A 56,483-nucleotide genomic window follows, 5' to 3' on the forward strand; every position below is an offset into this window, starting at 1 on the left:
GTGCCGGTGCGCGAGGTGCGGCTGGCCGCCGGCGCCGGCTTCGTCGTCGCCATCTGCGGCGAGATCATGACCATGCCGGGCCTGCCCAAGGTGCCGTCCTCGGAGAAGATCTTCCTCAACGAACAGGGCCAGATCGAAGGCCTGTTCTGAGACGACGCTCAGAAAAAGGTCGGCCGCCGCGAGAAATCGCGGCGGCCATTTCCTTTTTGGCGGCTTGCCTCAGAAGATCGCGTCGACCGGCAGGCCGAGCGCCATCGCCCCGGCGTAATGGGCCTGCGGACCGGCCTGCAACGGATGGAAGCGCGCGCCCTGCATGTCGCGGAAGCGGCGCTCGAGCCCGCGGTCGCGGTAGAACGACGCCCCGCCGGCGAGTTCCATGGCGAGCTCCACCACTTCCAGGCCATGGCTTGCGACCAGCGAGCGGCCGACCATCACCTCGTTGACGCTTTCCGCCGAGGGCGCGTTGCGTTCGGCTTCCTCGATCATGGCGCGATGCGCCAATTGGGCGGCGCGCAAGGCCGTCTCCATCCGCCCGGCGAGGTTGAGCGCGGTCTCGCTTGCCGGCTTCTTGCGGGCGATCTCGACGGCGATGTCGCGGGCGCTTTCGGCAATCCCGAGATAGACCGAGTAGATCAGCGGGAAGGCAATGGTGGCGATGATCTGGAACACCGGATGCCAGTGGCCAGCAGCACGCGAGAAGGCGACGGACGCATCCGGGACGAACAGCTTGTCGATGACGACGTCGTTCGAACCGGTGCCGCGCATGCCCAATGTGCGCCAGTTGTCCATGACGGTGACTTCCGGCGCCCGCATCGGCACGCCGAAATGGATCACTTTTTCGGTGCCGTCGTCGGCGCAATGGATCGCGCCGGTCATCAGGATGTCGCCCGCGATCGCACCCGAGGTGAAGACCTTGCGCGCGGTGATGCGGTAGCCGCCCTCGACCTTCTCGGCCTTGCCGGAGCCGCCGATCCAGTCGGACCCGCCGCTGGAGAGGAGGATGATCTTCTCCGTGGCGACGCGCTTGAGCAGCGGCTCGACGGCGGCGACGTTCTGGTGGCGCCAGCGCCAGGCCGGGATCGCCACCTGGTGGGTATGCATGGCGAAGGCGAGCGCGGTCGAACCGCATGACTGCGCCATGATGCGCAGCATCTCGCAGAGCTCGGCGATACCGGCCCCGCCGCCGCCCAGCTCGAGCGGCACGCCAGCCTGGACGAGCCCGGCTTCCTTCAGAAGCACGTAGTTGTCGGCGACGAAGCGGTCGCCCTCGTCGAACTTGGAGGCACGTTCGGCAAGGACGGGAGCGAGGTCATGGGCCACGCCCACGACATCGGTCGGGATCTGCGTTACGGCACCTGTGCTTCCCGTCGTCATGTTTTCAAGACTTCTCATCAAGTCGTCTCCTGGTTGACCGGCAGGTCGGGGCGGAACATTGCGCCAACGACCGACCGGGTCCAGTTCAGGAACTGAATCGGCCAGCGCGCCACTCAGCCCTATGGGCTAGGTGCGGAATGCCGGCATTTGCGCTATAAGGTCCGATCCCCCGTGCGACTGGTGCGAGATGAGCGATCGCGGCGGATATGGCCAGTTCTGTCCGGTTTCGATGGCGTCGGAGGTCCTCTGCACGCGCTGGACGACCTTGGTCGTGCGCGAAATGCTGATGGGATCGAGCCGTTTCAACGATCTTCGCCGCGGCGTGCCCAGGATGTCGCCGGCACTCTTGTCCAAGCGGCTGAAGGAGCTCGAACGCGCCGGCGTGGTGCAGACCGAGCGCGGCGCCTCTGGCAGCGTCGAATACCACCTGACCGAGGCCGGCGAGGACCTGCGTCCGGTCATCCTCGGCCTCGGCGAATGGGGTCACCGCTGGGTGGAAAGCCAGCTAACTCTCAGGAATCTCGACCCTTCGCTCCTGATGTGGGACATGCGACGCAACCTCAACCCGGAGCCGTTGCCGCCGCAGCGCTGCACGATTCACTTTCTGTACCCCGAAGTGAGCAAGGCGCAGCAGAACTGGTGGCTGGTGGTCGACGAAGGCACGGTCGACCTCTGCAATTCCGACCCCGGCTTCGAGGTCGACCTGCAGGTCACCGGCTCCTTGCGCAGCATGACGGCGGTGTGGATGGGCCTCGCCCGGCTGAGCCAGGAGATCGATTCCGGCAGGCTGGAACTCGACGGCGACGACCGCATCGCCCGCGCCATGCAGGCCTGGCTCGGCCTGAGCAGCTTCGCGCCGGTGTCGCGCCGGGTGCCTTAGCTCGACGCTTCCCCTGCTTTTGCCCAGGCCTGGTACTCCTGCATCAGCGGCTCGAGTTCCTCCATCGCCGGGAACTCGTGAAAACTCCTGGCAGCACCCGTCTCGGCGAAGGACAGTTTGGTCTTCGTGAAGGTCTCCATGAACGGGCGGAACCAGGCGCTGTCCTCCAGCATGGTCGGCCGCACGTTGACGAACCAGTCGACGCCCTCGACGCGCGTGAACATCCACGTCTTGCAGTGTTCGCAGAACTGGTGGTGCAGCTCCTCGCCATGCACGCCGCCGACGACGGTCTCGCCCTTGGTGACGGCAAAACCGTCGGCCGGCACGATCGCCGTCAGCGAATAGGCCGAGGACGACATCTTCTGGCAGCCCGGGCAATGGCAGGCGGCGGTGGCGATGGGCGGCTTCGACACCTCGATCTCGACCCGGCCGCAGCGGCAGGAACCCTTGAGCGGCAGCGGAATGGACGGCATGACGGGCTCCCTGTCTGATACGCCGCGCATCATGCGATGCCGACTGTCCGAAGCCTAGGGCCACGATCGCCTTTTCGGTGCGGCGCGCCATCGCAGGCGGGGCGATCAACGACCGACCACTTCCTATTTGTGCTGGGCAATCACATCAAGGAGCGTCAGCGACTTCATACCCCCCCTCGGTCCCTCCCCACAAGGGGGAGGGAGGCGAGCTCGTCGCCGCTCTGGCGAAAACATCAAGGATTGGCGCAAGTCGGAGCTGGCGCGCCAGATTCCCCTCCCCCTTGTGGGGAGGGGTCAGGGGTGGGGGTGCCGTGCCGGCTGCCAATCCTCCCCTTTGGTCCAGTCGCGTCAGGCGACGATCAGTTCGCGTGCCTTGAGGATCTCGACGCAGGCGTTGGCGGCTTCCTTGCCCTTGACCTTGAAGTGGTCGAAGAAGAAGCGGTGGTGCTCGGCGCTGTCGTGGTAGTTGTGCGGCGTGAGCACGGCCGACAGCACCGGCACGCCGGTCTGAAGCTGCACGTTCATCATGCCGTCGAGCACGGCATGCGCCACGAAGTCGTGGCGGTAGATGCCGCCATTGACCACGAAGGCCACGCCGAGGATCGCCTGGTAGCGGCCGGTCTCGGCCAGCGTCTTGGCAAACAGCGGGATCTCGTAGGCGCCGGGCACGTCGTAGACGTCGACGGCGATGCGGCCGGCTGACAGCGTCTCGATCTCGGCACCGAAGGCCTTGACGCATTCGTCGACGATGTCGGCATGCCAACGGGCGCGGATCACGGCGACGCGGCGGGTATCGAAGTCTTTCGGGGATTGCTGATTCATGGGTCCATCCTTCCGTTTCGAACCAGAATCAGGACGCACGACACGGACTCCCGGCGGCACGCGCCACCGCTCGTCCTATCGTTCTCTTCCATCCGGACTATGACCGTCGGCTCCGGAATCGCACCGGATCTGCTGACCCTTCCGTTGCCGGAAGGCGCTCGCGGGCTTGGGCCGAGACCCTTACCGCCGGTGGGGACTTTCACCCCGCCCTGAGAACATTTTTGCCCGCTCGATATGCCGGGGCCGGGCGGGACTGTCAACGGCAGGAATAATAGTTTCAGCTATCTGGCTATCGGCCGGGCCGGATTGCCCACCACCGTCGCACCCGCCGGCACGTTCTTCGTCACCACCGAACCCGCCCCGACGATGGCGTCATCGCCGATCTCGATGCCGCCGAGGATGATCGAGCCGCCGCCGATCCAGACGTTGTCGCCGATCGTGACCGGGCGGCCGATCTCGAGGCCGGCGCGGCGCTGAACTGGGTCCTTGCTATGCTCGGGGCAATAGACATGGACGTTGGGCCCCAACATGGTGCCCTTGCCGATGCGCACCGGTGCCGTGTCGAGGATGGTGCAGCCGGCATTGAGGAACACGTTTTCGCCGAGATGGATGTTGAAACCGTAGGGGCAGTGGAACGGCGCCTCGACGCGGGCGCCCTCGCCCGCACTGCCGAGCAAGGCGCGCAGCGCCGGCGCGATGTCGCCGCGTGCCCGAGGCGGCAGCGCGTTGTGCTCGAACACGGCGTTGGCAGCGGCCAGGCGCAGCGCGTCGAGTTCGGGATCGAGGCAAGTGTACCACTCGCCGGCGGCCATCTTTTCACGTTCGCTCGCAGCCATGCGCGGCCCTTTCCGTCGTCGCCCAGCCAACCACGGAACGTGCCCTGCTGCAAAGGTCGAAGCCGCCCGCCTCTGGCGAAACCGTCTGGCTGTGCTAGCCTTTGGCGGAAGTGCACTTCCGGTCACGGCCACGGGGGACAACGGATGGCGACGTTCTACCTGCTCGCACTGCTCATCGGAATTGTTGCCGGCCTGAGGGCCATGGCCGCCCCGGCCGCCGTCGCCTGGGGCGCATGGCTCGGCTGGCTGCCGCTTGCCGGCACATGGGCGAGCTTCATGGGCCACTGGATAGCAGTTGCGATCTTCACCGTGCTTGCGCTGGTCGAGCTCGTCACCGACCAGCTGCCGTCGACCCCGAGCCGCAAGGTGCCGCAACAGTTCGGCGCCCGCATCCTGACCGGCGCGCTCTCGGGCGCCGTCATCGGCACGGTGGGCGGCGCGGCCGTCGGCGGGCTGGCAGCGGGTGTCATCGGCGCTATCCTCGGCACGCTCGGCGGCGCCGCCGCTCGAGCAAGCCTGGCGAAATCCTTCGGCAGGGACCTGCCGGCAGCGCTGATCGAGGATGGCGTGGCGATCCTCGGCGCGCTTCTGGTCGTGAGCCTTGTCGCATGAGCCCCGCGCAAAAGTTCGACGCCATCATCATCGGCTGCGGCCAGGCCGGGCCGCCGCTGGCCGGGCGGCTGACGGCGGCGGGCCAGACGGTGGCGCTGATCGAGCGCAAGCTGGTCGGCGGCACCTGCGTCAACACCGGCTGCAAGCCGACCAAGACCATGGTGGCGAGCGCCTATGCCGCCCACCTCGCCCGCACCGGCGCCGACTACGGCGTCTCGACCGGCACTGTCTCCGTCGACATGAAGGCCGTGAAGGCGCGCAAGGACAAGGTGACGGTCGATTCCCGCGCCAGCCTGGAGGACTGGATCGCCGGCATGAAGGGCTGCACGCTCTATCGCGGCCATGCCCGCTTCGAGGGGCCGCACGAGGTGCGGGTCGGCGACGAGTTGCTGCGTGGCGAGCGCATCTTCATCAATGTCGGCGGCCGCGCCAACATCCCCGACATGCCCGGGATCGACGATATCGCCTATCTGACCAACACTTCGATGATGGAGGTGGATTTCCTGCCCCGCCATCTCGTTGTGGTCGGCGGCAGCTATGTAGGGCTGGAGTTCGCCCAGATGTTCCGCCGCTTCGGCTCGCAAGTGACCGTCGTGGAAAAGGGCCCTCGGCTGATCTCGCGCGAAGACGAGGACGTGTCCGAGGCGGTGAAGGACATCCTCGAGCACGAAGGCATCGCACTCAGGCTCAATGCCGAGTGCATCAGCTTCGCGCCGCATCCGGACGGCGTGACCGTCGGCGTCGACTGCAGCTCGGGCGACCGCGCGGTGACCGGCAGCCACGTGCTGCTCGCCATCGGCCGCAAGCCCAACACCGACGATCTCGGCCTCGACGAAGCGGGCGTGGCAGTGGACAAGCGCGGCTACGTCGAGGTCGACGACCAGCTCAGGACCAACGTCCCGCACATCTGGGCGATGGGCGACTGCAACGGCAAGGGCGCCTTCACCCACACCTCCTACAACGACTTCGAGATCGTCGCCGCCAACCTGCTCGACGACGACCCGCGCAAGGTCAGCGACCGCATCGAGGCCTATGCGCTCTACATCGACCCGCCGCTCGGCCGCGCCGGCATGACCGAGACCGCCGCCCGCAAGAGCGGCCGCAAGGTCTTGGCCGGCGAGCGGCCGATGACGCGTGTCGGCCGCGCCGTCGAAAAGGGCGAGACGCAGGGCTTCATGAAGATCCTGGTCGATGCAGATACGAGGCAGATCCTCGGCGCCTCGGTGCTGGGCACCGGCGGCGACGAGGCGATCCATGCGGTGCTCGACCTGATGTATGCGAAAGCGCCGATCGAAACGCTGCAGCGGGCGATGCACATCCACCCGACTGTGTCGGAGCTGTTGCCGACGATCGCGCAGGAGCTGAAGCCGCTGAGCTGAGTGCCGCGCGGACGCAAGGGTCCGGCGCGGCACTTTTTGTCTATCGAAACCGCGGCTCAGCCTTCGATGGCTGCCCTCGCCCTTGCCTCCAGCCACTCGGCCATCTGGCGGTAGGGCACCGGGCCGTAGCTGATGCGGGCGACGCCGAGCTCGGCCAGCTTCGCCTTCGGTGGCACGTGGGCGAGCGCGATGATGTTGACCGGCAGCTCGACCTCGCGGCAGAGCCGGCCGATCAGCTTCTCATCGCCGAGACCGGGCGCGAAGAAGCCGTGCGCGCCGGCTTTTGCATAGGCCTCTGCTCGTTCGATCGCGGCATCGACCAGCGCGTCGCTGTGTTCGTCGGGCTTGGCCTTCAGGAAGATGTCGGTGCGGGCGTTGATGAAGGCGGGGATGCCGGATGCCCTGACGGCGTCGGCGGCCGCCGCGATGCGCTTCACCTGGACGGCGACGTCGTGCAGGCCGCTGCCGCCGACGATCTGGTCCTCGAAGTTGAAGCCGACCACGCCTTCCGTCAACGCCCGCGTCACCGTCGTGGCGACGACTTCGGGCTCCACGCCATAACCGCCTTCGAGGTCCATGGTGACGGGCAGGTCAACCGCGGCGACGATGCGGCGCATGTTGTAGAGCGCCAGGTCGAGGGGAATCTTCTCGCCGTCGGCAAAGCCGAAAGCGGCGGCCACCGGCCAGCTGCCCGTCGCAATCGCCTTGGCGCCGGCCTTGACGACGATTGCCGCACTGCCCGGATCCCAGATGTTGTAGAGAACCACCGGGTCGCCCTTCACGTGCAGGGCATGGAAGGCCTTGGCCTTGTCGATCTGGCTGGTCATGGAATTCGCCTCTTTGGGTGACTGAAGGCCGGAACCTATCAGCGTGAGGCGTCTTGGCCATAGCGCAGAATGCGGTAAGTGAGTTGCCAGAGACGGGGGTAATCACTGTTGCCTGGGTCGTGACCATCGCGGCAATTTCCAGGTCACGGCATGGATCCCCGGGTATCCATGCCGGGAGATAACAACAACTGTTACGGGTCGAGGGACCGCCCCTCCCCCGGTAACGCCACACGGCAAGCGTCAGTCCTCGTCGGGTTCGGCGGCGAGCAGCCTGTTCTCCAGCCGTTCGAGCAGGGCGACGGCCCTTTCCAGCTCGCCCTCGTCCTCGCCGGCCAGCAGATCGTTGCGCAGGCGCTCGAAGATCCGCTCGATCTCGACCACGCGGGCGCGGCCGGCATCGGTCAGCGACAGGATCTTGGCCCGCCGGTCGCCGGGATCCTCCATGCGCGTGATCAGGCCGCCTGCCACCAGAATATCCACGGTGCGCACCAGCGACGGCCCCTCGAGGCCGAGATGATCGGCGACCACGCCCTGGCGACGGTTGTCGCCGAGGCGCGAGAGGGTGACGAGCGGCATGGCGGTGGCATGCGACAGGCCGCAATCGTCGAGCGCACGGTCGGCCGCCCGCCGCCACAACCTGGCGACGGCGATGAGATGCTTGCCGAAACCGGCGCGCGTGGCGGCCCCATTGGACATCCAAAAAAGATAGCATATTATCTATTAGGATGCGATCAGATTCTTGCTCGGAGACGCCGTGGTGATGGCCGAGGAGACATGCCCGCACGTCCAGCAGGACGATCGCAGCCGGCGCCGCCCGCACGGGCCGCATCGAACCGATTGACAATTTCGCAGGTAATCAAAATGGCAGAACTTCAGAAAAGCGGGAGCGGCGGCTGGCTCCTGGTTCTATTCGGTCTGCTCATGGTCATCATCGGGGCACCGCTCGTCTATGGCGGCGTCCAGCTGATCGGCCTGGGCGGATCGTGGTATTACGCGCTCGCCGGCCTCGGCGTCATCGCCTCCGGCATCCTCTACGTCATGCGCCGCAAGGCGGGCCTCTGGCTCTACGGCTTCGTCTTCCTGGCGACCGTCGCCTGGGCGGTCTGGGAATCCGGCCTCGAATTCTGGCCGCTGATCCCGCGCCTCGTGGCACCTGCCGTCATCGCCATCCCGGCGCTGTTGCTCGCCCCCCTCATCCCCACCAGCACCGGCAAACGCGGGCCATTTGCACTCGCCGCCCTGCTGGTCGCGGCACTTGCCGCCACCGCCTTCTACGGTTTTGCCCCGCATGGCGTGACCCGCAACGCGCTGGCCTCGGCCGAGCCTGCGCCGACCGTTCCCCCGGCGGCGGCGAGCGCCACCGACTGGCGCCACTATGGCCGCACGCCGGCAGGCACGCGCTACGCGCCGATCGACCAGATCAACCGCGACAATGTCGACAAGCTCGAGGTCGCCTGGACGTTCCAGTACGGCGATACCCCGCAGGGCACGGCACAGGACCAGAACACGCCGCTCTTCGTCGGCGACACGCTCTACACCTGCTCGCCCAACAACATCGTGCACGCACTGAACCCGGATACGGGCGACGTGAAGTGGAAGTTCGACCCGAAGGCCAAGTCGCCGCTGTGGCAGCGCTGCCGCGGCGTGAGCTACTACGAACCGGGCCCGGCGGCGGCGCAGGCTGACACGCCTGCCCCCACCAATGCCAATGCCCCTGCCGATCCGCTGGCCCCCGCCAGCCCGATCGCGCCTGCCACGCAGGTCGCCCAGGCTGCCAACGCCTGCGCGGCGCGCATCGTCATGACCACCATCGACGCCCGCCTGATCGAGCTCGACGCCAAGACCGGCGAGCTGTGCCAGGATTTCGGCAATGGCGGCATCGTCGATCTCAAGTCCGGCATGGGCGAGATCAAGGACGGCTTCTACTTCCAGACTTCCGCCCCGACCGTCACCCGCGACCTGATCATGGTCGGCGGCTGGGTGTGGGACAATGTCGAGACCGGCGAGCCCTCGGGCGCCGTGCGCGCATTCTCGGCCCGCACCGGCGAGCTGGTCTGGGCCTGGGACCTCGGCAACCCCGCCATCACCAAGCTGCCGCCGGAAGGCGAGAGCTACACGCGCGGCACGCCCAACGTCTGGTCGACGCCGGCCTATGACGAAGCGCTCGGCCTCGTCTACCTGCCGACCGGCAACGCCACGCCCGACTTCTTCGGCGCGCATCGCTCGAAGGCCGCCGAGGACTACACCGCCTCGGTCGTCGCCCTCGACATCGCCACCGGCCGCGAGCGCTGGAAGTTCCAGACCGTGCACCACGACATCTGGGACTACGACGTTCCCGCCCAGCCCGCGCTCTACGACGTGCCGGACGGCAAGGGCGGCACCGTGCCGGCGCTGATCCAGATCACCAAGCGCGGGCAGATCTTCATGCTCGACCGCCGCGACGGCAAGCCGATCGCCGAGGTCGAGGAGCGCCCGGTGCCGCAGACCGGCGGCGTACCGGAGGACTTCCTGTCGCCGACGCAGCCCTATTCGGTCGGCATGCCGGCGATCGGCGCGGAGCCCTTCACCGAGGCCAGGATGTGGGGTGCGACGCCCTACGACCAGCTCTACTGCCGCATCGAGTTCAAGAAGATGCGTTACGAGGGCGAATTCACGCCTCCCGGCCTGACCCGCTCGATCATCTTCCCGGGCTACTATGGCGGCATGAACTGGGGCAGTGCGGCGATCGACGAGGCCCGTGGGCTTCTGATCGTCAACGACATCCGCATGCCGCAGTTCGCCCAGCTGATGCCGCGCGAGCAGACCGACAACTATGGCGGCTCGGCAGCGCATGACGGCCTGTCGCAGCAGAAGGGCACGCCCTATGGCGCGCTGAAGAACGGCTTCATGTCGCCGCTCGGCGTTCCCTGCCACCAGCCGCCCTACGGCACCTTCACCGGCATCGACCTGAAGACCCGCCAGATCGCCTGGCAGGTTCCGGCCGGCACGCTGGAGGACACCGGACCGCTCGGCATGAAGACGGGGCTGCAGATCCCGATCGGCATGCCGACGCTGGGCGGCCCGATCACCACCTCGGGCGGTCTCGTCTTCTACGCCGGCACGCAGGACTATTATCTGCGCGCCCTCGACGTGGAGACCGGCGAAGAGCTGTGGAAGGGCCGCATGCCCGTAGGCGCCCAGTCAACGCCGATGACCTTCGTGTCGCCGGAAAGCGGGGCCCAGTATGTGGTCATTTCCGCCGGCGGCGCGCGCCAGTCGCCCGACCGCGGCGACTACGTGGTTGCCTACAAGCTGCCCAAGCAGAACTGAGTTCTCAGTTCATCGCCTGGGCGGTGAGATCCGTATGAAAACGGATGACAAGCGCGCCGTCAACTTTTGTTGACGGCGCGACCATCGTCAACTAAGGTTGACACATGGATGACCTGCGTAAAATCACCATCCCGACCGATCCCGATGAGGCCCTGGCTGCTGTCGTCGCTTTGCGCCGATTGGCGGACAGGATCGAACGCGAAGCCGTGCGATCGGCCCTGCAGCAAGGTTGGTCGTGGTCGAGGATTGCCCAAGCCCTCGGAATCACCAAGCAGGCCGCCCACAAGCGACTTTCGGACGTGGCGGAGAGCGACAGCTCCACATAAGGGGAACGCGATGTTCAGCGGCATCAAATCAAAGCTCGACGACATGAGCATTATCAAGCGTCTCTGCGAGCGGGCGGAAGCCCATGCCTTGCACGATCAGCAGCGGGAGCCGGGGGCCGAACATTTTCTGTTGGCCGCCCTCGATCTTCCGGACGGCACGGCTCGTCTCGCCTTTAAGCGAGCAGGAGTGGAGCCAGACGCCCTGCAAGCCGCGATCGAACGGCAGTATGGCGATGCCCTTCGGTCGATCGGCCTGACAGCGGATGCGCCGCATGAAACGTCGATTTCGGCAAATCCCGGCGCATATCAAGCAGCACCCTCCGGCCAAGCAGTCATGCAGGAGCTGGCGGCAACCCGGAAAGACCATACCCCGTTGCTTGGCGCCCATGTCGTCGGCATCGTCGCGGGAATGTCGCAGGGTGTAGCGCCCCGCGCGCTCCGCGCCTTGGGCATAGATTCCGCCACACTGAAATCGGCTGCCGACGCGATAGTCGCAGCAATCGGCCCCGCCCGCTGATCTCCCGGCAGGGCTCTCCACCTCATGACTATTCGGAAGGGGCGCCTCGTGCGCCCCTTCTCATTTCTGGCCAGCGAAAGCCGCTCTGGTCCGCCGCGTCGGCAGTCGCCAGCCGAGGCGGACGCCGAGCGTGGCGACTGCGATCAGGACCATGCCCAGCCCCTGGGCGATGCCGATGGGATGATCGTAGACCGCCCAGTCGATGATGATGGCGACGACCGGGTAGACGAAGGTGAGTACTCCGATGACCGGCGTCGGCGGCGCTCGACCTCGACCTGCTCAGGACCTTCGTCGCCGTTGCGGACAGCGGCAGCTTTTCCAGTGCCGCCGCGCGGGTCGGGCGCAGCCAGTCGGCGGTGAGCATGCAGATGCAGCGGCTGGACCAGACCGTCGGCAAGAAGCTCCTGGTGCGCGGGCCGCGCGCGGTGACCACGAATCTGCGAGCAGTCGACCTCGCTGGTGAACACCTTCGCCGACGGGCGGCTCGACCTCGTCATCATTACCCGTGGATCGGAGCAGTCGATCGAGGTGCTGCAGCGCGAGCGACTGGTGTGGGTCGCCTCGCCCAACCATGTCGCCTGGGAGATCGATCCCCTGCCCGTCGCCCTGTTCGAGCCGGGCTCCGTAGCGCGACGCAGCGTGCTGCAGGTGCTGGGCGCCGCCGATCGGTCGTTCCGCAGCACCTATTCCAGCGCAAGCCTGCTCGGGCTGATCGCCGTCGTGCAAGCGGGCCTGGCGGTCGCCGGCCTCGCCCAGCGCAGCGTGCCGCCAAGCCTGCGCATCATCGGCGAGAACGAGGGCCTGCCGCCCCTGCCCGACATGGAGATCGGCATCCTGCGCAACCCGCAAGCGGGCAATTCGGCGGTCGAGCGGCTCTACGACTTCCTCCGCCGCGACCTGACGCAACAGTCCTGAACGACGGGGCTGCGCCGTCCGCGAATGGGTGCCATGCACTCCATGCATTGCTGCAATGCATCAAAATCGCTTGCGCGGCGGCCGACTTAAGGAAACTGTCGACCTAAATCGTTTCAATTCCCCCCGAGTCCATCCATGCCCTTGCCGATCCTCGCTCTGGCCGTTGCATCTTTTTGCATCGGTACCACCGAATTCGTGATCATGGGGCTGTTGCCCGAGGTCGCCGCCGACTTGGGCGTCTCGATCCCGGCGGCGGGGCTGCTGGTCACGGGCTATGCCCTCGGCGTGGTCATCGGAGCCCCGATCATCGCCATCGGCACGGCGAGACTGCCGCGCAAGCCGGTGCTGGTCGGGCTGGCCATGCTGTTCGTTCTCGGCAACCTGCTTTGCGCCATCGCCCCCACCTACTGGACGCTGATGGCGGCGCGCGTCGTCACCGCCCTCGGCCACGGCGCCTTCTTCGGCATCGGCTCGGTGGTGGCGGCAAGCCTGGTGCCGGCCAACAAGCGCGCCAGCGCCATCGCCCTGATGTTCGCCGGCCTGACGCTCGCCAACATCCTCGGCGTGCCCGGCGGCACCGCGCTCGGCGAAGCCTTCGGCTGGCGCATGACCTTCTACGCCGTCGTCGTCATCGGCCTGATCTCGGTCGCGGCCATCGCCTGGCTCGTGCCGGCGGGCGTCGCCCCTCCCGGCAAGGGTGGCGTCGCCGGCGAGGTCAAGGTGTTGGGCAAGCTGCAGGTGTGGCTCGCCATGATCATCTCCGCGCTCGCCTCGGGCAGCCTGTTTGCCGTCTTCACCTACATCAAGCCGATCCTGACCGGCGTCACCGGACTGTCGATCGAGTCCGTCACCTGGATCCTGCTCTTGTTCGGCGGCGGCATGACCATCGGCAACATCATCGGCGGCAAGCTGGCCGACTGGAGGCTGATGCCGACGGCCATCGGCGCGCTCGTGGTGATGGCCATGATCCACGTCGCCTTCGCCGGGCTCAGCCACTCGGTACCCGCGGCGATCCTGCTCGTCTTCATGTGGGGCGTCATCACCTTCGTCATCGTGCCGCCGATGCAGATGCGCGTCGTCGAGACAGCCTCGGAAGCGCCGAACCTCGCCGCCACGCTCAACCAGGGCGCCTTCAATGCCGGCAATGCCGCCGGCGCCTGGGCGGGAGGCGCTGCGATCTCGATGGGAGTGAGCTACGCCGACCTGCCCTTCGTCGGCGCGGCGATTGCGCTGACCGCCTTCGCCGTGGCCGTCATTTCCTTCGCGCTCGACCGGCGTGACGCAATTCAGCAGGCGGCATGACGCTTTAGCGATTGTCAGCAACCCGTCGTTGCTGTAGCCACGGCAGCGATGGTTCCTGCTGCCTGGTTCGGGCAGCGGATTAAATGGGAACACGGTGAGACGTCCCGGACGCGAAACCGTGGCTGCCCCCGCAACTGTGAGCGGATAGCAAGTCGGAAGAATGCCACTGGCCGCACGGCCGGGAAGGCTCCGAGGCGCCGAAACCCGCAAGCCAGGAGACCTGCCATCATCGGATGCGTTCAACCGGCCGGGGTGTGCCGCGGAGATGATGATGGTTGCGACTGCCTTTTTCGGATCGCCGATCGGATCGTTCTGCCGCCTCCGCCACGTCACGGAGACAGGGCATGCTCGATCACGTCCACGGCTCTAGTCGTCTCGTAGGCTCCACCCCGGCACTGCTCGAACTCGACGGCCTGTCATGGGGCCCGCGCGCGTCGAAGCCGATCCTCCAGCCAGTGACCGTGCGTGTGGAGCCGGCGGAGCTGCTGGCCATCGTCGGCCCCAACGGCGCCGGCAAGTCGAGCCTGCTGCGCTGCCTCTACCGCTACCACCGGCCGACCGGCGGCACGGTCAGGCTGGACGGAACCGACATCTGGCGGATGAAGCCGCGCGATTGCGCCCGCCGCATCGCCACAGTGCTGCAGGAGCCGGCCTCGGACTTCGGCCTGACGGTGGCCGAGATCGTCGAACTCGGGCTCATCCCGCACGCCACCCGCGTCGGAACCGCGGCCGACTACTATCTTGACGTCGAGGCCGCACTGTCGCTGCTCGGCCTCACCCGGCTCGCCGCGCGTGATTTCGGCTCGCTGTCGGGCGGCGAGAAACAACGCACCATGATCGCGCGAGCCGTGGTGCAGCGGCCCGACCTCTTGATCCTGGACGAGCCGACCAATCACCTCGACATCCGCCATCAGCTCGAAGTGCTCGAACTGCTTCGCAATCTCGGCTGCACCGTGGTGGTCTCGCTGCACGACCTGGCGCTCGCCTCGGCCTATGCGGACCGCGTGCTGGTCATGGACGGCGGCCGCGCGGTCGCCTGTGGCAGGCCGGCCGACATCCTCACACCCGAGCGCATCCGCGAGAACTTCGCCGTGGGCGCCACCCTCGACGATCACCCGGTCACCGGGCGCCCGCGCTTTTCCTTCCATCTCGAACGCTGAACCCGCCAAGCCGAGGAGCCTCCATGCGCCTGACGATTTTTGCCGCCGCAGTCCTTGCAAGCTGCACCACCGCCCTGGCGGACGACTTTCCGGTCACGGTCAGGAGCTGCAACCGCGACGTGACCTTCGCCGCTCCGCCGCAGCGGGCGGTGTCCAACGACATCAACCTGACCGAGATGATGCTGACCCTCGGCCTGGCCGACCGCATGGTCGGCTATTCCGGCATTTCCGGCTGGAACAAGATCGACGCGGCCATTCGCAAGGACATCGGCCAGTTGCCGGAACTCGCGCCGCAATATCCGAGTAAGGAGGTGCTGCTCGGCGCCGACGCCGATTTCTATTTCGCCGGCTGGAACTACGGCATGAGCGTCGGCGGCGCCGTCACGCCCGACACGCTCGCGCCCTTCGGCATCGCCGTCTACGAGCTGACGGAAAGCTGCATCCACGTCGTGAAGCGGGAAAAGTCGTCGATGGACGACATGTATGTCGACCTCCTCAACCTCGGCACGATCTTCGGGGTGCGCGACAAGGCGGAGGCCCTGGTCATGGGCTACAAGCGGGATCTCGCCGAATTCCAGTCCAGGCTGCCTCGGCTCGACAGGCCGGTGAAGGTGTTCCTCTACGATTCCGGCGAGCAGAAGCCGTTCACCGCAGGCCGCTACGCCATCCCGACCGCGATGATCGAGGCGGCCGGCGGCATCAACATCGCCGACGACGTCGAGGCCAACTGGGCCGAGATCGGCTGGGAACCGGTGATCGAGCGCAATCCCGACGTCATCGTCATCGTCAACTACGGCGAGGTGACGGCCGAGCAGAAGATCGCCTTCATGCGCTCCAACCCGGCCTTCAAGGACATTGCGGCGGTGAGGAACAACCGTTTCGTCGTGCTCGAATATGTCGAGGCTACACCCGGGCCGCGCAACATCGCGGCGATCAAGCGCCTGGCCGAAGCGTTCCGGGCTGACTGACCGTGTCGCACCGGAATTTCGTCAAGGGCCCACGCCATGCGCTGATCCACGCCATGCCGGCGCTGGTCGCGGCGCTCGCGGCACTGCTGGCCGTCACGATGCTCGTCGCGATCGGCGTGGGTTCGGTGGCGATCCCGCTCGACGCGGTCTGGGGGGTGATCGCCAACAAGCTCGTGCCGGGCAGCGTCGAGGTCTTCTGGTCGAGCGGCCGCGAGAACATCGTCTGGGACGTGCGCGCGCCGCGGGTCATCCTCGGGGCGACGGTCGGCGCCTCGCTCGCGGTCGTGGGCGCAGCACTGCAGTCGGTGACGCGCAATCCGCTCGCCGATCCGCATCTGCTCGGCGTCTCATCCGGTGCCGCGCTGGGGGCTATCCTCGCTTTGCTCCATGCCGGCATGGTGTTCGGCCCGATCACGGTGCCGCTGTTCGCCTTCGCCGGCGCGCTGGCGGCCACCGCCCTGGTGCTGATGGTCGCCAACCTGACGCGGGCGCACTCGGCCGGCCAACTCGTATTGGCCGGCGTCGCCGTCAGCTTCATCATAACGGCGGCCGGCAACCTGTTGATCTTCCTGGCCGATCCGCGGGCAGCGCCGGTCGTCATCTTCTGGATGCTCGGCGGCCTCGGCATGGCGCAATGGCAGCAGCTGGCCTACCCGCTGCTGGCGCTCGTCGCCGGCGGCGGCTACCTTCTGACCCAGGCCCGCAACCTCAACGCCATGACGCTCGGCGACGAGAGCGCCACCGCGCTGGGGCTGCCGGCGCGCCGGTTCCGCCTCGTCATCTTCGTGGTCTGTGCCATACTCACCGGCAGCGCCGTCGCCTATTCGGGCGTCATCGCCTTCGTCGGGCTGATGATCCCGCATGTCGTGCGGCTCGCGATCGGCGGCGATTACCGTCGCGTGCTGCCGCTGTCGGCTCTGGTGGGCGCCATCTTCCTCGTCACGGCCGACATGGCCGCCCGCACCGTGCTGCCGCCGCAGGACATGCCGCTCGGCATCCTCACGGGGCTGATCGGCGGCGTGGCGTTTGTCGCCCTGATGCGCCGCCGGGTCACAAACTGAGGGTCAGTTGGTAATGCAACGCAACACAGCGCAAATCCTGTTGCAGCCCATGTTTTTCGCCGCTATGGATTTCGCATGAACACGACCTCGAACCAGAACAATTGGTGGCGGGCCAGCTGACAGCGGCCTCTCGAAGCGCGTGTGCGTGAAAATTGTGGTGGCCGCAACGGAAGTTCCGGGCGGCCATTTGCTTTTTTCGAACCAGCTCCGGAACCTCCAGCGGCAAGAGATGGAGACGGGAATGACGGTGGAAATCCTAGAGAACGGCGCCGAGCGCTTTGTCACCGGAGGTGGCATCGCGATCACCCGCGAGCGCCACGAGACCGCCTATGCCGGGGCGATCGAGGCCTATATCGACGGGCTGAACAGCCGGCGCGGCGCGGTATTTTCCTCGAACTACGAATATCCCGGCCGCTATACCCGTTGGGACACCGCCATCATCGACCCGCCGCTGGTGATTTCCGCGCGCGGCCGTTCGATGAAGATCGAGGCGCTGAACGCGCGCGGCAAGGCGCTGCTGCCCGTCATCGGCAGGACGCTCGGCAACCTCGCCGAGGTGACGATCGGGGAGACGTCGGCCAGACTGATCGGGCTCGAAGTGGCAAAGCCCGGCCGCATCTTCACCGAGGAAGAGCGCTCGCGCGTGCCTTCGGTGTTCACCGTGCTGCGCGCCATCACCGCCCTGTTCAAGACCGATGCCGACAGCAATCTCGGCCTCTACGGCGCCTTCGGCTACGACCTCGCCTTCCAGTTCGACCCGGTCGAGCACAAGCTCGAGCGCAAGCAGAGCCAGCGCGACCTGGTGCTGTTCCTGCCCGACGAGGTGCTGGTGGTCGACCACTATTCGGCCAAGGCCTGGCACGACCGCTACGACTATGCCGGCGACGGCTTTTCGACCGAAGGCATCGCCCGCGACAGCGTCGCGGAGCCGTTCAAGGCCTCCGACCGCATCCCGCCGCGCGGCGACCACGAGCCCGGCGAATATGCCCAGCTGGTGCGCCGGGCGATGGACAGCTTCAAGCGCGGCGACCTGTTCGAGGTCGTGCCCGGCCAGATGTTCTACGAGCGCTGCGAGACCGCACCCTCGGAGATCTCGCGCCGGCTCAAGAACATCAACCCCTCGCCCTACTCCTTCTTCATCAATCTCGGCGAGGGCGAGTACCTGATCGGCGCGTCGCCCGAGATGTTCGTGCGCGTCAACGGCCGCCGCGTCGAGACCTGCCCGATCTCGGGCACCATCAAGCGCGGCGACGACGCGATCTCGGACTCCGAGCAAATCCTCAAGCTGCTGAACTCCAAGAAGGACGAGTCCGAGCTCACCATGTGCTCGGACGTCGACCGCAACGACAAGAGCCGCGTCTGCGAGCCGGGCTCTGTCCGCGTCATCGGCCGCCGCCAGATCGAGATGTATTCGCGCCTGATCCACACCGTCGACCACATCGAGGGCCGCCTGCGCGAAGGCATGGACGCCTTCGACGCATTCCTCAGCCACGCCTGGGCGGTGACGGTGACCGGCGCGCCCAAGCTCTGGGCCATGCGCTTCATCGAGAACAACGAGAAGAGCCCGCGCGCCTGGTATGGCGGGGCGATCGGCATGGTGCACTTCAACGGCGACCTCAACACGGGCCTGACCTTGCGCACCATCCGCATCAAGGACGGCATCGCCGAGGTGCGCGCGGGTGCCACCCTGCTCTACGATTCCGTCCCCGAGGAAGAAGAAGCCGAAACCGAACTGAAGGCCTCAGCCATGCTTTCCGCCATCCGCGACGCCAAGACCGGCAACTCCGCAGGCACCGAACGCACCACCGCGCGCGTCGGCGAAGGGGTGAAGATCCTGCTCGTCGACCACGAGGACTCCTTCGTCCATACGCTGGCCAACTATTTCCGCCAGACCGGCGCCGACGTGTCGACCGTGCGCTCGCCGGTGCCGGAAGAGATATTCGACCGCATCAAGCCCGATCTCGTGGTGCTCTCCCCCGGACCTGGCACGCCGAAGGATTTCGACACCGCGGCGACGATCAAGAAGGCCCGCGACCGCGACCTGCCGATCTTCGGCGTCTGCCTCGGCCTGCAGGCACTCGCCGAGGCCTATGGCGGCGAGCTGCGCCAGCTGGCGGTGCCGATGCACGGCAAGCCCTCGCGCATCCGCGTCGCGAAGCCCGGCATCATCTTCTCGGGCCTGCCCAAGGAGGTGACCGTCGGCCGCTACCACTCGATCTTCGCCGACCCGGTGCGGCTGCCCGCCGATTTCGTCGTCACGGCGGAGACCGAGGACGGCGTGATCATGGCGTTTGAGCACAGGAAAGAGCCGATCGCGGCGGTGCAATTCCATCCCGAATCGATCATGACGCTCGGCCACGACGCAGGCATGCGCATGATCGAGAACGTCGTCGCGCACATGCCGCGCAAGGCCAAGGACAAGGCCGCCTAGCCCGATCTGCCCTGTTCGCTCCGTGGCCGCGCGCCGCGGGGCGAACCCGTTACCAAGCGAGACCATGACCCAGACCGAAACGCAGAGATCTCCGGCCGGCGCCAGCCAGACGAGCTCCGCCAAGCAGCGGATCGCCAGGCTCGCCTTCTGGTCCATCATCATCGGCTCGGGGGTGATGGGGCTGAAATTCATCGCCTGGTGGCTGACCGGGTCGGTGGCGCTCTATTCGGACGCGCTCGAATCCATCGTCAACGTCGTCGCCGCGGTCGCCGCCTTCTGGGCGATCAAGGTCAGCCACAAGCCGGCCGACATGGATCACCAGCACGGCCACCACAAGGCCGAGTATTTCTCGGCCGTGCTCGAAGGCGTGCTGATCATGGTGGCCGCCTTCCTGATCCTGTTCGAGGTCTGGCGCAGCTGGGGCACGCCGATGAATGCCGAGCAGCCGTGGCTGGGGCTCGGCATCAACGGCTTCGCCGCCGTGCTCAATGCGATGTGGGCCGCGGCGCTGATCCGGGTCGGCCGCGCCGAGCGTTCGCCCGCCATGGTCGCCGACGGCCATCACATCATGACCGACGTGGTCACCTCGTTCGGCGTGCTCGTCGGCCTGGTCGCCGCGATCGCCACCGGCTGGCAGATCCTCGACCCGGTGCTTGCCGTGATCGTGGCGCTCAACATCCTGTGGCAAGGCTGGCACGTGGTCGGCTCGTCGGTCGACGGGCTGATGGACCGTGCCGTCGAGCTCGACGAGCACATGCGCATACGCGACATCATCTCGGCCAACTCCAAGGGTGCGCTCGAGGTGCACGACCTCAAGACCCGCATCGCCGGCCGCGCCACCTTCATCGAATTCCACCTGGTTGTGAACGCCGGCATGACGGTGGGCGACAGCCACGTGATCTGCGACCGCATCGAGGACGCACTGAAGGAAGTAATCCCCTCGGTCCGCGTCATCATCCACGTCGAGCCGGACGACGAGGCAAAGCTGCCCAAGGGCACGGTGGCGGTTCCCTTCGCCTGAACCGGGCTTTCCGCTCGACGGTTTTTGATCTTGAGGATGCGCATCGGCCCAAGCAACTGCCGAGCTCGAACCGATGCGCCCAGCCCCCCGGCTGGTTAATGGTCGCGACTCAGGGACAAGCCGCGCCGCGAGACCTTTGTCGCTTCCTGTTAGCTCCGCTGCCGGCCGTTCGTAAGCCGCGCCGTGCGGAAACCGGCGGAATTCTCCGGAAATCGGTTTTGTCGGGAACGCGCAGGCAACGATGCGTCCGGCTTGCCGAGGGGCTGGGCGGGCAGCATCGACACCAAGCCGGCTGCGGTTTCGGCGTGGCATCAGCCCGAAGGCAGCTGAGGACACGACCTCAACCGCCTGAATCGGATTGGCAGCGAAGGGCCTCAACCGCCTGTAGGACAAGGCAAATTGGACAACGGCTGCATAGCCCGGCCGCCCGACGTCGGCCACAGCCCCGTCGGGACGGCTTGAATCGGCATGGCAGCCGCTACGGCCAACCGCATGCAACGACTCGACAATTCGCGCCGATCACCCGTGGCAGCGGCCGGCTACCGCACTGCCTCGTCTTCCTGGGCACGAAGCACCCGGCCCGCGGCCGGGCGCTCGCGGACAAAGACATCAGTCCATGCTGATGTTGGCGCCCTTGACGACCGGCTCCCACTTGGCCAGCTCGGCCTTCACATGGGCACCGAGTTCCTCCGGCGTCGAGCCGACGATCCTGGCGCTGAAGCCGTTCATCTTTTCGATGACCGCCGGGTCCTTCATCGCCTTGTTGGCCGAGGCGTTGAGGCGATCGACGACCTCCTTCGGCGTGCCTGCCGGCGCAAACAGCGCGTTCCAGGTATAGGTCTCGTAGCCCGGCACGCCGGCCTCGGCGATGGTGGGCACGTCGGGGAACGACGGCGCGCGTTCGGCGGTCGTGACCCCCAGCGCCCGCAGCGTGCCCGACTTGATGTGCGGAGAGGACGACGGCAGATTGTCGAACATGATCGGCACCTGGTTGCCGACCACGTCGTTGAGCGCCGGTCCGGCCCCCTTGTAGGGAATGTGCTGGATGCTGACGCCGGCCATGGCCTTGAACAGCTCGCCCGACAGGTGCAGCGGCGTGCCGTTGCCCGACGAGGCATAGGAATACTTCTCCGGGTCGGCCTTGAGCAGCGCGATCAGCTCCTGGACGGTCTTGGCCGGCAGTTCCGGATTGACCACCAGCACGTTGGGCACCACGACCAGCAGCGAGACCGGGGTGAAGTCCTTCTCGGGGTCATATGGCTTGGTCTTGAGGATCAGCGGGTTCAGCGCGTGGGTGGCGACTGTACCCATGAGGATGGTGTAGCCGTCCGGCTCGGCGCGCGCCACGCGGTCGGCGCCGATATTGCCGCCGGCGCCGGCGACGTTCTCGACCACCACCTGCTGCCCGAGGTCGTCCGACATCTTCTGCGCGATGATGCGCGCCACGACGTCCGTCGACCCGCCGGCGGCGAAGGGAACGACGAGCGTGACCGGTCGGTCGGGAAACTGCTGGGCCGTTGCCGGCGCTCCGGCAGCGAAAAGCGAGGCAGCGGAAAGACCGAGGGCAAGCGCCATGCGGCGCGTGAGGTTCGAAGTCATCAGTGCGCATCTCCCATCTGTGCGGCGGCACCTCCTTGCCGGCGCTTGGACGAGGGAGCGTATGAATTTCGCATACGCTGTCAACTCGACGATGAACGGAGACCGAAACGGTCAGGGCGCCAACCTGCGGCCAGCTCGACTGCTGGCGGGTGCGATTTCCTGCCCTGTGCGACTGACATGCGTACCCGAAACCGTCTATGAGGGCCCCATGAAGCCTGAAACGCCCTTGCCCGCTCCGCTCGCCGCGCTCGTACCCTGGCAGCAATGGGCGCTTCTGCTCGGCTGTTCGGTGCTGCTTGCGGGCATGCTGGAACTGGTTCGCCTGCCGGCGGCGCTGCTGGTCGGCCCGATGCTGGTGGCGATCGCGCTCGGCAGCAACGGCGCCAGCATCCGGGTGCCGCGGCCGCTGTTCGTTTCGGCGCAGGCGCTGATCGGCTGCCTGGTCGCCAGTTCGATCTCGCCCGGCATCTTCGCGACCTTCCTGTCCGAATGGCCGCTGTTTCTGGGATCGGCCATCGCCACCATCGCGGCATCGAGTTTCCTCGGCTGGTTCATCTCGCGGCTCAAGGTGCTGCCCGGCACCACGGCGGTGTGGGGGTCGGCTCCGGGTGCCGCGACCGCCATGGTGCTGATGGCGGACGCCTTCGGCGCGGATTCGCGCCTCGTCGCCTTCATGCAGTATCTGCGCGTCATCATGGTCTCGGTCGCGGCCGCCCTCGTCGCGCGGCTCTGGGTCGACACGTCGGGCGTGGAGGCGGCGGCCGTCGAATGGTTCCCGGCGATCGAATGGCCCGCCTTCGGCGCCATGCTCGGCGTGGCGACCGTCGGCGGCACGCTGGGCTATCTGCTGCGCATCCCCTCGCCCTATTTCGTCGGTGCCGTGGTGCTGGGTGCCACCCTGCACCTAGGCTTCGGCGTGGCGCTGCAATTGCCGGAATGGCTGCTGGCGATCGGCTACGCGCTGATCGGCTGGACGATCGGACTGAACTTCACCCGGCCGATCCTGCGCCACGCGGCCCGCGCCCTGCCGCAGGTCATCGGTTCGATCGCGGCGCTGATGGCGTTCTGCGGACTGCTCGCCTGGGGCCTGCACAGGCTTCTCGGCGTCGACCCGCTGACCGCCTATCTGGCGACCAGCCCGGGCGGCATGGATTCGATCGCCATCATCGCGGCGGCGGCCGACAACGTCGACCTGTCCTTCGTGCTGACCCTGCAGATGCTGCGCTTCCTGATCGTGCTCCTGTTCGGACCTTCGCTGGCGCGGCTGGTCGCCCGCGCCATCAGGGAGTGACCGGCACGAAATGAGCGGCGCCGTCCGCCTCCCCTTGCGCGGAAAAAGCCGCTCCTGTAAGAGAGCGCCATGAATTCGCGCCAGGTTCACACCGTTTCCCGTCCGACCGCTTTCGCGGGCGAGACGCTGCGCGCCCTCTCTTCTGCTCTTCTTCTTCTCGGCCTTATCGGCGATCGCCGGGCTCGCTGAAGGAGCGCCCGGCGGTCGACAAGCCGCGCAGGCGCATGCTCCTTGCCATCCAAAGACCCTGAAGAACCAAGCATGAGCGCGCAGCCGGCGCCGGATCGGCCAGGGCGCGCGCAGGAGTGAAGAAGATGAACGTGAGAGAACCCATCGGCCGTACAAAGGGCATGCCGGACGCGGCCAGGAAATACGCGCCCTACCCGACCCTCAACCTCACCGACCGCACCTGGCCGTCGAAGCGCATCGAGAAGGCGCCGATCTGGTGCTCGGTCGACCTGCGCGACGGAAACCAGGCGCTCGTCGACCCCATGGGCCACGACCGCAAGGCGCGCATGTTCCAGCTGCTGCTCGACATGGGCTTCAAGGAGATCGAGATCGGCTTCCCGTCTGCCTCGCAGACCGACTTCGACTTCGCCCGCTGGACCATCGAGGAAGGCAACGTACCCGCCGACGTGTCGATGCAGGTCCTGGTGCAGTGCCGCCCCGAGCTGATCACCCGCACGTTTGAAGCGCTCAAGGGCGCCAACAAGCCGATCGTGCATTTCTACAACTCGACCAGCGAGCTGCAGCGCCGCGTCGTGTTCGAGAAGGACGTGCCCGGCATCAAGCGCATCGCCACCGACGCCGCCAAGATGATCGCCGACATGGCTGCCAAGGCCGGCGGCGGCTACCGCTTCCAGTATTCGCCCGAGAGCTTCACCGGCACCGAGCTCGAAGTTGCGCTCGACATCTGCAACGCCGTCACCGAGATCATGCAGCCGACGGCCGACAACAAGCTGATCGTCAACCTGCCCTCGACGGTCGAGATGTCGACGCCCAACATCTATGCCGACCGCATCGAATGGATGTGCCGCCAGCTCGATAACCGCGAGAACCTGTTGATCTCGCTGCATCCGCACAACGATCGCGGCACCGGCATCGCCGCCACCGAGCTCGGCCTGATGGCCGGCGCCGACCGCGTCGAAGGCACCTTGTTCGGCAATGGCGAGCGCACCGGCAATGTCGACGTCGTGACGCTGGCGCTCAACATGTACACGCAAGGGGTCGATCCCGAGCTCGACTGTACCGACATCAACCGGATGAAGGACGTCTACGAGTATTCGAACCAGCTGAAGATTCCCGAGCGCCACCCTTACGTCGGCGAACTGGTCTACACGGCTTTCTCCGGCTCGCACCAGGACGCCATCAACAAGGGCATGAAGGCGCTCAAGAAGGCCAACAAGGAGCTGTGGGAGGTTCCCTACCTGCCGATCGACCCGCAGGACGTCGGCCGCAGCTACGAGGCGATCATCCGCATCAACTCGCAGTCCGGCAAGGGCGGCATCGCCTATGTGCTCCAGGCCGACTACGGCCTCAACCTGCCGCGCAGCCTGCAGGTCGAGTTCAGCCAGGACATCCAGGCGATCACCGACACCGAGGGCAAGGAAGTTTCGCCCAGGCGCATCCACGAGCGCTTCCTCGAGGTCTATGTCGACCAGCCGGGCGCACGCCTGAAGTTCGTCGACCACCAGACCTTCCCAGATGCCGTGATGAAGGGCCGTCGCGTCGTCGAGGCGACCATCGTCGACGCCGGCAAGGAGGTGACGATCACCGGCACCGGCAACGGTCCGATCGACGGGTTCGTCGATGCGCTGTCCCGTCACCTCGGCATCGACCTGTCGGTGCTCGACTATTCCGAGCACTCGATCCAGCGCGGCTCCAACGCCGCCGCCATCTGCTACATGGAGGTGGAGTATCCGGGCGGACGCCTGTTCGGCGCCGGTATCAACACCAACATCGTGGCGGCCTCGCTCGAGGCGGTGGTTTCGGCCGCAAACCGGATTCTCGCCCGCCGATAGGGGCGAAAGGCTGTCGGCCGCGCATCACGGCGGCCGGTCGCCGGTGCGCCACAATTGGCCCGCCACGTTAAGGTTAACAGAAGATTGAATGCGTTTGCACGCGCCTCGCCCGTGGATAACGGGCGGGGCGCTCGTCCATCGTGGCGCGGCAAGCTTGTGTGAGCCGGCCAGCCGATTATGATCGTCCCGTTAGTGCCGGTTCGAAAAGGGTCACTCCTTGGTTGCCTCCACGCCTGCCGCCCCCGCAGTGCGCGAAGCGCTGGAGCGGCTTATTGCCAGTGAGACCTTCGCCAGGTCGGAGCGAGCACGCAAGCTGCTGCGCTACCTGATCGAGCGCGAACTCGCCGGCGAGGCCGAGAGGCTGAAGGGTTTTGCCATCGCCGTCGACGTGTTCGGCAAGGATGCCGAATTCGATTCGGCGACCGACGCGGTGGTGCGCGTGCAGGCCGGCCGGCTGCGCGAACTGCTTGCCCAATATTATGCAGTGGAGGGCGTGGGCGACCCGATACGGGTCGTCATTCCGCGCGGCAGCTACGTTCCGAGCTACGAGGCAATGCCGAACGGCCCGCATGAGGCGACCGCGCCGGAGCAGCCGCATGCAGCGCCGGCAGCAGCCGCCCGCCACGAGGCCGAGCAGCCCCAGCAGGCCGACCCGCCGCCGCTCGATTCAGTGCCCGGCGTGAAGCGGCAGCTTCAGTTCTTCTGGGCCGCCATGGCGCTGGTCATCGTCATGCTCGGCATCCTGGTGTTCCGCAATTTCGGCCCTGCCGGCGACACCACGACCGCCTCTGATTTCCGCGGCTCGACCAGCAGCATCACCGGCTCGGTCGACCAGTTGCCGGCCGTGCACATCCACCTGGCCACGGACCAGAGCGACATTTCGAGAGTGGCGACGGTGCTGCGATCGGCACTGTCGGGTTTCGACACCATCGACCTGATCGCGCGCGACCGTTCGGACACGGCGCGCCGCGAGGATGCCACGGATTTCGACTTCACGGTAAACCCCGGCCCCGATGCCGGAACCGTGCTGATCGAACTCCAGCACATGGCAACCGGCAGGATCCTGATGTCGCGCGTGCTGACCAGCCAGGACATCCAGGCGGACACGCTGGACGGCCGCATCGCCGAGATCGTGACCGCAACCGTCCCCGTCTCCGGCATGATCTACGGCTATATCGAGCAGAACGGCCTGCAGAAGGGCCTGATGACCTGCCTGCTGCTCAGCGACGACTATTACATGGAACAGAGCGCCGCCAGGCAGCGGGCCGCCTACCAGTGTCTGGAGGGCTTGGCCGCGCGAGGCGCCATGTCGCCCGTCGTCTATTCGGAAATGGCGTCGCTGCAGCTGGAAGCGGTGACTGACGGATATTCATATCCTGAGAACGCATCCGCCGACGGCGCGCTGGCGCTTGCCCACACGGCCGTCCAGATGGGGGCGACCAGCCCCTATGCGCACCGTTCGTTCGGCTATCTCCAGTCGCGGATCGGCGACCGCGCCGAGTCCATCCGCTGGATGCAAAAGGCCTACGAGCTCAACACCTACGACCTCACCATGGCCGCGGCCTACGGCTACGCCCTCATCCTGTCCGGCAGCTACAGCGACGGCGTGCCCATCATCAAGCGCGCCGTCGACAGCACGAGCGCGCATCCCGGCTGGTGGGACTACGGGCTGTTCCTTGGTGAATTCATGCTCGGCAACCGCTACGCCGCGGCGCGCGCGGCAAACTCGCTGGCCTCCGCGAAGCGATCGCACTACATGGCCGCGCGCCTGATCGCCGCGCAATTCGTCGGTGACGAGAAGCTGGCCTCGGAACTGGCCAAGGAACTCACGGCGGCCTACCCCGACTTCGCCGCCGATCCGGCCGCCTCCTTCGCCAAGCGCAAATATCCGCAGGAGTTGACGAGGTCGCTCACCAAGGCACTCCGCGCCGCAGGCCTCGGCCAGCAGAGCTGAAATATTCCACATAGTGAATTGAATCGCCCAGTCGTCGGCGCGCGGACGACTGGATGCATAGTTTACTTTTTTAGCTGTCGTTTCTACACTCTTTGCGGGCAGGGCTTTCGTTAAAGGGAAAATGAACCATTCCATTCATGCGGCCGTTCGGGGGATCGACACCAGGGTAGTGGTATTGCTTCACGGCTTCGGCGGTTGCAGCGACCTCTGGGACGACATTGCGGGGAGGCTGGAGGACTCGTTCACGACGATCGCCTACGATTTGCCGGGCCATGGCCGATCGATCGATTTTCCCAATGCCGGACCGGCGAAGCTGGCCGCGCAGGCGGTGCTGGCGGACCTTGCCGTGCGCGGCATAGACCGCGCTCACTTCGTCGGCCATTCGATGGGCGGCGCGGTGGCAACGCTCGCCGCCCTTCTGGAGCCCGACCGGGTGGCATCGCTGACCCTGCTGGCGCCCGGCGGATATGGCCCCGAGATCAACGCCCAGCTGCTCAGGCGCTACGCGACTGCTGTTTCCGCCGACGAGATCCGCACCTGCCTCGCCGATATGTCGAGCCCCGACAGCAAGGTCCCTGAGGCCGCGGTGCGCCATCTCGCCGACATGCGGCGGCGCTTCGGCCAGACCGAGAAGCTGGTGGCCCTTGCCGCAACGATGACGGCCAGCGGCCGCCAGGGCACGATACCGCGCGAGATGATGGCCACGCTCGCCATGCCCACGATCGTCGTGTGGGGCACGGACGATGCCGTGCTGCCCTACAGCCACACGGACAACCTGCCGGCGGGCTTCCTCGTCCACCATGTGCTCGAGGTCGGCCACATGCTGCCCGAAGAGACGCCGGACCTGGTCGCCGACATCATCCGCCGGATGACGCGGCGGCGCCAGCGGCCGCAGCCGGCCTGCGACGAGCGCGAGGCCTTCGGGCGATAGCTCCGCGCCGGCGGGGATACAATTCCGCCGCGATCGCACCTATGTTAAGGCCTGCCCATGGCCATTCTGGACGCCAACCGATGCAGGACGACAAAGCGACCGCGATGAAGCCGGCAGGCGTGCTGTCGGACGCCATTCGCGACGTCAAGAACGCCGCCGCCGACCGCAGCGACGTCGTCGTCGACCTGCGCGACGCCCACCGCATGCGGCTCGAACTGCTGGCCGCGGAACTCGAGCCGGTTTTCGCCGACGTTCCGGCCGCGATCGACTATTTCGACTTCACCATTTCGTCGGGCCTGCAGCCGCGCCTCTGGATCGACGCCGTCAGCCATGTCGCGCTCGGCCGCGACCGGCGGACCTATCGCTTTTTGCGCGATACCCGTACGGGCAGGATGGTGCTGGCGGAATCTACCGATCCGAAGCGTGTCGCCGAGCAGGTGACGCGCTACATCGCCGAACGCATCGTGGAACGGCAGCAGATGATGGAAGGCGGCACAGAATCCGCCTTGCCGGATTTCGCCCGCGTGCCGTCCGCCGAGGCGCATGCGCCGGTGCGCGTGCCCGAACGGCAGCTCTGGCCGAACCTTTTGTCCGGCTTCGGGCTGATCGTCGCAGGCGCGGTAGCGGGCATCGCCCTCATGGCGGCGCTCTACTGGCTGAGCCTGGCCGCCGGCGTCAGGTTCTGACCAGTGCGCCGACTGCAGGCGACAAGAGGTCGAGGCTGGAGATCTCCGACGGCGGCAGCGAAGGCCCGGTGAGGCCGCGCCGGGTGAGCCGCACCTGCCAGCCCCCCTCCTCCGCCGAGATGTCGATCAGGTTGAACTGCGCCGCCGGATTGTGGCCGCCGGGCGCCTGCCCCGCGGCGGCGACGCCGACCGCCGGAACCGGTCCGCTGCGCCCTTCGATCCAGTGCAGGGACGGAAGATGCGAGTGGCCGTGCAGAACCAGTTCGGCGCCATGCCTGCGGACGAGCTTCTGGAACTTGCCGATGCCGAACAGCCGCTTGTGCTGGCCAACGGCGCCGCGCACGGGCGGATGGTGGATCATCACCACGCGGAACAGGCCGCGCCTGCCCGTTACCTCGAGAATCCGCGCCAGCCGCTCGGCCTGGCCCTGGCGAAAGAAGCCGCTGGCCATGAAGGGCGCCGTCGCCCGCGCCGTCGACACGCCGATGAGCGCGACGTTGTCGCGCACCCTGAGATAGGGAAAGCTGGTGCGGCTTAGAGTGCCGTCGACGCCGTCGCCGCGCATCCACGGCGCCCAGGCGTGGCATGCCTTGTCGAAGGCGCCGGGCACATAGGCGTCGTGATTGCCCGGGACCACCGAGACGTCGCCAGGCGCGCCGAGCGTTTCGAGCCACAGCCGCGCCAGTTCGATCTCGCCGTCGAGCGCCAGGTTGACGAGGTCGCCGGTGACCGCGAGGTGGTCCGGCGCCTGCGCCTTCATGTCGGCGACGATCGCATCGACCACGCCGTCATGATGATGGCGGCGGCGGTTTCGCTGCCAGTTGACGTAGCCGACCATGCGCTTGGACGCGAGGTCGCGATAGGTTACATCCGGGAGCGGGCCAAGATGGACGTCGGAAACATGCGCAAGCCTGAACATCATTCCCTTTTAGGTTACGCGTTCGTGGCTTTCCACCCATGGCGTCGCGCCTGATGGGCACCGGCGTCACCAAGCCGCTCCCGTTGCGGCAAAGTCCCTGGTCGCGGCTGCGCGGGCGCCTGTTCCATGTCTATTTCCTGCTCAGGCGGCCGATGACGCTCGGCGTGCGCGGCCTCGTCCACGATGCCGCCACCAACTCCGTGTTCCTGATCCGCCACACCTACGTGCCCGGCTGGCAACTGCCCGGCGGCGGCGTCGAGGTCGGCGAGACCTTCGTCGAGTCGCTCGCGCGCGAACTGGAGGAGGAAGGCAACATCACGCTCGCCGGCCCGCCGGTGCTCAGGTCGATGCATCTCAACAAGCAGGCGACCAGGCGCGACCATGTCGCGCTCTACCTGATCGAGGCCTTCAGCCAGGACCGGCCGAAGCTGCCCGACCGCGAGATCGCCGAGGCAGGCTTCTTCCCGCTCGACGCGCTGCCCGAGGGCACGACGCCGGCGACGCGGCGCAGGTTGGCCGAAGTTTTCGACGGGGTTGAGGCGTCGCCGTATTGGTGAGCTAGGGGCGGCTCGAGTTGCGGTGCGTCCTTCGGGGTTGCACTGCTGACTTCAGGAAGAGGTCGACCCCCACTCCGGTTTGCTTCGCAAACCACCTCTCCCCCGTTCGACGGGGGAGAGGAAGCACGGTCGCGATGTTGGCGCCTTTCCTCTCCCCCGGGCAGGGGGAGAGGTGGCGCGCGTAGCGCGACGGAGTGGGGGTGCTTCATTGCCGAATTGAACCAGCGCGCCGTCCATACACTCGCACATCCGTCAAGTAGCTTGCGACAACGTCGGCGAGAGGTCCTCTAAGGGACACAGCCGGCGAAAGCAGCCTAAGCCGCTTTCAGCAACTTCCCGCGGTTGTGCGGGGCATCGAGGTCCAGTTCCGGCCCCACCGGCACGATGCCGGTCGGGTTGATGGTGGCGTGGCTGCCGTAGTAGTGCGCCTTGATGTGCAGCATGTCGACCGTCCCGGCCACGCCCGGTACCTGGTAGAGGTCGCGCAGGTAGTTCGACAGGTTCGGGTAGTCGGCGATGCGGCGCAGATTGCACTTGAAATGCCCGACATAGACCGGGTCGAAACGCACCAGCGTCGTGAACAGCCGCCAGTCGGCCTCGGTCAGCCGGTCGCCGACCAGGTAGCGCTGGCGCGACAGGCGATCTTCCAGCGTATCGAGGGCGGCGAACAGTTCGTCGAACGCCTCCTCGTAGGCGGCCTGGGTTGTGGCGAAGCCGGCCCGGTAGACCCCGTTGTTGATCGAGGGGTAGACGAGTTCGTTGGTCGCGTCGATCTCGCCGCGCAGGGCTTCCGGATAGAAGTCGAGCGATGCGTCGCCCCATTCGTCGAAGGCCGAGTTCAGCATGCGGATGATCTCGGAGGATTCGTTGGAGACGATCGTCTTCTCCTTCTTGTCCCACAGCACCGGAACGGTGACGCGGCCCGAATAGGTCGGATCGGCCATGGTGTAGATCTGGTGCAGGTAGTCGAGGCCGTAGAGCGTGTCGCCGGTTGCGCCGTCCTCGGCCAGGAAGGTCCAGCCGTTCTCGCCCATGTAGTGGTGCACGACCGAGACCGAGATGATGTCCTCGAGACCTTTGAGCGCGCGGAAGATCAGCGTGCGGTGCGCCCACGGACAGGCGAGCGACACATAGAGATGATAGCGCCCGGGCTCGGCCTTGAAGCCCCGGGTCCGGCCTGCGGCGGGCTTGCCGTCGACCGTGATCCAGTCTCGCCACTGCGCGTGCGAGCGCACGAATTTGCCGCCGGTCGACTTGGTGTCGTACCAGCGGTCCTGCCATTTGCCTTCGACCAGCAGTCCCATCGCAACATCCTTTCGTTTGCCACGATGTAGGGCGCTCGACGCGCCAACCGAAGGCCGACACGCTGAACGGATCGTCAACGCCGGGCGCACATCGGTCAAATGCACGATGGACGGACGCCGAAAATGATGCTAGCGGGCATGTCGATGTCACAGAGCATTGCAAAGATCCGGTTCGACCGACGACGAATGAGCGCACGCGCTTGAAGCGCTGATTTGCGACTGCTGCGGCATGCCCCGCGGCACCTCATCCCACGATACCGGACTGCAAAGAACATGACCCTCGCCGACGTCACCTATCTGCCGGAAGCGCCGGCGCACGACCTCGAAATCGATGAGATCAACGCCGAGGCATTCGGGCCGGGCCGCTTCGCGCGCGCGGCCTACAAGATCCGCGAGGGCGGGCCGCACGATCGTTCCCTGTCCTTCGTCGCCATGCATGGCGGCCAGGTGATCGCCTCGGTCAGGATGACGCCGATCGCCGCCGGCGCCGGCCGGGCGCAGATGCTGGGACCGCTCGCGGTTCGGCCCGACTTCAAGAACATGGGCATCGGTCGCAAACTGGTGGCCATGGCCCTTTCGGCGGCCACCCGGGCCGGCGAGCCGGCGGTCGTCCTCGTCGGCGACGAACCCTATTATGGCCCCCTCGGCTTCGCCCGCATTCCGCGCGGCCAGATCGAGATGCCGCGCCCGGTCGACCTCAACCGCCTGCTGGCCCACGAGATCGTGCCCGGTGCGGTGGCCGAATTGACCGGCGAGGTCTGCCACGCGGACCATGCCAAGACGCCGCAACGGACGGCCGAGCCGGCCTAGCCTCGACAAGGCTTGCCCGGACGGCCCATCTTCCTAATTCATCCATAGCAGGAGAGGACAGGCTGACATGAATCCAAACGGGCAGATCGCAGTGGTGACCGGCGCGGGCTCCGGCCTTGGCGAGGCAACCGCACGGGCACTTGCAGCCAGGGGCGCCAGGGTCGCGATCCTCGACCTCAGTCAGGAACGCGCCGAAAAGGTCGCAGCCGACATCGGCGGCATCGCCGTGCGCTGCGACGTCAGCAACGAGGAAAGTGCGGTCGCCGCCTTCGCCGAGGTCGCGGCCAGGCTCGGCACCGCGCGCATGCTGGTCAACTGCGCCGGCATCGCCGTCGGCGTGAAGACCGTCGGCAAGGACGGCCCGCATCCGCTCAGCGTGTTCCGGCAGGTGCTCGAGGTCAATCTGCTCGGCTCGTTCAACATGATCCGCCTGTTCGCCGACGCGGCCGCCAAGCTCGACCCGCTCGCGGGCGGAGAACGCGGCGTCATCGTCAACACCGCCTCCGTCGCCGCCTATGACGGCCAGATCGGCCAGGCCGCCTATTCCGCCTCCAAGGGCGGCGTCGTCGGCATGACGCTGCCGATCGCCCGCGACCTCGCCCGCTCCGGCATCCGCGTCTGCACCATTGCGCCCGGCATCTTCAAGACGCCGATGATGGCGGCCATGCCGCAGGAAGTGCAGGACTCGCTCGGCGCCGCCGTGCCCTTCCCGCCGCGCCTGGGCGAGCCGTCCGAATATGGCGCGCTGGCGCTGCACATCATCGAAAACCAGATGCTCAACGGCGAGACCATCCGCCTCGACGGCGCGATCCGCATGGCGCCCAAATAGCCGCCGACACAGCACGGAAGCCTAGTAGAATACAGCCCCGGTCGCGATGCGCCGGGGCTGTATTCATTTTACTAACAACAACCTCTTGCCATCGACAGACCTCGACTTTAAGTAGATTGACATAGTCATATTTGATCGGTGCAGTCGTGGAAGAACGCAAGAAGGATGTCATACGCGCGACGGATGCGGCGGCAGTCGGCCTGGCACGCACGTTGATGCGCACGGCACGCCATGGCGCGCTGGCCGTCACCGAGCCCGAAACCGGCTTTCCCCTTGCCAGCCGCGTAGGCACGGCAACCGACGTCGACGGCACGCCGCTGATACTGATTTCCGGCCTGTCCGCCCACACCCGCGCCATCGTGGCCGATCCGCGCTGCTCGCTGCTGGTCGGCGAGATCGGCAAGGGCGACCCGCTCGCCTATGCGCGCATCACGCTCTTCTGCCGCGCCGTCCGGCTCGAAAGGGGCACGCCCGAGCAGGCGCGCGCCGAGCGGCGCTACCTCAATCGCAATCCGAAGGCGAAGCTCTATGCCGGGCTTGGCGACTTCGCGATGTTCCGGCTCGAACTCGAGCGCGCCAATCTCAATGCAGGCTTCGGCAAGGCCTATCTGCTTGGCCGCGACGACCTTGTGCTGGGCCGCCCGGCCGTGGACGAGATCGCCGCTGCGGAGCAGTCCGCCCTCGATCACATGAACGCCGACCATCGCGACGCGATCGACGTCTACGCCGGCAGTTTCGGCAAGCTTGCCGGCAAGGGCTGGACGCTCACCGGCTTCGATCCGGAAGGCATGGACCTCGCCATGGGCGACGACACCGGGCGGGTGCTTTTCCCCCAGATGCTGGGCACCGCGGCCGATCTGCGCGGCGTCCTCGTCGCGATGGCAAAACAGGGACGCGCGGCAGTTGCGCAACAGGAACGGGCAAGCCACGGTATGGAATACCGTACAAAGTCTTGATCTTTTGGGAGAAAGCTGTTTTGTGCTGTGAACGCTTGATCGTTCGATGATTCCATTGTGCGTTCTGGCGTCACAATTCGGCGTTGTTGCCCCCATGACGCTGGAAAGCATTGCGGATACACGGGGAATCCATGAAACCCAAGAAACTGGCGGCCAATGCGGAAGCCGCGGCCTCTCTGCTGACGCTGATGGGCAATGAAAAGCGGTTGCTGATCATGAGCCACCTGCTCGACACGGAAATGTCGGTGGGCGCGATCGCGGAGAAGGTGTCCTTGAGCCAGTCGGCGCTGTCGCAGCATCTCGCGCGCTTGCGCAACGAAGACCTTGTCGAGACGCGCCGCGACCGGCAGATGATCTACTACACCTGCAAGTCCGAAGCCGTTCGCAAGCTTCTGGGCACGCTGGAAGGCATTTTCGAAGACGCCTGAAATCCATTTCAAGCGTTCCGGACTCCCATAGCGGCCTGCCCTCCGCTATGCACCGCTGATGAACATCATCCGCATCGACGACCCCGCCGACCCGCGCGTGGCAGCCTACTTCGACATACGCGAGCGTGACCTCGTCGGGCGCGAGGGGCGCTTCGTCGCCGAGGGCAAGGTCGTGCTCAACGTGCTGTTTGCCGCGCGCCGCTTCGAGGCCGAGTCCGTCCTGGTCCTGGAAAACCGTCTGGCGGGGATGGCCGAAACGCTGAGCCTGGCGCCGCCCGACCTGCCGGTCTACGTCGCCCCGGCGGCCGTCGTCGACGCGATCGCCGGTTTCCACATGCATCGCGGCATCCTGGCCATCGGCCGCAAGGGCAACCCGCCGGGCGCGGAAGCGCTGCTGGCGGGACTGCCGGAGCGCGCACTGGTGGTGGTTACGGTCGGCATTTCCAACCACGACAACATCGGCTCGATATTCCGCAATGCCGCGGCCCTCGGCGCCGACGCCGTGCTGCTCGATCGAACCTGCTGCGACCCGCTCTACCGCAAGGCGATCAGGGTGTCGGTGGGAGCCGCGCTCAAGGTGCCTTTTGCGACCGCCGGCGAAGCCCTCGAGATCGCCGATGCGCTCGACCGTCATGGCTTCGCGCAGCTGGCGCTGTCACCGGCAGGCAGCCAGGAGATCCGCGAATTGCCGCGGCCGCAGCGGCTGGCGCTCTATCTCGGAACCGAGGGCGAAGGGCTTCCCCCTGCCCTGCTGGCGCGATTGACGACGGCGCGGATCCGGATGGCAAAGGGCTTCGACAGCCTCAACGTGGCAGCGGCCTCGGCGATCGCGCTGCACCACTTCTCCGACGCAGGCGACTGAGGCTGGAGCGGTGGACACGATGCAGTCCCGTCGCTCCAGCTGTTTTTCTGAGCCGCATTTGTGCGACGCCAGACAATTCTGTCTGGCTGCAAAATGCTCTACTCCGCCGGCAGCGACTTCTGCAGCGCCCTGACGCGGTCGGCCAGGCTGATGGCGGCGGTGCGCCCGCCGGAATTGTCGGCGGGACCTTCGGCCGACAGCGCCTTCTCGATCGGCGAATCCGGGCCCTCCAGCCTGGCGGTCAGCGCCACCACCTCGGCCGCCAGCTCATGCATCTGCTCGCGCAGCAGCGCGTCCTGGTTCGGCGAGGGTGCTTCCTTGTTCGCTGCGGCGAGTTCGCCCTTCAGCCGCTTGTTCTCCCGCGCCAGCGTCGTGAGCCGCGCCTCCAGCCGTTCCCGCTCGGCCGACAGCCCGGTCTCGTAGGCGGTCCCGTTGGCGGGCGCCTCGGCCGTTCCCTTGACCCGCTCGCGCAGGCGGGCGAGTTCGCTCTCGCGCCGCTCGAGCTTGTCGTCGCGGTCGCTGAGCGAGGCGACCATCCGCTCGAGCTTCTTGTCGAGCTCGCCGGCGCGCCTGGTCTCGGCCTTGAGCGCGTCGCGCACGGCCTTGTTGTCGGCTTCGAGGTCCTTCAGGCGATTGTCGACGTCCTTGCGCTGACTGCGCAGCGCATACATGTCGTCCGACAGCTTGCCCATCTCGCTGTCGCGGCTCGCCAGCTCGATCTGCCGGTTGGAGGATGCCAGGCTCGCTTCCTCGTAGAGCTCGCCCAGGCTGTCGATCTCGCGGACCCGCTGTTCGAGCAGGTTTTCGGCCTCCGCCAGCTTGCCGGCCAGTTGCTTGATCTGATCGTCGCGCCTGCCTATCTCGCTGCGCAGGTCTCCGCCCGCCGCCTCGAGATCGGTGACGGCGCGGCCCTTGGCGGCCTGGTCGTCCGACAGGGTCTTGAGCACCTCGCGATTGCGGCTGAGCTCGACCGACTGGGAGAGCACCTTTTCCTGGGATGCCCTCAGCTGCACCTCGACCTTGCGCAGCTCCATCGCATGCGTGGCACGCAGCGCATCCTTCTCGGCCCGGATCTCGTCGAGCGTCATCGGCAGCTTCGCCTCGACCCGGCGCCGCGTCATGGTGACCGCGCGCCGCCAGACCGACGGGGCGATCAACAGGACGAGGAACCCGGCGACCAGGAAACCAAGAACGAAGAACAGGATCGACTGGACCAAGGCACTTTACCCATTGCGGACAGGTGCGAGTTTGCCACGTCCCCATGGCAGGAATCCAGCGCCGCTGCAAATGCTGCGGCGCTGGGCGCCCTGTTCTTCACACAATCAGAACGGATTCCACGTCGGTTGCTGTGTCAACTTGAGGTAGCCGAGGTTGATTCCCAGGCGCGCGCCAACGCCCGTGCGCACCGGCACGAGCAGGATATTGCCGCGCTTGAGCACGTTGAAGCCGACGCCTGCGACCACATAGGCCGAACCGGCGACACCGGCGAAGCGATCGTAGAGGTTGTTCACGTCGTCGAGGTTGTAGACGAGCATCATCAGGCGCGAGCCCTGGCCGCCAAAGTCCCAGCCCAGCGACGGGCCCTGCCAGAACACCTTATGGTCACCGGCATTCTTGGTGTAGAGCGTGCCTTCGCCGTAGGTGAGGCCGCCGATGAAGGCACCCGAGCCCTCCTCGCCGAGCACGTAGCCGTTCGGCAGGCCATAGGACGAGAAGATCTTCTCGACGACGCTGGCCAGGCCGCCCGACGTCGAGCCAAAGAAGCGGTGACCGGAATCGAGGATCTCCTGCGCAGTATACTCCTGCGCGCGAGACGCGGATGTCGTGAACGCCAGCACGCCGGCAAGGACGAACATCGCGGCAAAGAGCCGGGCGAACGTCCGGCCATAGAAACGGGAAATCATACTTCCAAATCTCCGTCAGAGAGCACACTTTCTCCGACGCCCCGAATACGCTGCCACTCTTTCCGGAGGCTGACGAATCCAACTTCGGCAAACTATGCCGCAATCCTTTTTCAACGATTAAGCTCGCCCATGAAGATGGCGGATCGAAGGCGGGAAACGGGCCGAAATCCGCCCAAGCCCAGCTATTTCTCCGCGGCGTTGCCTGCTGTTCCTTGCCCGGCGCGGCGGCGCTGTGTAACCAAGAGTACAGCAGGCCGGCCCTGATTCGCATTGCGGGCTACTCGGCCTCGTCATATCGCAATGCCTTTGCCGAGGATGCCGTTTTATGGCCGAACTGATGACGCTTTCCGCCCCCGATCTCGCAGCCCTGCTGTGCAGCCGGGTCTGCCACGACATCATCTCCCCGGTCGGCGCCATCAACAATGGCCTCGAACTGCTTGACGAAGGCGGCGCCGACGAGGACGCCATGCGCCTCATCCGCGCCAGCGCCCGCAACGCCTCGGCGCGCCTGCAGTTCGCCCGCATCGCCTTCGGCGCGGCGGGCTCCGCCGGAATGCTGATCGACACGGGCGATGCCGAAGCGGTCGCAACCTCGTTCCTCAAGAACGAGAAGCCGGAACTGACCTGGACAGGCGGCCGCGCGCTGCTGCCCAAGAACAAGGTCAAGCTGCTGCTCAACCTCCTGCTCGTCGCCAACGCCGCGATCCCGCGCGGCGGCAAGCTCGGCGTGACGCTGGAAGACCTCGAAACCGCGCCGAAATTCAGGCTTTCGGCTTCGGGGCCGATGCTGCGCGTGCCGCCGAAATTCCTCGAACTGCACTCCGGACACAAGCCGGACGAGCCGATCGACGCGCATTCGGTGCAGCCCTACTACACGCTGCTGCTCGCCCGCGAGGCCGGCATGACGATCTCGATCCACGCCACGCCCGAAGAGATCATCCTCACCGCCGAGTAAGGCGCCTCGGGCAAACAGTCTGCGACGGCCGACCTCGCCTGCCATGATGCGGGCCGTTTCCTGCGCAAACCGGCCGCGCCGGCTGGCCGGACGGCCTTTTGCAAGAATTTTACCATTCCGCTTTTCGGCTTCTTTACGGGCCCGCGCTAGGTTGCGACGACAACCCGGGCGCGCCCGCCGCACCCGGTCCCGCAAAGAGGAACGGGATATGAAACGCTGCCTTTTCGTCGATGATTCGAGCGTCATCCGCAGGGTCGCCAAGCGCATCCTGAGCAGCCCCGAAATGTCGGTCGTCGAGGCCGCGACCGGGGCCGAGGGGCTCGACATGTGCTCCTTCGACATGCCCGACATCATCGTCGTCGACGGCGCGCTCGAGGACATGAGTGCAGTGGACTTCATCCGCCGCGTCCGCACCATGCACGGACGGGTAAAGCCGCAGATCGCGATCTGCCTGACCGAGGTCGACGTCGGCGCCATCATGCGCGCCAAGCGCGCCGGCGCACAGGGCTACCTTCTGAAGCCGTTCACCCGGCCGCAACTGCTCGACCGCTTCAACGCCTTCTCCGTCGCCGCCTGAGCAGCGCCAGCGCCAAAAAAGAAAGCCCGGCACGAAGGCCGGGCTTTGACCGAGGTAGAAGCGTAATCAGGCGATCTCGCGCAGGTCTTCCGGCTCGCGCAGCACATAGCCGCGGCCCCAGACCGTCTCGATGAAGTTCTGGCCGCCGGAAGCGGCGTCAAGCTTCTTGCGCAGCTTGCAGATGAAGACGTCGATGATCTTCAGCTCCGGCTCGTCCATGCCGCCATAAAGGTGGTTGAGGAACATTTCCTTGGTGAGCGTGGTGCCCTTGCGCAGCGAGAGCAGCTCCAGCATCTGGTATTCCTTGCCCGTCAGATGCACGCGCTGGCCGCCGACCTCGACCGTCTTGGCGTCGAGATTGACGATCAGGTCGCCGGTCATGATGACCGACTGGGCGTGTCCCTTCGAACGGCGGACGATGGCGTGGATGCGCGCCACGAGTTCGTCCTTGTGGAAAGGCTTGGTCATGTAGTCGTCGGCGCCGAAGCCGAGGCCGCGCACCTTGTCCTCGATGCCGGCCATGCCGGACAGGATCAGGATCGGCGTCTTGACCTTGGACAGGCGCAGCGTGCGCAGGACCTCGTAGCCGGACATGTCCGGCAGGTTCAGGTCGAGGAGAATGATGTCGTAGTCGTAAAGCTTGCCGAGATCGACGCCCTCTTCGCCGAGATCGGTCGTGTAGACGTTGAAGCTTTCCGATTTGAGCATCAATTCGATGCTCTGTGCGGTTGCACTGTCGTCTTCTATCAGCAGAACGCGCATTTAAATCCCCTTTTCTGCTGCCGGAATGTCTTCGCGGTCCAATTCACGCCGGCGCAGTGCGTGCTTGAATCGGAGGCTGCCATCGAATGGTTAACAAAACCTAATTTCGTATGGAAGACCATATCAGAAATTTTAACCGGCGGATACACCCTCTTGAATCCAAACATGAATCACACGGTCAACATCTTAACGCCATGCATTAACTAGGTTGCCTAAGCGACTCCGGAGACCGTCCCTGCCCGATCGCGCCAAAAACTGGAATCTTTACCGGGCCTTAAGTCTCGCGAGATATGATTAACGATGCCCGTAAACGAATGGTTACCGGTGGAGAAAAACTTTAAAAGTTTGTTTTCCATTGCCGACCGTTCGGGGCCGTATCGGTCGCAGCGCGGATCCATTGGGCCGTAGCGGGCGATTTGGAGTGCGTTTTTCGGTGTTCGGGAGTATCGCGTCATGAAGTCACGGGAGAACCTGGTCAGGCTCAAGCAGTTTCAGGTGAACGAAAAGCGCCGGCAGCTGATGCAGCTTGATTCGATGATCGCCGAATTCGATCGAATGGCGAACGACCTGGAATTGCAGATCGTCGCCGAGGAAAAGAAGGCTGGGATCACCGATCTCAATCATTTCGCCTATCCGACGTTCGCCAAGGCCGCGCGCCAGCGCCGCGACAATCTGAAGAACTCCCAACATGACCTGGCGCAACAGCGCGCCGCAGCAGAAGCCTTACTCGCCGAAGCTGAAGCGGAGCTGTCCAAGGCGGAAATGCTGGAAACGCGCGACCGCAACGCACGCGACGCCGACAACAGCGGCCGCAGCGCGATGATCGGCTAGGCAAGCCGACGAACGTTCGGCAGGTGCGTGGCCCTCAACCGGCCACCTCAGCATCCAGATCCGCAAGCTCGCCCTCCCCGGCAGGCGACCGCGCCCGCGCGCCGCGTATCTCCTGCGCAAGCTGCTCCGCCCATACCCTGATCTGAGCCTGCCCCTGGAGGAGGCTGCGGCCGCGCATGACTTCCTGGCGACGAAGCCGAAGGGCAAGGTGGTGCTGACGCTCTGAGCTTCGCCTTGCCAGAAATGTCAGGGGGCAGAAATGAAAAAGGGTGCGGCATGCCGCACCCTTTCCATTGATTGGCCTCTGCGGCCGGTGTCAGTGACGGTATTGCTGGATGCGCGTGGTGCGCAGGCCGGCAAGGCCGTATTCGTCGATGGATGCCTGCCAGGAGAGGAACTCCTCGGTCGTCAGCTTGTAGCGCTGGCACGCCTCGTCGAGGCTGAGCAGCCCACCCCTGACGGCGGCAACCACTTCCGCCTTTCGGCGGATAACCCACCGGCGTGTGTTGCTCGGGGGCAGATCGGCAATCGTAAGCGGGCTGCCGTCAGGCCCGATGACATATTTGACACGCGGTCTAACCAGATCGGTCATCGTACTCTCTACTAAAAACTCAAAGACCCAATCACCCGCCACACTAACGCCACAGCTTTAAAAATTGCCTAAGCGTAGGCTAAGGGGTAAGTAACGAACCTGAACGGACCGTTAGAGCATCGGTCCGCATTTTAACCATCCGCCCGATTGCCTGGTTTTTCGCGCCGCGCGGCGCGCGCGCCAGGCGTGGGTGGCACCGCGGCAATGCTTGACCTATATTGCAGCCATTGGCAGTGAGCCGACCATAGACAGCGGAACGCAATCCCGATGAACAGCCTGGACCTTCCCGGACGCCCCGAAGACACCCGCGTGGTCGTTGCCATGTCGGGCGGCGTGGATTCCTCCGTGGTCGCGGGCCTGTTGAAGCAGGAAGGCTACGACGTCGTCGGCGTGACGCTGCAGCTCTACGACCATGGTGCGGCCACCCATCGCGCCGGCTCGTGCTGCGCCGGCCAGGACATCGCCGACGCCCGCCGTGTCTCCGAGACGCTCGGCATCCCGCATTACGTGCTCGACTACGAGGAGCGCTTCCGCAAGGCCGTCATCGACCCGTTCGCCGAGAGCTACGTCGCCGGCGAGACGCCGATCCCCTGCGTGTCGTGCAACCAGACGGTCAAGTTCGCCGACCTTCTGGCCACCGCCCGCGAGCTCGGCGCCGACGCGCTCGCCACCGGCCACTACATCCGCTCGCGCCAGAACGGCGCCCACCGCGCGCTCTACCGCCCCGTCGACGCCGACCGCGACCAGAGCTACTTCCTGTTCGCCACCACGGAGGAGCAGATCGACTACCTGCGCTTTCCCTTGGGCGGCATGTCGAAGCCCGACGTCCGCGCCGCTGCGGAACGCATGGGCCTGACGGTCGCCGCCAAGCAGGACAGCCAGGACATCTGCTTCGTGCCGCAGGGCAAGTATTCCGACATCATCGCCAAGCTCCGGCCCACCGCCGCCAACCCCGGCGACATCGTCCACATCGACGGCCGTGTGCTCGGCCGCCACGAGGGCATCCTGCGCTACACGATCGGCCAGCGCCGCGGCATCGGCATCGCCTCGGGCGAGCCGCTCTACGTAGTGCATATCGATGCCGAGCGGGCGCGCGTCATCGTCGGCCCGCGCGAGGCGCTGGAGACGCACAAGATCTTCCTGCGCAACATGAACTGGCTGGGCGACGGGCAGCTTGCGGAGGTGCCGGCAGGCGGCCTCGAGATGTTCGCCAAGGTGCGCTCGTCGCGACCGCCGCGCCCGGCGGTGCTGCACCACGAGAATGGCGCCACCTGGGTCGAGCTGTCCGACGGCGAGTCGGGCATCGCCCCCGGCCAGGCCTGCGTGCTCTATTCCGACGACGGCAACGAGGCCCGTGTCTTCGGCGGCGGCTTCATCGAGCGCTCCGAGCGCCGCGCCGACGCCGAGGCCATGCTGACCAAACTGGCCGCCATGCCGGGCCCGATCGCAGCAGAGTGAACCAGCTCGATGGAGCTGGGTTTTTGAGACTCTGGGCAAACAAGCTCATCTGCGCGGCAGTTGCGACATATCTCGCCTTTGTTAGCCGAGAAGTGCCTTGGCTGCCGAAACTGACAGCTATCTCCATTGCTGTTGGCGGAGGGTTCGCCGGTGAGATGCTGCGCAAAACTGGCAACGGTACACTGCCGATGCTTGTCGCTTTCGCAAGCGCCTGTGGTGCTGTCGCAGCGATAAACTTCCTGGTCCCTCAACGGTTGATGGCCGAGTTTCGCGCCCGAGCTGGTGGACCGGTCATACAGTCCTACGTTGGCGCGTATTTCGAACTGGTGCTGCTGGTGACCGCCGCGGCCATCGCAATCGCCGTCTGGCGCTTCATCTTGCAATGGTAGATTGAAGATGCAGACTAGCGACCGCCCAAATGGCATGCTGGAAGCGGCCAAGCGCTGGGCACGGCTGCTGAAGCGCGACGTGGTGGCGCTCTATCTTGCCGCGCGCAGCCCGCTGACGCCCTGGTATGCGCGCCTCGCGGCCGCCTGCGTGGCGGCCTATGCGCTGAGCCCGGTCGACCTCATTCCCGATTTCGTGCCGGTGCTCGGCTATCTCGACGACGTTTTGATCGTGCCCGTGGGCATCTGGCTGGTGATCCGCATGATCCCGGCCGAGCTGATGGCCGGCTTCCGCGCCGAGGCGGCCGAAGTCGCCGCCAAGCCCAGGAGCATGGCGGGCCTCGCCTTCGTGGTTGCGCTGTGGCTCGCAGCCCTTGCGCTTGCCGACTGGTGGATAATGGATGGGATTAGCGAGTAGCGGCAACCAGGGAATTTAGGGAGGTTCTTGCCCCTATTCCCTATTCCCTATTCCCTATTCCCTATTCCCTATTCCCTATTCCCCACCCATTCAGTCGTGCGTGACCGTGCCCGCCGTCAGGATCCTGAGCACGCCGATCGCCTCGTCGCCGCCCGTGCGCGGCTCTTCGCGCGTCTCGATGCAGTGGATGAAGTGCTCGAGCTCGCGGGTCAGCGGCATGGCGTTTTCGATCGGGATGTAGGTCGGATCCTTCATGGTCGACGTCCACAACCCGCCATCCTCCTGCCAGACGGCGTGGCGGTAGACGGCGAGCTTGCGCTCCTGCGGCTCGACGTCGTCGAACACGGCCATCGCCTTGGTACCGACCACTGACAGGCGGCGCTCGCGATAGGGATTGAGGCGCGAGGCGAAGAGATGCCCGCGCAGTCCGTTGGGAAAACGCATGTGCAGGTGCGCGAAGTCGCTGAGGTGGTTGAGCAGTGCAGCCCCCTCGCCCCTGACCTCGACCGGATCGGTGCCGGTGATCGCCAGGATCATCGACAGGTCGTGCGGCGCGAGATCCCACAGCGCGTCGTTCTCGGCGTGGAACTTGCCGAGGCCGAGGCGGTGGGAGTGGATGTAGCCGACCTCGCCGAGCTCGCCGCTGTCGACCAGCGCCTTCAGCCCCTCGAAGGCCGGATGGAAGCGCAGCACATGGCCCGTCATGAACACGCGGCCGTTGTCGCGCGCGGCCTTCACCGCGCGTTCGGCGTCCGCCACCGTCAGCGCGATCGGCTTCTCGACCAGTACGTCCTTGCCGGCCGCGACCGCGCGCACGGCGAAATCGGCGTGGAACTGCGGCGGCAGCGCCATGACGATGGCGTCGACGTCGTCGCGCGCCACCAGCTCGTCCGGGGTCAGCGCGATGCAGCCATGTTCGTCGGCAAAACGCGTTGCGCGGGCCGGATCGACGTCGGAGACGGCATGGAGGGCGCCAAGGGACTTCAGGGTGCGGATGTGGTTGCCGCCCCAGTAGCCGCATCCAAGGACTGCAATACGCGGTTTCATCAGGCTCTTTCCTGGGGAAAATCTGCGGCAGACATAATCGCCGCCGGGAGTGAACTCAACCCCGCAGCCTGTGCCATTTCGGCCCAAGACGTGCAGAAACAGCAACTTGCGAATTTCGCCAATGAAGCCGTCATCCGCGCTTGACAGGTTCGCCCTGCCAACCTTATATCCGCCCGACCTTGGCGAACGCTTCGACGCCTGCCCCATCCGAGGGTGGAAGATCGGACCATCGCCGGCCCTGGCGGGGTAGCTCAGTTGGTTAGAGCACGGGAATCATAATCCTGGGGTCGGGGGTTCAAGTCCCTCTCCCGCTACCAAATTTTTAATCAATAAAATCAGCGCTTTACAAGCGAGAGGCAGTGGCAAATTTGCTTTTCTCGTGTTGCAACTGAGTTCCCTTGATTTCCAAGGGTTTTCGATCACACTCGGCTACTCCACGCGACACGAAACGCAACATGAAAGCTCGACCGGGAACCGGTGAATTGTTGCCGCGAAGTTGGCGAAGGCGCCGATTGCTCAGAGAGATTATTCTTCGCGCTCCTCGCAGGTTTACGGCGCCTGGCGATACTCAGTAGGCAGGCAGGCCATTCCGCGGTGAGGATTGCCTCCAAAAGCCCGTGCCTCGCTTGATTTTCAAAGGCTATTGCCCACACTCGAACACAGAGCAACAAGGGGCAAGAAGAACGTGAGTGTTAGCGGGCTCGGAACAATGGCATTGGAGTGCATTGGGGAGTTCAATGCATTTTCGCCCAGACCTGACGTGCTTTGGCACTATACGAGTTCAGAGGGGCTCATCGGAATTCTAGGGCAGCACTCGCTACGCTTCTCTGAAGCGCCTTTTCTGAACGATGGTTCCGAGCTGCAGTACGGCTTCGAGATGTTCAGTTACCTTATTCGCACGTTCGTTGCAGATAAGGATGATGCTCTCCGCGATTACGTTGAACAACTCATCCACGGAGTCGATCTAACTCTCGAAAAATTGAGCTCTGTAGTTTTTTGCATGTGCTCAGAGCCAAATCTACTAAACCAATGGCGAGACTACGGGAAAGATGTAGTTCCATATTGCATTGGATTTAACTCCGCAGAAATAACGAACACAGGCAACTTCTCTTTCAATAGCTACCTCGTTGAAATAATATATGACTATGATACTCAAATGAAAATATTTAATAGATTTATATGGCGTCTGCATGAGTGGTATAGAAAATTGCCCGAAAGCGCAGCAAGCGATGCCGATCAGTATCTGGCGGAGGCCGCGGCGCAGGTATCAACTTTGATTTTGCGCTTCAAAAACTCTGCGTTCGCGGCAGAGCGCGAATGGCGGCTAATCAGCCATATTCCAGAGATCCGGAGTCGCTCCGAAAGAAAATTTCGATCATCTTCCTTGGGCGTGGTTCCGTATTACGAGCTGAAGCGGACGGTCAACCCGAGGCAATTGCCTGTTACCGCTGTTTTTGTCGGGCCTTCTCCATACGGAAAGATATCACACAAAGCACTCAGGGACTTTTTGGACGTCAATGGATATGGATCAGCAATGTCCAACTATTCAACGATCCCAATACGCTAGATCGTCTTGGCGCGACAGGCGCACCGACCTCAAGTCCCGGCCCCCGCCTGTGCCACTGCTTCCGCGGCTCGGCGAAGGTCGCGAGATCGTCCGCGGCTTGGAACCAATCCCGCAGTCGCCGCTCAGCCGGGCAGCGCCAGTCTCTCGCCGACGAGCGCCGTCCAGTAGCGAACGCCATGGAGGATGGCGCCGTCGTTGAAGTCATAGGCAGGATTGTGCAGCCCGGCCGAGTCGCCGTTGCCCAGCCAGATGATCGCGCCAGGGCGCTTCTCGAGCATGTAGGAGAAGTCTTCCGCGCCCATCGTGCACTGACAATTGCCGTTGACGCGTTCTGATCCCGCGACATGCGAAGCCGCCGTGATCGCGACCTTCGTCATCTCCGGGTCGTTGACCGTGACCGGATAGCCGGGGCGCCAGTCGATCTCGGCTTGTGCTTCGAAGAGCCGGGCGGTGTTGGCGACGATGACCCTGAAACGCTGCTCGATGGCCTTGCGCGTGGCCGGATCGACCGTGCGGATCGTGCCGCCGACGACGACCTGCTCCGGAATGACGTTCAGTGCTGCGGCATTGCCGCCGGAGATGTAGGTGACCGACACGACGACCGGATCGAAGGGATCGACATGGCGCGAGGCGATCGACTGGAGCGCCGTCACCAGATGGGCGCTGACCAGGACGGGGTCGCGCGATTCATGCGGCGAGGCAGCGTGGGCGCCCTTGCCGCGCAGGGTGACGACGAAGCGGTCGGCGGCGGCCAGCATGGGGCCGGGCCGGATCGCGAACGAGCCGACCGGCAGGCCCGGCTCGTTGTGCATGCCGAAGACCTCCTCGATGCCGAAGCGTTCCAAAAGCCCTTCCTCGATCATCACGCGACCACCGGCGCCACCCTCCTCGGCGGGCTGGAAGATGAGCACGACCGTTCCGGCAAAATCCCTCGCGGAAACGAGATGGCGGGCCGTAGCAAGCAGCATGGCGGTATGACCGTCATGGCCGCACGCATGCATTTGGCCGGCAGTTTTCGAAGCATGCGGCAGGTTGGTCTGCTCGCTCATCGGCAGCGCATCCATGTCGGCCCGCAGGCCGATGGTACGTCCCTCGCCCAGCCTGCCCTTCACCACGGCGACAACGCCCGTCCTGGCTATTCCGGTGACGACCTCGTCGCAGCCGAAAGATTTGAGTTTCTCCGTGACGAAGGCCGACGTCTTGGGCAGGTCGAACAGAAGCTCGGGGTTCTGGTGCAGGTGGCGGCGCCACTGGGCGGCTTCTTCGGCAATGGCTTCGATGGTGTCCGTGGTCGGCATCTCTTCCTCTTTCTGTCGGCTGGCGGCTTGCCGTGCAGGGCAACGACAAACTCTCCGGACCGACGCTTGCACGCTCAACGTTTTCGACGCCCTAGGATGAAACGCTTGCCTTCACAAGGTGCAGGTGCAACAGACTGGCCAAACCAAGAATGACGGTACGCCATGCCTGTGATTGAGCAGATCGCCCAGTTCGCCGAGGATCTCACCGCGATACGCCGGGACTTCCATCAGCATCCCGAACTCGGTTTCGAGGAGCATCGCACCTCCCAGCGCGTGGCGGATCTGCTTGCCAGCTGGGGCGTCACCGTCGAGCGCGGCATTGGCGGAACCGGCTTGGTCGGCGTCATCGAAGGGGCGAGGCCGGGGCGCAGCATTGGCCTGCGGGCCGACATGGACGCCCTGCCGATGGATGAGCTGACCAACCTGCCCTATGCGTCGAAGACCCCGGGCGTCTTCCATGGCTGCGGTCACGACGGCCACACCACCATGCTGCTGGGCGCCGCGCGCTACCTCGCCGGCAATCGCGGCTTCTCGGGTCGCGCCGTGCTGATCTTCCAGCCGGCGGAGGAAGGGCTCGGCGGCGCCCGTGCCATGCTGCGCGACGGTCTGTTCGACCGCTTCCCCTGCGACGAACTCTATGGAATGCACAATTCTCCCTACCAGGGGCATTCGCAACTGACGATCCGGCCGGGCAAGGCGCAGGCCGGCGCGAGCTTCTTCGACATCACGCTGCATGGCCGCGGCAGCCACGGGGCGATGCCACAGGCCAGCCGCGATCCCATCACCATCGGCTCGGGCCTGGTGAAGGAGATGCAGGAGATCGTCTCGCGCAACACCGACCCGACGCATCCCGCCGTGGTTTCGGTCACGCAGTTCCATGCCGGTTCCGCCTACAACGTCATTCCGGAAACGGCGATCCTGCGCGGCACCTTCCGCTATTTCGACGAAGCCGACGGCGTGATGATCGAAAACCGCATCCGCAAGCTCTGCGCCGGTTTCGCCCTCGCCCACGAGATCGAGATCGTGGCCGACATCCGCAACATCTTCGACGTCCTTTCGAACGATCCCGAGCGGGTGGGCAACCTCATCGAGGTCGCCCAGGAGATCGTCGGCGACAAGGCTCAGCCCAACGCCGAACTCACCATGGGATCGGAGGACATGGCCGACCTGTTGCGCGTCGTGCCCGGTGCATTCTTCAATCTCGGCCATGGCGGCACCGTTCCATTGCACAATTCCGGATTTATTTTCGACGACACGATCCTGCCCGTCGGCGCCAGCCTGCTGGCCCGGCTCGTCGAGGTGCGCGGCGCCGCCTGAGGGCGACTGCGCCAGCAAAATCAATTCCTTGATCTGAGCACTTCGCCCACCCCGGCGTCATCGCCGGGGCGGGCGAAGCATTGCCTTTGCGGTTCCGTGACGCGGACCGCCCGGCGGCATCGGGAAGTCGGCTCATTTTTTAGCTTGACCGAATGAACGGACGAGAGCATTAGTTTCATTATATGGAACTCGAGTTCCATTTTATGGAACGACTCGGAGGAGCAATGTCGGTCCTGAACAATGCCGCGGACGTGCTGAGATGTTTCGGCAACGACTGTCCCGACCTCACGGTCTCGGACGTCGTGAGGCTGCTCGGCATGCCCAAGGCCAATGCGTCGCGCCTCTTGAAGGCGATGCGCGAAGCGAACATGCTCGAGACGATCGGCGACAGCCACCGGCATCGCCCGGGCCGGCTCATGCTCGACCTCGCCGCCGCCTACCGCCGCTCGTCGCTGCTGATCGGCCGCGCCAGCGAAGTGGTGGCCGAGGCGAGCAGCAGCTTCGGACATACCGGCTACATTTCGGTGCGGGACGGCAAGGAAGTGACCGCCGTGGCCGACTTCCAGGGCACCAACGCGCTGCGCGTCGTCAGCAACATCGGCCGCCGGCTGCCTGCCCATCTCAGCGCGACCGGCCGGTCGCTTCTGGCTCGACTCGGCGAAGACGAGGTGCGTGCGCTCTATGCCGGGCACGGCGCCCTGGCGGACCTGCCCGACCAGCTGTCGAAAGTTCGGCATCAGGGTTTTGCATATTCGAGCCAGGAGGCGACGCCCGGCGTCGATGCCATCGCGATCGCCGTCGCCGACCCCCGCACCGACGAGGCAGTCAGCCTTTGCATCGTCTACCCGCATACGCTCGTGGACGACAAAGGTCGCGACGAGATGATCGCAGCCCTCGCGAGAGGGGCTGCCCGCATTGCCGAAGACCTGGGCGACAGCGCCTTCGTCGCCCCCCGGATCTGAACAAAAGGACATCATGGAATGAGCGATCTCCCGAACCGCTGGCGCGTGGGGTTCGACATCGGTGGAACCTTCACCGACTTCGTGCTCTATGACCGCAAGAACCACTCCGTCACGCTTCACAAGCGGCTGACCACGCCGCACGACCCCTCCCAGGCCGCGCTTCTTGGCCTGCAGGAACTGCTGGCGCTGCAGGACATCACGCATGGCGATGTCGGCGAGATCGTGCACGGCACGACGCTGGTCACCAACGCCGTCATCGAGCGCAAGGGCGCGCCGGTCGGCCTCATCGCGACGCGCGGCTTCCGCGATCTGCTCGAGATGGGCACGGAACAGCGTTACGACATCTACGATCTCTTCGTCTCCTTCCCCGATCCGATGGTCAGCCGCGACCTGCGGCTGGAGGTCGACGAGCGCATGAACGCCTCGGGCGAGGTGGAAACGCCCCTCGACGAGGCTCAGGTCCTGCTGGCGGCGAAGTCGCTGGTCGCGCAGGGCTGCGAAGCCGTGGCCATCGCCTTCATCCATTCCTATGCCAATGCTTCGCACGAGCGTCGCGCCGCCGAGATCATCCGGGCCGCCTTCCCCGAGCTTTCGATCTCGCTGTCGAGCGAGGTCGTGGCAGAAATGGGCGAATACCAGCGTACGGTCACGACCTGCGCCAATGCCTTCGTGCAGCCCCTGATGCACCGCTACCTGACCAAGCTGGAGAAATCCCTGCGCAGCGCAGGCTTTTCGGGCTCTCTGCGGCTCATGCATTCCGCCGGCGGGCTCATGTCGCTCGAAACCGCGCGCGACTTCCCGATCCGCCTGCTTGAAAGCGGCCCGGCGGGCGGCGGGCTCGCCACCGCACTGTTTGGCCACGGCGCGGGGCTTTCCGACGTCATTTCCTTCGACATGGGCGGCACCACCGCCAAGGCCTGCATGATCGAGAACGGTCGCGCCGAGATCTCGCCGATGATGGAGGCCGCGCGCGTCCATCGTTTCGTCAAGGGCTCTGGCCTGCCGATCAAGGCGCCTGTGATCGAGATGATCGAGATCGGCGCCGGCGGCGGTTCGATCGCGGCCATCGACGACGTCGGCCTCCTGAAGGTTGGGCCACATTCCGCGAGTTCCGATCCGGGCCCGGCCTGCTACGGCATGGGCGGCAAGCAGCCGACCGTCACCGACGCCAACCTCACGCTCGGCTACTACGATCCCAACTTCTTCCTCGGCGGTCGCATGAAGCTCGACCTCGAGGCCGCCCGCGCAGCGATATTGCGCGTCGCCGAGCCCCTGGGCCTGTCGATCGAAGAGGCCGCGCTCGGCATCCACAAGGTCGTCGTCGAAAGCATGGCCTCGGCAGCGCGCGTCCATCTCGTCGAGCGCGGCAAGGATCCGCGTGAGTACTCCATGGTCGGCTTCGGCGGCGCCGGCCCCGCCCATGCGGTCGACGTGGCGCGCGCCATGGGCATCGGCTCCGTCCTGATCCCGCCTGCATCGGGCGCCGCGTCCGCGCTCGGCTTCCTCGCCGCTCCGCTCTCCTTCGAAGGTGTGCGGTCGCTGCGCGTGGAACTGAAGCGCGGCTTCGATGCCGAAGCGGTCAACGGGCTGCTGACGGACCTCGAGAACGAGGGGCGCCACCAACTTACCCGTTCGGGCATCGCGCCGGGGGATACGGTGGTCGAGCGCAGCGCCGACATGCGGCTCGTGGGGCAGATGCACGACATCAGCGTGCCGCTTCCCGCCACCGCGCTCGGCGAGGCCGACCTGCCGGCGATCCGCGAAGCCTTCGTCCGCGCCTATTCGGCCCGCTATGCCGCGCCTTTCGAGGGCGCGCGCTTCGAATCCGTCAATTTCCGCGTTCGCGTCGCCGGCCCCACGCCGCAGCTTTCGTTGACGGGGGCAACGGGCGGCGGCGATACCGCGGCCCGGATCAAGGGGCACCGCACCTGCTGGTTCGACGAGGGCAAGTTCGAGACCGCCGTCTACGACCGCTATGCGCTGCGGAGCGGCGACACCATTCCCGGACCGGCGATCATCGAGGAGCGGGAATCCACCACCGTCATCGGCCCGTCGGACAGCGTGACGATCGACGCCGGCCAGAACCTTTGCGTAAAGGTCGGGGCGCTCAAGGCCGTCGAGACGTTCGTCTCCGCGGACATGTCGAGGGCTGAAGCCGTGGCGCGCATCAAGGGCGATCCGATCGGCCTCGAAATCATGTGGTCGCGCCTCGTCAACGTCGTCGAGGAGATGTGGCTGACCGTGTGCCGCACCGCGTTCTCGCTCGTCATCGCCGAGGCGCAGGACTTTGCCTGCGAACTGCTCGACAAGGACGGTGAAACGCTGGCCCACAGCCCGCGCGCCATGCCGGTCTTCAACCTGACGCTGCCCCGCGCGGTCAAGGCGCTGCTGGCGCGTTATCCGGCCGAGACGCTGAAGCCCGGCGACGTGCTGATCACCAACGATCCCTGGCTCTGCGCCGGCCATCTGTTCGACATCGCCATTGTCACGCCCGCCTTCCGCAACGGCCGGCTCGTCGGCCTGATGGGCACCGTCGGCCATGTCTCGGACATCGGCGGCACCAAGGATTCGCTGCATGCCCGCGAGATCTACGAGGAAGGCCTGCAGATCCCGCCGATGAAGATCTTCGAGGCGGGCAAGCCGAACGAGACGCTGATCCAGCTCATCCGCCAGAACGTCCGCAACGGCGAACAGGTGCTGGGCGACATCTTCTCCTTCGTCGCTGCCAACACGCTCGGCGCGGAACGGCTCGACGCCTTCATGCACGACTATGGCATGCATGACCTGGGCGCCCTCGCCGAGGTCGTCCAGGGCCTGTCGGAAAAGGCCATGCGCGATGCGATCCGGGCGCTGCCCGATGGCGAGTACCGCTCGGTCATCACCAACAACCCGCTGGGCGAGAAGATCAGCTATCCGGTACTGGTGAAGGTCGAAGGCGACGCCATCACCGTCGATTTCGACGGCGCCCCGCCGCAGCTGCCGCAGGGCGGCCTGAACTCGACGCTGAACTACACGGCGGCGCATGCGACCTATCCGCTGAAATGCATGCTCACGCCCACGGTGCGCGGCAATGCCGGGTGCTATCGCCCGTTCACCGTGACCGCGCCGGAGGGCTCGATCCTGAACCCGACCTATCCGGCGGCCGTGAACCTGCGCACCCGCACCGGCTGGTATCTCGCGCCGAACATCTTCGCCGCGCTCGCATCCGCCTCGCCGGACATGGTCCAGTCGTTCACCGGACTTGCGGTTGCCGCGAACGTCTACGGCCAGACCAGGGACGGGCAGTTCTATTCGGACATGCTGTTCTGCGGCGGCGGACAGGGCGGATCGGAGCGCGGCGACGGCCATTCCTCGCTGCTCTGGCCGACCTCGGCCGCCAACACCTCCATCGAGCTGATGGAAAGCCGCGTGCCGGTGCTGGTGCTGGAGAAGGCCTTCCTCGCCGACAGCGGCGGCGCAGGCAAGAAGCGCGGCGGATTGGGTCAGGTCGTGCGTTTCCGCAAGCGCGAGGAAGACGGGCTGGAGATGCTCGTGTCCGTCTACCCCGAAGGCGTCGACAATCCGATCGAGGGGCTGTTCGGCGGCAAGGCCGGCGGCGGGGCGCGCGGCCGCGTTCTTTCCACCGACGGCCATGTGCTGCGCGACTGCGGCACGGGCGAGCTGGTTTCGCTGCACCGGACCGACCAGGTGGTGGAACTCGTGCTCGCCGGCGGCTCCGGCTACGGCCACTCCGCCGAACGTGAGCCTGCGGCGATCGCCCGCGACCTCGCGCTCGGCTTCGTGACGCCGGACCATGTGGATCTCAACTATCGCAAGGAACCGGGAACTCCCGGCACTGTCGCGCCACAGGAAAACGTGGCCTGGGCCTAGCGCCCCATCAGATCCGGCGGCGCCCCGCTTGGCGCCGCCCATTCGCAACGACGACCAGATATCGACATGGAGCAATGCAATGACAGCCTCTGACCAGTTCAACATCTCGCGGCGCAGCCTGCTGGCCATGGCCGGCGTGGGCCTCGCCACCACCGTCTTCCCCCGCCGGCTGCTGGCGCAGTCGGGCGGCGTCCTGATCATCGCCGCCGGGCAGGACATCCCCAATTTCGATCCGCACACCGCGACGGGCTATTCCGCGTCCTTCTTCATGCGCAACGTCTACGACCCGCTGGTGCGCATCTCGGGCAATCCGCCGGTGCCCGCTCCCGGCATCGCCGATAGCTGGACCGTCAGCCCCGACGGCACTGAATACACCTTCGTCCTGAACAAGGCCGCCAAGTTCCACTCCGGCAATGCCGTCACCGCCGATGACGTGGTCTATTCCTTCGGCCGCGCCCTGAAGCTCGCCAAGGGCAATTCGTGGATGATCCGCGACATCGTCACCGCCGAGGGCGTGACGGCGGTCGACGCCGGCACGGTGAAGTTCAAGCTTGCGGCACCCTTTGCGCCGTTCCTGCAGGTGCTGCCGTGGATCTTCATCGTCGAGAAGGCGGTGGTCGAGGCCAATCTCGGCAGCGACGCCGGCGAGACCTACCTGATGACCAACACCGCAGGTTCCGGCCCCTTCGCCGTGGCTCGTGCCGAGGTCGGCACGCTCTACCAGCTGGCCCGCGCCCCCGAGGCCTGGCAGGCCGGCGGCGGCAATCTCGAAGGCGTGATCTGGCAGATCGTGCGCGAGACCGCCACGCAGCGGCTGATGATCCAGCGCGGCGAGGCCCATATCGCCACCGATCTCACCAGCGAGGACATGGACGCGCTGAAGAGTGCGCCCGGCGTCGTCAGCATCATCGAGCCGGAATACCGCACCTTCTCGATCAAGATGAACACCCAGAAGGGTCCTTGCGCCGACGTCAACCTGCGCAAGGCGATCTCCTATGCCACGAACTACCAGGCGATCCTCGACGCGGCAGGCTACGCCGACCTGATGAACGGCCCGCTGCCGACGGGCATCCTCGGCTTCGACGCCAATCTGGTCGCCTATGGCAACGACATGGCCAAGGCCAAGGAATACATGGCCAAATCAGCGAAGCCGGAAGGTGGCTTCAAGCTCAGGATGTTCCACGTCTCGGGTCTCGAGCAGCAGCGCCGCTGGGCACTCATCATGCTCGACAGCCTCAAGCAGCTCAACATCGAGCTCGAGATCGTGCCGATGAACTGGCCCGACATGGTGGCCGCCTGCAAGTCGCCCGAAACCTTCCCGGACCTGTTCCCCGTCTACCAGACGGCCAATTATGGCGATCCGGACAACATCGCCTATGCGGCCTACCACTCCTCGCGCAATGGCGCGTGGCAGAACGCCGTCTACAAGAACCCGGAAGTCGACGCTCTGATCGAGGCGGGGCGCAAGGAGATCGAGCAGGCCAAGCGCGTGGCGATCTACGGCGAATTCCAGAAGAAGGTCGTCGAGGATGCGCCTGACGTCTTCGGCGTGCTGGAGCGCCGCAAGCTCGCCATGCGCGACAACGTGAAGGACTACCACTTCACGCCGGTCGCCTCCAACGCGATCGAAGCCTGGGGCCTGTCGCTCGGCTAGGTCGAATATTTGGCGGGCCTCCGGGCCCGCCAAATCCCAAACAGAGGACATCGGCAATGCTGCGTTTCATCCTGCGACGGCTCCTGCTGCTCATTCCGGTCATCGTCGGACTGACGATCATCATGTTCGGCATTGCCCGGCTGCTGCCCGGCGATCCGGTTGCGCTCGCCGCGGGTCCAAACGCCACTCAAGCCGAGATCGCAGCGCTCGCCGTGGAATACGGCCTGGATAAGCCGATCTGGGTGCAGTACGCCAACTACGTCTCCGGTCTCGCTCAAGGGGACCTCGGGACGTCGCTGCTGACGCGCCGGCCCGTCGCCGCCGATATCAAAGCCTACCTGCCTGCGACCCTCGAACTCGTCTTCGCAGCGATGTTCATCGCCGTCGCGGTCGGCATCCCGCTCGGCCTCGTCACCGCCGTATGGCGGAACCGCTGGCCGGACTACCTTGCCCAGGTGAGCGCCATCGGCGCGATCTCCATGCCGCGCTTCTTCCTGGGGCTGCTGCTGCAACTCTGCTTTGCCATGTGGCTCATGTGGCTGCCGCTCGGCGGACGCCTGCCGATCGTGGTCATTCCGCCGCGCTTCGTCACGGGGTTCCTGACCATCGATTCACTGATCGCGGGCAACTGGAATGCCTTTTTCATGTCGCTTCGCCACCTCGCGCTGCCGGCCATCGCCATGTCGCTCTCGCCGCTGGCCACGATCATGCGCATGATGCGCTCCTCGACGATCGAGGTGATGCAGCAGGACTATGTGATGACGGCGCGCGCGCTCGGACTGCCGTCGAGGAAGATCATCACCAAATATGTCGCCCGCAATGCGGTCTCCGCCACGCTGACCGTGATCGGCCTCTATTTCGGCTGGCTGCTCGGCGGCACGGTGCTGGTCGAAACCGTGTTCGACTGGCCGGGTCTCGGCCTCTACGCCACCAAGGCCATCGTGTCGCAGGACATGATGCCGGTGATCGGCGTCGCACTGGTGATCGGCCTGCTCTTCGTCTTCGCCAACCTCGTCATCGACCTGCTCTACGGCGTCATCAACCCCAAGGTCCGCTACTCATGACCACCACCGAGCACAACATTGCGGACGATCCGGGCACGCCCCGCCGCGACAGGCTGCGCCGCGCCTTCTTCCGCTTCTCGCAGAGCAGGCTGTCCATGCTCGGCGCCGGCATTGTCACGATCGTGATCTTCTTCACGATTTTCGGCACGGTGCTCGCCCCCTACCCCGATCAGGTCGCGGGCAGCGTCGACACCGCCTCCCGCTTCCTGGCGCCGTCGGCAGCCCATCCCTTCGGCACCAACGAACTGGGCCAGGACGTGCTGTCGCTGGTGATGGCCGGCACGACCGTGTCGGTGCTCGCCGGCTTCGGCGTCGTGCTCATCGGATCGGTGATCGGCACGCTGGTCGGCGCCATTGCCGGCTTCGCGCGCGGCTGGGTCGACGAGGTACTGATGCGGCTGACCGACCTCACGCTGACCATTCCCGGCCTGATCCTTGCCATGGCGATCGCCGCGGCCCTC

Annotated in this window: 53 protein-coding genes, 1 tRNA gene, 1 pseudogene and 2 riboswitches (1 of these 57 running past the window's edge); of the genes and pseudogenes, 40 read left to right on the plus strand and 15 right to left on the minus strand. The window is 65.7% G+C overall.

All coding sequences use genetic code 11. The features are described 5' to 3' along the window. Positions 1 to 150: formate--tetrahydrofolate ligase (locus PV773_RS07890; protein ID WP_347966077.1), on the plus strand; the 150-nt coding region annotated here is incomplete at its 5' end. 69 nt (positions 151 to 219) lie between these two features. Here PV773_RS07890 and PV773_RS07895 read toward each other — a convergent pair. After that, positions 220 to 1,374, minus strand: a complete 1,155-nt coding sequence (locus PV773_RS07895) for an acyl-CoA dehydrogenase family protein (RefSeq protein ID WP_347966078.1) — start codon at positions 1,372 to 1,374, stop codon at positions 220 to 222. A 187-nt stretch (positions 1,375 to 1,561) separates the two neighbouring features. On the opposite strand from PV773_RS07895, the gene PV773_RS07900 reads away from it, so the two are divergent. Then, on the plus strand, positions 1,562 to 2,254 hold the full coding sequence (locus PV773_RS07900) for a winged helix-turn-helix transcriptional regulator (protein ID WP_347965824.1): 693 nt from the start codon (positions 1,562 to 1,564) through the stop codon (positions 2,252 to 2,254). Here the strand turns inward: PV773_RS07900 and PV773_RS07905 are convergent. From PV773_RS07905 to PV773_RS07915, 3 genes are all read right to left on the minus strand, one after another. Next, the gene (locus PV773_RS07905) at positions 2,251 to 2,727 is read right to left on the minus strand and encodes a GFA family protein (protein ID WP_347965825.1); all 477 of its coding nucleotides are present in this window, start codon (positions 2,725 to 2,727) and stop codon (positions 2,251 to 2,253) included. The two genes, PV773_RS07900 and PV773_RS07905, sit on opposite strands and share 4 nt — an antisense overlap. Positions 2,728 to 3,075: 348 nt before the next feature. After that, a complete protein-coding gene (locus PV773_RS07910) occupies positions 3,076 to 3,549 on the minus strand; it encodes a 6,7-dimethyl-8-ribityllumazine synthase (RefSeq protein ID WP_347965826.1) in 474 nt (157 codons plus the stop codon). Positions 3,550 to 3,625: 76 nt separating this feature from the next. Then, positions 3,626 to 3,770, minus strand: a riboswitch (FMN riboswitch). Between the two features lie 60 nt (positions 3,771 to 3,830). After that, positions 3,831 to 4,385 (minus strand): sugar O-acetyltransferase, encoded by a 555-nt coding sequence (locus PV773_RS07915; protein ID WP_347965827.1) that lies wholly within the window; start codon positions 4,383 to 4,385, stop codon positions 3,831 to 3,833. 144 nt (positions 4,386 to 4,529) lie between these two features. Here PV773_RS07915 and PV773_RS07920 point away from each other — a divergent pair, with 144 nt between their 5' ends. Together PV773_RS07920 and PV773_RS07925 are read left to right on the plus strand one after the other, a co-directional pair. After that, entirely contained in the window at positions 4,530 to 4,997 is a 468-nt protein-coding gene (locus PV773_RS07920) for a DUF4126 domain-containing protein (RefSeq protein ID WP_347965828.1), read from the plus strand. Further along, entirely contained in the window at positions 4,994 to 6,376 is a 1,383-nt protein-coding gene (locus PV773_RS07925) for an FAD-containing oxidoreductase (RefSeq protein WP_347965829.1), read from the plus strand. The genes PV773_RS07920 and PV773_RS07925 overlap by 4 nt, the downstream gene beginning before the upstream one ends. A gap of 56 nt (positions 6,377 to 6,432) precedes the next feature. Here the strand turns inward: PV773_RS07925 and PV773_RS07930 are convergent, their stop codons facing one another. After that, positions 6,433 to 7,203 (minus strand): isocitrate lyase/phosphoenolpyruvate mutase family protein, encoded by a 771-nt coding sequence (locus PV773_RS07930; RefSeq protein ID WP_347965830.1) that lies wholly within the window; start codon positions 7,201 to 7,203, stop codon positions 6,433 to 6,435. A gap of 240 nt (positions 7,204 to 7,443) precedes the next feature. Then, entirely contained in the window at positions 7,444 to 7,899 is a 456-nt protein-coding gene (locus tag PV773_RS07935; protein ID WP_347965831.1) for a MarR family transcriptional regulator, read from the minus strand. A 165-nt stretch (positions 7,900 to 8,064) separates the two neighbouring features. On the opposite strand from PV773_RS07935, the gene PV773_RS07940 reads away from it, so the two are divergent. The 11 genes and pseudogenes from PV773_RS07940 (at position 8,065) to PV773_RS07990 (ending at position 20,213) form a co-directional block, all read left to right on the plus strand. Further along, positions 8,065 to 10,512, plus strand: coding sequence for a membrane-bound PQQ-dependent dehydrogenase, glucose/quinate/shikimate family (locus tag PV773_RS07940; protein WP_347965832.1), 2,448 nt, complete (start codon positions 8,065 to 8,067; stop codon positions 10,510 to 10,512). A 104-nt stretch (positions 10,513 to 10,616) separates the two neighbouring features. After that, positions 10,617 to 10,838 carry a helix-turn-helix domain-containing protein gene (locus tag PV773_RS07945; RefSeq protein ID WP_347965833.1) on the plus strand — a complete coding sequence of 74 codons (222 nt, stop codon included), beginning with the start codon at positions 10,617 to 10,619 and terminating at the stop codon, positions 10,836 to 10,838. A 10-nt stretch (positions 10,839 to 10,848) separates the two neighbouring features. Beyond that, complete coding sequence (locus PV773_RS07950) at positions 10,849 to 11,355, plus strand: Clp protease N-terminal domain-containing protein (RefSeq protein ID WP_347965834.1); 507 nt, start codon at positions 10,849 to 10,851, stop codon at positions 11,353 to 11,355. A 275-nt stretch (positions 11,356 to 11,630) separates the two neighbouring features. Next, positions 11,631 to 11,726: pseudogene (locus tag PV773_RS07955) on the plus strand (LysR family transcriptional regulator); the annotation flags it as partial. Positions 11,727 to 11,814: 88 nt separating this feature from the next. Beyond that, entirely contained in the window at positions 11,815 to 12,270 is a 456-nt protein-coding gene (locus PV773_RS07960) for a LysR substrate-binding domain-containing protein (protein ID WP_347965835.1), read from the plus strand. A 135-nt stretch (positions 12,271 to 12,405) separates the two neighbouring features. Beyond that, entirely contained in the window at positions 12,406 to 13,572 is a 1,167-nt protein-coding gene (locus PV773_RS07965) for an MFS transporter (protein ID WP_347965836.1), read from the plus strand. Positions 13,573 to 13,604: 32 nt separating this feature from the next. Further along, positions 13,605 to 13,815: riboswitch (cobalamin riboswitch) on the plus strand. 101 nt (positions 13,816 to 13,916) lie between these two features. After that, positions 13,917 to 14,732, plus strand: coding sequence for an ABC transporter ATP-binding protein (locus tag PV773_RS07970; protein WP_347965837.1), 816 nt, complete (start codon positions 13,917 to 13,919; stop codon positions 14,730 to 14,732). Between the two features lie 23 nt (positions 14,733 to 14,755). Continuing rightward, a complete protein-coding gene (locus tag PV773_RS07975; protein WP_347965838.1) occupies positions 14,756 to 15,700 on the plus strand; it encodes an ABC transporter substrate-binding protein in 945 nt (314 codons plus the stop codon). 53 nt (positions 15,701 to 15,753) lie between these two features. Then, positions 15,754 to 16,761, plus strand: a complete 1,008-nt coding sequence (locus PV773_RS07980; protein WP_347966079.1) for an iron ABC transporter permease — start codon at positions 15,754 to 15,756, stop codon at positions 16,759 to 16,761. A 241-nt stretch (positions 16,762 to 17,002) separates the two neighbouring features. Continuing rightward, positions 17,003 to 19,192: an anthranilate synthase gene (locus PV773_RS07985; protein ID WP_347965839.1), complete on the plus strand. Its 2,190-nt coding sequence runs from the start codon at positions 17,003 to 17,005 to the stop codon at positions 19,190 to 19,192. Positions 19,193 to 19,256: 64 nt separating this feature from the next. Continuing rightward, entirely contained in the window at positions 19,257 to 20,213 is a 957-nt protein-coding gene (locus tag PV773_RS07990) for a cation diffusion facilitator family transporter (RefSeq protein WP_347965840.1), read from the plus strand. Between the two features lie 609 nt (positions 20,214 to 20,822). On the opposite strand, the gene PV773_RS07995 is transcribed toward PV773_RS07990, so the two are convergent. Next, a complete protein-coding gene (locus tag PV773_RS07995) occupies positions 20,823 to 21,815 on the minus strand; it encodes a tripartite tricarboxylate transporter substrate binding protein (protein ID WP_347966080.1) in 993 nt (330 codons plus the stop codon). Positions 21,816 to 22,020: 205 nt separating this feature from the next. Here PV773_RS07995 and PV773_RS08000 point away from each other — a divergent pair, with 205 nt between their 5' ends. The 5 genes from PV773_RS08000 (at position 22,021) to PV773_RS08020 (ending at position 28,695) form a co-directional block, all read left to right on the plus strand. After that, positions 22,021 to 23,103, plus strand: coding sequence for an AbrB family transcriptional regulator (locus tag PV773_RS08000; RefSeq protein WP_347965841.1), 1,083 nt, complete (start codon positions 22,021 to 22,023; stop codon positions 23,101 to 23,103). A gap of 314 nt (positions 23,104 to 23,417) precedes the next feature. Beyond that, complete coding sequence (gene leuA / locus PV773_RS08005) at positions 23,418 to 25,124, plus strand: 2-isopropylmalate synthase (RefSeq protein ID WP_347965842.1); 1,707 nt, start codon at positions 23,418 to 23,420, stop codon at positions 25,122 to 25,124. A 217-nt stretch (positions 25,125 to 25,341) separates the two neighbouring features. Further along, a complete protein-coding gene (locus PV773_RS08010; RefSeq protein ID WP_347965843.1) occupies positions 25,342 to 27,078 on the plus strand; it encodes a hypothetical protein in 1,737 nt (578 codons plus the stop codon). A 121-nt stretch (positions 27,079 to 27,199) separates the two neighbouring features. Further along, on the plus strand, positions 27,200 to 28,009 hold the full coding sequence (locus PV773_RS08015; protein WP_347965844.1) for an alpha/beta fold hydrolase: 810 nt from the start codon (positions 27,200 to 27,202) through the stop codon (positions 28,007 to 28,009). Positions 28,010 to 28,089: 80 nt separating this feature from the next. Further along, positions 28,090 to 28,695 (plus strand): hypothetical protein, encoded by a 606-nt coding sequence (locus PV773_RS08020; RefSeq protein ID WP_347965845.1) that lies wholly within the window; start codon positions 28,090 to 28,092, stop codon positions 28,693 to 28,695. Here PV773_RS08020 and PV773_RS08025 read toward each other — a convergent pair. Continuing rightward, positions 28,685 to 29,614, minus strand: coding sequence for a metallophosphoesterase (locus tag PV773_RS08025; RefSeq protein ID WP_347966081.1), 930 nt, complete (start codon positions 29,612 to 29,614; stop codon positions 28,685 to 28,687). The two genes, PV773_RS08020 and PV773_RS08025, sit on opposite strands and share 11 nt — an antisense overlap. Before the next feature lie 38 nt (positions 29,615 to 29,652). Here PV773_RS08025 and PV773_RS08030 point away from each other — a divergent pair, with 38 nt between their 5' ends. Further along, entirely contained in the window at positions 29,653 to 30,171 is a 519-nt protein-coding gene (locus PV773_RS08030) for an NUDIX domain-containing protein (RefSeq protein WP_347965846.1), read from the plus strand. Between the two features lie 314 nt (positions 30,172 to 30,485). Here PV773_RS08030 and PV773_RS08035 read toward each other — a convergent pair whose 3' ends face one another. Further along, a complete protein-coding gene (locus PV773_RS08035) occupies positions 30,486 to 31,475 on the minus strand; it encodes a glutathione S-transferase family protein (protein WP_347965847.1) in 990 nt (329 codons plus the stop codon). 273 nt (positions 31,476 to 31,748) lie between these two features. Between PV773_RS08035 and PV773_RS08040 the strand changes: the two genes are divergently transcribed. From PV773_RS08040 to PV773_RS08060, 5 genes are all read left to right on the plus strand, one after another. Next, positions 31,749 to 32,285 (plus strand): N-acetyltransferase, encoded by a 537-nt coding sequence (locus PV773_RS08040; RefSeq protein ID WP_347965848.1) that lies wholly within the window; start codon positions 31,749 to 31,751, stop codon positions 32,283 to 32,285. Positions 32,286 to 32,352: 67 nt separating this feature from the next. Then, a complete protein-coding gene (locus PV773_RS08045) occupies positions 32,353 to 33,114 on the plus strand; it encodes an SDR family NAD(P)-dependent oxidoreductase (protein ID WP_347965849.1) in 762 nt (253 codons plus the stop codon). 146 nt (positions 33,115 to 33,260) lie between these two features. Then, positions 33,261 to 34,070: a HugZ family protein gene (locus PV773_RS08050; protein WP_347965850.1), complete on the plus strand. Its 810-nt coding sequence runs from the start codon at positions 33,261 to 33,263 to the stop codon at positions 34,068 to 34,070. A 131-nt stretch (positions 34,071 to 34,201) separates the two neighbouring features. Next, complete coding sequence (locus PV773_RS08055) at positions 34,202 to 34,498, plus strand: metalloregulator ArsR/SmtB family transcription factor (RefSeq protein ID WP_340036838.1); 297 nt, start codon at positions 34,202 to 34,204, stop codon at positions 34,496 to 34,498. Between the two features lie 58 nt (positions 34,499 to 34,556). Next, a complete protein-coding gene (locus tag PV773_RS08060; protein WP_347965851.1) occupies positions 34,557 to 35,360 on the plus strand; it encodes an RNA methyltransferase in 804 nt (267 codons plus the stop codon). Between the two features lie 98 nt (positions 35,361 to 35,458). On the opposite strand, the gene PV773_RS08065 is transcribed toward PV773_RS08060, so the two are convergent. Together PV773_RS08065 and PV773_RS08070 are read right to left on the minus strand one after the other, a co-directional pair. After that, positions 35,459 to 36,577, minus strand: coding sequence for a hypothetical protein (locus tag PV773_RS08065; protein ID WP_347965852.1), 1,119 nt, complete (start codon positions 36,575 to 36,577; stop codon positions 35,459 to 35,461). A gap of 105 nt (positions 36,578 to 36,682) precedes the next feature. After that, a complete protein-coding gene (locus tag PV773_RS08070) occupies positions 36,683 to 37,216 on the minus strand; it encodes an EipA family protein (protein WP_347966082.1) in 534 nt (177 codons plus the stop codon). A gap of 373 nt (positions 37,217 to 37,589) precedes the next feature. Here PV773_RS08070 and PV773_RS08075 point away from each other — a divergent pair, with 373 nt between their 5' ends. Both PV773_RS08075 and PV773_RS08080 read left to right on the plus strand, forming a co-directional pair. Then, positions 37,590 to 38,219, plus strand: a complete 630-nt coding sequence (locus PV773_RS08075) for a histidine phosphotransferase family protein (RefSeq protein ID WP_347965853.1) — start codon at positions 37,590 to 37,592, stop codon at positions 38,217 to 38,219. Between the two features lie 208 nt (positions 38,220 to 38,427). Further along, complete coding sequence (locus tag PV773_RS08080) at positions 38,428 to 38,796, plus strand: response regulator (RefSeq protein ID WP_347965854.1); 369 nt, start codon at positions 38,428 to 38,430, stop codon at positions 38,794 to 38,796. A gap of 66 nt (positions 38,797 to 38,862) precedes the next feature. Here PV773_RS08080 and ctrA read toward each other — a convergent pair whose 3' ends face one another. Continuing rightward, on the minus strand, positions 38,863 to 39,558 hold the full coding sequence (ctrA, locus tag PV773_RS08085; protein ID WP_340036833.1) for a cell cycle two-component system response regulator CtrA: 696 nt from the start codon (positions 39,556 to 39,558) through the stop codon (positions 38,863 to 38,865). Positions 39,559 to 40,011: 453 nt separating this feature from the next. On the opposite strand from ctrA, the gene PV773_RS08090 reads away from it, so the two are divergent. Further along, a complete protein-coding gene (locus PV773_RS08090) occupies positions 40,012 to 40,389 on the plus strand; it encodes a flagellar export protein FliJ (RefSeq protein ID WP_347965855.1) in 378 nt (125 codons plus the stop codon). A gap of 316 nt (positions 40,390 to 40,705) precedes the next feature. Here the strand turns inward: PV773_RS08090 and PV773_RS08095 are convergent, their stop codons facing one another. Further along, positions 40,706 to 40,981 carry a DUF1153 domain-containing protein gene (locus tag PV773_RS08095; protein WP_019173843.1) on the minus strand — a complete coding sequence of 92 codons (276 nt, stop codon included), beginning with the start codon at positions 40,979 to 40,981 and terminating at the stop codon, positions 40,706 to 40,708. A 267-nt stretch (positions 40,982 to 41,248) separates the two neighbouring features. Here PV773_RS08095 and mnmA point away from each other — a divergent pair, with 267 nt between their 5' ends. From mnmA to PV773_RS08110, 3 genes are read left to right on the plus strand one after another with little or no spacing between them, the layout of a single operon-like run. Beyond that, positions 41,249 to 42,439: a tRNA 2-thiouridine(34) synthase MnmA gene (gene mnmA / locus PV773_RS08100; protein WP_347965856.1), complete on the plus strand. Its 1,191-nt coding sequence runs from the start codon at positions 41,249 to 41,251 to the stop codon at positions 42,437 to 42,439. Next, positions 42,436 to 42,828, plus strand: a complete 393-nt coding sequence (locus PV773_RS08105) for a hypothetical protein (RefSeq protein WP_347965857.1) — start codon at positions 42,436 to 42,438, stop codon at positions 42,826 to 42,828. The genes mnmA and PV773_RS08105 overlap by 4 nt, the downstream gene beginning before the upstream one ends. A 7-nt stretch (positions 42,829 to 42,835) precedes the next feature. After that, positions 42,836 to 43,243 (plus strand): YkvA family protein, encoded by a 408-nt coding sequence (locus PV773_RS08110; protein WP_347965858.1) that lies wholly within the window; start codon positions 42,836 to 42,838, stop codon positions 43,241 to 43,243. Positions 43,244 to 43,333: 90 nt separating this feature from the next. Here the strand turns inward: PV773_RS08110 and PV773_RS08115 are convergent, their stop codons facing one another. Next, positions 43,334 to 44,290, minus strand: coding sequence for a Gfo/Idh/MocA family oxidoreductase (locus tag PV773_RS08115; RefSeq protein ID WP_347965859.1), 957 nt, complete (start codon positions 44,288 to 44,290; stop codon positions 43,334 to 43,336). 240 nt (positions 44,291 to 44,530) lie between these two features. Here PV773_RS08115 and PV773_RS08120 point away from each other — a divergent pair. Both PV773_RS08120 and PV773_RS08125 read left to right on the plus strand, forming a co-directional pair. Then, positions 44,531 to 44,607: transfer RNA gene (locus PV773_RS08120), tRNA-Met, on the plus strand. A gap of 326 nt (positions 44,608 to 44,933) precedes the next feature. After that, on the plus strand, positions 44,934 to 45,857 hold the full coding sequence (locus PV773_RS08125) for a DUF2971 domain-containing protein (protein ID WP_347965860.1): 924 nt from the start codon (positions 44,934 to 44,936) through the stop codon (positions 45,855 to 45,857). A gap of 122 nt (positions 45,858 to 45,979) precedes the next feature. Here the strand turns inward: PV773_RS08125 and PV773_RS08130 are convergent, their stop codons facing one another. Then, positions 45,980 to 47,155, minus strand: a complete 1,176-nt coding sequence (locus PV773_RS08130) for a M20 aminoacylase family protein (RefSeq protein WP_347965861.1) — start codon at positions 47,153 to 47,155, stop codon at positions 45,980 to 45,982. Positions 47,156 to 47,317: 162 nt separating this feature from the next. Here PV773_RS08130 and PV773_RS08135 point away from each other — a divergent pair, with 162 nt between their 5' ends. The 6 genes from PV773_RS08135 to PV773_RS08160 form a co-directional block, all read left to right on the plus strand. Then, positions 47,318 to 48,472: a M20 aminoacylase family protein gene (locus PV773_RS08135; RefSeq protein WP_347965862.1), complete on the plus strand. Its 1,155-nt coding sequence runs from the start codon at positions 47,318 to 47,320 to the stop codon at positions 48,470 to 48,472. A 224-nt stretch (positions 48,473 to 48,696) separates the two neighbouring features. Next, entirely contained in the window at positions 48,697 to 49,434 is a 738-nt protein-coding gene (locus PV773_RS08140) for an IclR family transcriptional regulator (protein ID WP_347965863.1), read from the plus strand. 18 nt (positions 49,435 to 49,452) lie between these two features. Then, positions 49,453 to 53,304 carry a hydantoinase B/oxoprolinase family protein gene (locus tag PV773_RS08145; RefSeq protein ID WP_347965864.1) on the plus strand — a complete coding sequence of 1,284 codons (3,852 nt, stop codon included), beginning with the start codon at positions 49,453 to 49,455 and terminating at the stop codon, positions 53,302 to 53,304. A gap of 79 nt (positions 53,305 to 53,383) precedes the next feature. Further along, positions 53,384 to 54,958, plus strand: a complete 1,575-nt coding sequence (locus PV773_RS08150) for an ABC transporter substrate-binding protein (RefSeq protein WP_347965865.1) — start codon at positions 53,384 to 53,386, stop codon at positions 54,956 to 54,958. Between the two features lie 56 nt (positions 54,959 to 55,014). Continuing rightward, positions 55,015 to 56,022 (plus strand): ABC transporter permease, encoded by a 1,008-nt coding sequence (locus PV773_RS08155; RefSeq protein ID WP_347965866.1) that lies wholly within the window; start codon positions 55,015 to 55,017, stop codon positions 56,020 to 56,022. After that, positions 56,019 to 56,483 carry the 5' portion of an ABC transporter permease gene (locus PV773_RS08160; RefSeq protein WP_347965867.1) on the plus strand. It continues 432 nt past the right edge of the window, so 465 of the gene's 897 nt are visible here — the first part of the coding sequence; the start codon lies at positions 56,019 to 56,021; the stop codon falls past the right edge of the window. Before PV773_RS08155 ends, PV773_RS08160 begins: the two co-directional genes overlap by 4 nt.

This window comes from Mesorhizobium sp. CC13, from assembly GCF_039907765.1.
Classification (GTDB): domain Bacteria; phylum Pseudomonadota; class Alphaproteobacteria; order Rhizobiales; family Rhizobiaceae; genus Aminobacter.

Coding starts and splice junctions, on each gene's coding strand:
- PV773_RS07895 (WP_347966078.1), bottom strand. CDS start 1,374: ATGACGACGGGAAGCACAGGTGCCGTAACGCAGATCCCGACCGATGTC.
- PV773_RS07900 (WP_347965824.1), top strand. CDS start 1,562: ATGAGCGATCGCGGCGGATATGGCCAGTTCTGTCCGGTTTCGATGGCG.
- PV773_RS07905 (WP_347965825.1), bottom strand. CDS start 2,727: ATGCCGTCCATTCCGCTGCCGCTCAAGGGTTCCTGCCGCTGCGGCCGG.
- PV773_RS07910 (WP_347965826.1), bottom strand. CDS start 3,549: ATGAATCAGCAATCCCCGAAAGACTTCGATACCCGCCGCGTCGCCGTG.
- PV773_RS07915 (WP_347965827.1), bottom strand. CDS start 4,385: ATGGCTGCGAGCGAACGTGAAAAGATGGCCGCCGGCGAGTGGTACACT.
- PV773_RS07920 (WP_347965828.1), top strand. CDS start 4,530: ATGGCGACGTTCTACCTGCTCGCACTGCTCATCGGAATTGTTGCCGGC.
- PV773_RS07925 (WP_347965829.1), top strand. CDS start 4,994: ATGAGCCCCGCGCAAAAGTTCGACGCCATCATCATCGGCTGCGGCCAG.
- PV773_RS07930 (WP_347965830.1), bottom strand. CDS start 7,203: ATGACCAGCCAGATCGACAAGGCCAAGGCCTTCCATGCCCTGCACGTG.
- PV773_RS07935 (WP_347965831.1), bottom strand. CDS start 7,899: ATGTCCAATGGGGCCGCCACGCGCGCCGGTTTCGGCAAGCATCTCATC.
- PV773_RS07940 (WP_347965832.1), top strand. CDS start 8,065: ATGGCAGAACTTCAGAAAAGCGGGAGCGGCGGCTGGCTCCTGGTTCTA.
- PV773_RS07945 (WP_347965833.1), top strand. CDS start 10,617: ATGGATGACCTGCGTAAAATCACCATCCCGACCGATCCCGATGAGGCC.
- PV773_RS07950 (WP_347965834.1), top strand. CDS start 10,849: ATGTTCAGCGGCATCAAATCAAAGCTCGACGACATGAGCATTATCAAG.
- PV773_RS07965 (WP_347965836.1), top strand. CDS start 12,406: ATGCCCTTGCCGATCCTCGCTCTGGCCGTTGCATCTTTTTGCATCGGT.
- PV773_RS07970 (WP_347965837.1), top strand. CDS start 13,917: ATGCTCGATCACGTCCACGGCTCTAGTCGTCTCGTAGGCTCCACCCCG.
- PV773_RS07975 (WP_347965838.1), top strand. CDS start 14,756: ATGCGCCTGACGATTTTTGCCGCCGCAGTCCTTGCAAGCTGCACCACC.
- PV773_RS07980 (WP_347966079.1), top strand. CDS start 15,754: ATGCCGGCGCTGGTCGCGGCGCTCGCGGCACTGCTGGCCGTCACGATG.
- PV773_RS07985 (WP_347965839.1), top strand. CDS start 17,003: ATGACGGTGGAAATCCTAGAGAACGGCGCCGAGCGCTTTGTCACCGGA.
- PV773_RS07990 (WP_347965840.1), top strand. CDS start 19,257: ATGACCCAGACCGAAACGCAGAGATCTCCGGCCGGCGCCAGCCAGACG.
- PV773_RS08000 (WP_347965841.1), top strand. CDS start 22,021: ATGAAGCCTGAAACGCCCTTGCCCGCTCCGCTCGCCGCGCTCGTACCC.
- leuA (WP_347965842.1), top strand. CDS start 23,418: ATGAACGTGAGAGAACCCATCGGCCGTACAAAGGGCATGCCGGACGCG.
- PV773_RS08015 (WP_347965844.1), top strand. CDS start 27,200: ATGAACCATTCCATTCATGCGGCCGTTCGGGGGATCGACACCAGGGTA.
- PV773_RS08020 (WP_347965845.1), top strand. CDS start 28,090: ATGCAGGACGACAAAGCGACCGCGATGAAGCCGGCAGGCGTGCTGTCG.
- PV773_RS08025 (WP_347966081.1), bottom strand. CDS start 29,614: ATGTTCAGGCTTGCGCATGTTTCCGACGTCCATCTTGGCCCGCTCCCG.
- PV773_RS08030 (WP_347965846.1), top strand. CDS start 29,653: ATGGCGTCGCGCCTGATGGGCACCGGCGTCACCAAGCCGCTCCCGTTG.
- PV773_RS08035 (WP_347965847.1), bottom strand. CDS start 31,475: ATGGGACTGCTGGTCGAAGGCAAATGGCAGGACCGCTGGTACGACACC.
- PV773_RS08040 (WP_347965848.1), top strand. CDS start 31,749: ATGACCCTCGCCGACGTCACCTATCTGCCGGAAGCGCCGGCGCACGAC.
- PV773_RS08045 (WP_347965849.1), top strand. CDS start 32,353: ATGAATCCAAACGGGCAGATCGCAGTGGTGACCGGCGCGGGCTCCGGC.
- PV773_RS08055 (WP_340036838.1), top strand. CDS start 34,202: ATGAAACCCAAGAAACTGGCGGCCAATGCGGAAGCCGCGGCCTCTCTG.
- PV773_RS08060 (WP_347965851.1), top strand. CDS start 34,557: ATGAACATCATCCGCATCGACGACCCCGCCGACCCGCGCGTGGCAGCC.
- PV773_RS08070 (WP_347966082.1), bottom strand. CDS start 37,216: ATGTTCGTCCTTGCCGGCGTGCTGGCGTTCACGACATCCGCGTCTCGC.
- PV773_RS08075 (WP_347965853.1), top strand. CDS start 37,590: ATGGCCGAACTGATGACGCTTTCCGCCCCCGATCTCGCAGCCCTGCTG.
- PV773_RS08080 (WP_347965854.1), top strand. CDS start 38,428: ATGAAACGCTGCCTTTTCGTCGATGATTCGAGCGTCATCCGCAGGGTC.
- ctrA (WP_340036833.1), bottom strand. CDS start 39,558: ATGCGCGTTCTGCTGATAGAAGACGACAGTGCAACCGCACAGAGCATC.
- PV773_RS08090 (WP_347965855.1), top strand. CDS start 40,012: ATGAAGTCACGGGAGAACCTGGTCAGGCTCAAGCAGTTTCAGGTGAAC.
- PV773_RS08095 (WP_019173843.1), bottom strand. CDS start 40,981: ATGACCGATCTGGTTAGACCGCGTGTCAAATATGTCATCGGGCCTGAC.
- mnmA (WP_347965856.1), top strand. CDS start 41,249: ATGAACAGCCTGGACCTTCCCGGACGCCCCGAAGACACCCGCGTGGTC.
- PV773_RS08110 (WP_347965858.1), top strand. CDS start 42,836: ATGCAGACTAGCGACCGCCCAAATGGCATGCTGGAAGCGGCCAAGCGC.
- PV773_RS08115 (WP_347965859.1), bottom strand. CDS start 44,290: ATGAAACCGCGTATTGCAGTCCTTGGATGCGGCTACTGGGGCGGCAAC.
- PV773_RS08130 (WP_347965861.1), bottom strand. CDS start 47,155: ATGCCGACCACGGACACCATCGAAGCCATTGCCGAAGAAGCCGCCCAG.
- PV773_RS08135 (WP_347965862.1), top strand. CDS start 47,318: ATGCCTGTGATTGAGCAGATCGCCCAGTTCGCCGAGGATCTCACCGCG.
- PV773_RS08140 (WP_347965863.1), top strand. CDS start 48,697: ATGTCGGTCCTGAACAATGCCGCGGACGTGCTGAGATGTTTCGGCAAC.
- PV773_RS08145 (WP_347965864.1), top strand. CDS start 49,453: ATGAGCGATCTCCCGAACCGCTGGCGCGTGGGGTTCGACATCGGTGGA.
- PV773_RS08150 (WP_347965865.1), top strand. CDS start 53,384: ATGACAGCCTCTGACCAGTTCAACATCTCGCGGCGCAGCCTGCTGGCC.
- PV773_RS08155 (WP_347965866.1), top strand. CDS start 55,015: ATGCTGCGTTTCATCCTGCGACGGCTCCTGCTGCTCATTCCGGTCATC.